At 47.9% G+C, this 56,892-nt stretch carries 53 protein-coding genes and 2 pseudogenes; 16 read left to right on the plus strand and 39 right to left on the minus strand.

The window, feature by feature from the left end:
- Together DSM465_RS20185 and DSM465_RS0111250 are read right to left on the minus strand one after the other, a co-directional pair.
- Positions 1 to 1,851: peptidoglycan-binding domain-containing protein (locus tag DSM465_RS20185; RefSeq protein ID WP_236620389.1), on the minus strand; the 1,851-nt coding region annotated here is incomplete at its 3' end.
- Positions 1,852 to 2,161: 310 nt separating this feature from the next.
- A complete protein-coding gene (locus tag DSM465_RS0111250) occupies positions 2,162 to 2,662 on the minus strand; it encodes a hypothetical protein (RefSeq protein ID WP_029761383.1) in 501 nt (166 codons plus the stop codon).
- A 213-nt stretch (positions 2,663 to 2,875) separates the two neighbouring features.
- Between DSM465_RS0111250 and DSM465_RS0111255 the strand changes: the two genes are divergently transcribed.
- Complete coding sequence (locus tag DSM465_RS0111255) at positions 2,876 to 3,286, plus strand: helix-turn-helix domain-containing protein (protein WP_029761384.1); 411 nt, start codon at positions 2,876 to 2,878, stop codon at positions 3,284 to 3,286.
- Between the two features lie 129 nt (positions 3,287 to 3,415).
- On the opposite strand, the gene ssb is transcribed toward DSM465_RS0111255, so the two are convergent.
- Positions 3,416 to 3,763, minus strand: coding sequence for a single-stranded DNA-binding protein (ssb, locus tag DSM465_RS0111260; protein WP_008880386.1), 348 nt, complete (start codon positions 3,761 to 3,763; stop codon positions 3,416 to 3,418).
- A 283-nt stretch (positions 3,764 to 4,046) separates the two neighbouring features.
- On the opposite strand from ssb, the gene DSM465_RS0111270 reads away from it, so the two are divergent.
- The gene (locus tag DSM465_RS0111270) at positions 4,047 to 4,487 is read left to right on the plus strand and encodes a YwpF-like family protein (RefSeq protein ID WP_011888252.1); all 441 of its coding nucleotides are present in this window, start codon (positions 4,047 to 4,049) and stop codon (positions 4,485 to 4,487) included.
- A gap of 186 nt (positions 4,488 to 4,673) precedes the next feature.
- Here the strand turns inward: DSM465_RS0111270 and DSM465_RS0111275 are convergent, their stop codons facing one another.
- From DSM465_RS0111275 to DSM465_RS0111290, 4 genes are all read right to left on the minus strand, one after another.
- Positions 4,674 to 5,345 (minus strand): class D sortase, encoded by a 672-nt coding sequence (locus tag DSM465_RS0111275; protein WP_029761385.1) that lies wholly within the window; start codon positions 5,343 to 5,345, stop codon positions 4,674 to 4,676.
- Between the two features lie 6 nt (positions 5,346 to 5,351).
- Positions 5,352 to 6,320 carry a processed acidic surface protein gene (locus DSM465_RS0111280; RefSeq protein WP_051358531.1) on the minus strand — a complete coding sequence of 323 codons (969 nt, stop codon included), beginning with the start codon at positions 6,318 to 6,320 and terminating at the stop codon, positions 5,352 to 5,354.
- A gap of 109 nt (positions 6,321 to 6,429) precedes the next feature.
- Positions 6,430 to 7,806, minus strand: coding sequence for an aspartate kinase (locus DSM465_RS0111285; protein WP_011888254.1), 1,377 nt, complete (start codon positions 7,804 to 7,806; stop codon positions 6,430 to 6,432).
- A 150-nt stretch (positions 7,807 to 7,956) separates the two neighbouring features.
- On the minus strand, positions 7,957 to 8,391 hold the full coding sequence (locus tag DSM465_RS0111290; protein ID WP_008880391.1) for a DUF1284 domain-containing protein: 435 nt from the start codon (positions 8,389 to 8,391) through the stop codon (positions 7,957 to 7,959).
- 298 nt (positions 8,392 to 8,689) lie between these two features.
- On the opposite strand from DSM465_RS0111290, the gene DSM465_RS0111295 reads away from it, so the two are divergent.
- From DSM465_RS0111295 to DSM465_RS0111305, 3 genes are all read left to right on the plus strand, one after another.
- On the plus strand, positions 8,690 to 9,253 hold the full coding sequence (locus DSM465_RS0111295) for a hypothetical protein (RefSeq protein ID WP_008880392.1): 564 nt from the start codon (positions 8,690 to 8,692) through the stop codon (positions 9,251 to 9,253).
- Positions 9,254 to 9,557: 304 nt separating this feature from the next.
- Positions 9,558 to 11,078 (plus strand): aldehyde dehydrogenase, encoded by a 1,521-nt coding sequence (gene adh, locus DSM465_RS0111300; RefSeq protein WP_008880393.1) that lies wholly within the window; start codon positions 9,558 to 9,560, stop codon positions 11,076 to 11,078.
- A gap of 195 nt (positions 11,079 to 11,273) precedes the next feature.
- The gene (locus DSM465_RS0111305) at positions 11,274 to 11,633 is read left to right on the plus strand and encodes a DUF779 domain-containing protein (protein WP_008880394.1); all 360 of its coding nucleotides are present in this window, start codon (positions 11,274 to 11,276) and stop codon (positions 11,631 to 11,633) included.
- A 280-nt stretch (positions 11,634 to 11,913) separates the two neighbouring features.
- On the opposite strand, the gene DSM465_RS0111310 is transcribed toward DSM465_RS0111305, so the two are convergent.
- From DSM465_RS0111310 to DSM465_RS0111385, 14 genes and pseudogenes are all read right to left on the minus strand, one after another.
- Positions 11,914 to 13,521: an MDR family MFS transporter gene (locus DSM465_RS0111310; RefSeq protein WP_029761388.1), complete on the minus strand. Its 1,608-nt coding sequence runs from the start codon at positions 13,519 to 13,521 to the stop codon at positions 11,914 to 11,916.
- Between the two features lie 11 nt (positions 13,522 to 13,532).
- Entirely contained in the window at positions 13,533 to 14,426 is an 894-nt protein-coding gene (locus tag DSM465_RS0111315; RefSeq protein WP_029761389.1) for a TetR/AcrR family transcriptional regulator, read from the minus strand.
- Positions 14,419 to 14,559: a hypothetical protein gene (locus tag DSM465_RS19615; protein ID WP_008880397.1), complete on the minus strand. Its 141-nt coding sequence runs from the start codon at positions 14,557 to 14,559 to the stop codon at positions 14,419 to 14,421. The genes DSM465_RS0111315 and DSM465_RS19615 overlap by 8 nt, the downstream gene beginning before the upstream one ends.
- Before the next feature lie 206 nt (positions 14,560 to 14,765).
- Positions 14,766 to 15,638: an ROK family protein gene (locus tag DSM465_RS0111330; RefSeq protein WP_029761390.1), complete on the minus strand. Its 873-nt coding sequence runs from the start codon at positions 15,636 to 15,638 to the stop codon at positions 14,766 to 14,768.
- Positions 15,639 to 15,931: 293 nt separating this feature from the next.
- Positions 15,932 to 16,753: a carbohydrate ABC transporter permease gene (locus DSM465_RS0111340; RefSeq protein WP_008880399.1), complete on the minus strand. Its 822-nt coding sequence runs from the start codon at positions 16,751 to 16,753 to the stop codon at positions 15,932 to 15,934.
- The gene (locus tag DSM465_RS0111345) at positions 16,753 to 17,724 is read right to left on the minus strand and encodes a carbohydrate ABC transporter permease (protein WP_029761391.1); all 972 of its coding nucleotides are present in this window, start codon (positions 17,722 to 17,724) and stop codon (positions 16,753 to 16,755) included. Before DSM465_RS0111345 ends, DSM465_RS0111340 begins: the two co-directional genes overlap by 1 nt.
- 67 nt (positions 17,725 to 17,791) lie before the next feature.
- The gene (locus DSM465_RS0111350) at positions 17,792 to 19,087 is read right to left on the minus strand and encodes an ABC transporter substrate-binding protein (RefSeq protein WP_029761392.1); all 1,296 of its coding nucleotides are present in this window, start codon (positions 19,085 to 19,087) and stop codon (positions 17,792 to 17,794) included.
- Between the two features lie 367 nt (positions 19,088 to 19,454).
- Positions 19,455 to 20,996 (minus strand): AraC family transcriptional regulator, encoded by a 1,542-nt coding sequence (locus DSM465_RS0111355; protein ID WP_008880402.1) that lies wholly within the window; start codon positions 20,994 to 20,996, stop codon positions 19,455 to 19,457.
- 3 nt (positions 20,997 to 20,999) lie between these two features.
- Positions 21,000 to 22,445: a sensor histidine kinase gene (locus DSM465_RS0111360; RefSeq protein WP_029761393.1), complete on the minus strand. Its 1,446-nt coding sequence runs from the start codon at positions 22,443 to 22,445 to the stop codon at positions 21,000 to 21,002.
- 373 nt (positions 22,446 to 22,818) lie between these two features.
- Positions 22,819 to 23,832 (minus strand): sugar-binding protein, encoded by a 1,014-nt coding sequence (locus DSM465_RS0111365; RefSeq protein WP_029761394.1) that lies wholly within the window; start codon positions 23,830 to 23,832, stop codon positions 22,819 to 22,821.
- A 176-nt stretch (positions 23,833 to 24,008) separates the two neighbouring features.
- Positions 24,009 to 24,667 (minus strand): annotated as a pseudogene (locus DSM465_RS20190) (hypothetical protein).
- Positions 24,668 to 24,801: 134 nt separating this feature from the next.
- The gene (locus tag DSM465_RS0111375; protein WP_029761395.1) at positions 24,802 to 25,881 is read right to left on the minus strand and encodes a tellurite resistance/C4-dicarboxylate transporter family protein; all 1,080 of its coding nucleotides are present in this window, start codon (positions 25,879 to 25,881) and stop codon (positions 24,802 to 24,804) included.
- Positions 25,882 to 26,116: 235 nt separating this feature from the next.
- Positions 26,117 to 26,443: a hypothetical protein gene (locus tag DSM465_RS0111380; RefSeq protein ID WP_029761396.1), complete on the minus strand. Its 327-nt coding sequence runs from the start codon at positions 26,441 to 26,443 to the stop codon at positions 26,117 to 26,119.
- A gap of 5 nt (positions 26,444 to 26,448) precedes the next feature.
- The gene (locus DSM465_RS0111385; RefSeq protein ID WP_008880418.1) at positions 26,449 to 27,792 is read right to left on the minus strand and encodes a 6-phospho-beta-glucosidase; all 1,344 of its coding nucleotides are present in this window, start codon (positions 27,790 to 27,792) and stop codon (positions 26,449 to 26,451) included.
- Positions 27,793 to 28,038: 246 nt separating this feature from the next.
- Here DSM465_RS0111385 and DSM465_RS0111390 point away from each other — a divergent pair, with 246 nt between their 5' ends.
- Positions 28,039 to 28,827, plus strand: coding sequence for a MurR/RpiR family transcriptional regulator (locus tag DSM465_RS0111390; RefSeq protein WP_029761397.1), 789 nt, complete (start codon positions 28,039 to 28,041; stop codon positions 28,825 to 28,827).
- On the opposite strand, the gene DSM465_RS0111395 is transcribed toward DSM465_RS0111390, so the two are convergent.
- The 5 genes from DSM465_RS0111395 to DSM465_RS0111415 form a co-directional block, all read right to left on the minus strand.
- Complete coding sequence (locus DSM465_RS0111395; RefSeq protein ID WP_029761398.1) at positions 28,799 to 30,235, minus strand: glycoside hydrolase family 1 protein; 1,437 nt, start codon at positions 30,233 to 30,235, stop codon at positions 28,799 to 28,801. The two genes, DSM465_RS0111390 and DSM465_RS0111395, sit on opposite strands and share 29 nt — an antisense overlap.
- A gap of 407 nt (positions 30,236 to 30,642) precedes the next feature.
- Positions 30,643 to 32,010 carry an FAD-binding oxidoreductase gene (locus DSM465_RS0111400; protein WP_029761399.1) on the minus strand — a complete coding sequence of 456 codons (1,368 nt, stop codon included), beginning with the start codon at positions 32,008 to 32,010 and terminating at the stop codon, positions 30,643 to 30,645.
- Positions 32,011 to 32,091: 81 nt separating this feature from the next.
- Positions 32,092 to 33,069 carry an alpha-ketoacid dehydrogenase subunit beta gene (locus tag DSM465_RS0111405; RefSeq protein ID WP_008880422.1) on the minus strand — a complete coding sequence of 326 codons (978 nt, stop codon included), beginning with the start codon at positions 33,067 to 33,069 and terminating at the stop codon, positions 32,092 to 32,094.
- A 1-nt stretch (position 33,070) separates the two neighbouring features.
- Entirely contained in the window at positions 33,071 to 34,150 is a 1,080-nt protein-coding gene (pdhA, locus tag DSM465_RS0111410; RefSeq protein WP_029761400.1) for a pyruvate dehydrogenase (acetyl-transferring) E1 component subunit alpha, read from the minus strand.
- 74 nt (positions 34,151 to 34,224) lie between these two features.
- The gene (locus DSM465_RS0111415; RefSeq protein ID WP_029761401.1) at positions 34,225 to 35,544 is read right to left on the minus strand and encodes a dihydrolipoamide acetyltransferase family protein; all 1,320 of its coding nucleotides are present in this window, start codon (positions 35,542 to 35,544) and stop codon (positions 34,225 to 34,227) included.
- A gap of 552 nt (positions 35,545 to 36,096) precedes the next feature.
- Here DSM465_RS0111415 and gloA2 point away from each other — a divergent pair.
- The 5 genes and pseudogenes from gloA2 (at position 36,097) to DSM465_RS0111445 (ending at position 40,243) form a co-directional block, all read left to right on the plus strand.
- Positions 36,097 to 36,483 carry an SMU1112c/YaeR family gloxylase I-like metalloprotein gene (gloA2, locus tag DSM465_RS0111420; protein WP_029761402.1) on the plus strand — a complete coding sequence of 129 codons (387 nt, stop codon included), beginning with the start codon at positions 36,097 to 36,099 and terminating at the stop codon, positions 36,481 to 36,483.
- An 87-nt stretch (positions 36,484 to 36,570) separates the two neighbouring features.
- Positions 36,571 to 37,557, plus strand: coding sequence for a Gfo/Idh/MocA family protein (locus DSM465_RS0111425; protein WP_029761403.1), 987 nt, complete (start codon positions 36,571 to 36,573; stop codon positions 37,555 to 37,557).
- A 542-nt stretch (positions 37,558 to 38,099) separates the two neighbouring features.
- Positions 38,100 to 38,417: a hypothetical protein gene (locus DSM465_RS0111430; RefSeq protein WP_029761404.1), complete on the plus strand. Its 318-nt coding sequence runs from the start codon at positions 38,100 to 38,102 to the stop codon at positions 38,415 to 38,417.
- Positions 38,418 to 39,138: 721 nt separating this feature from the next.
- A pseudogene (locus tag DSM465_RS18995) lies at positions 39,139 to 39,561 on the plus strand (helix-turn-helix transcriptional regulator); the annotation flags it as partial.
- Positions 39,562 to 39,940: 379 nt separating this feature from the next.
- Complete coding sequence (locus DSM465_RS0111445) at positions 39,941 to 40,243, plus strand: contact-dependent growth inhibition system immunity protein (RefSeq protein WP_029761406.1); 303 nt, start codon at positions 39,941 to 39,943, stop codon at positions 40,241 to 40,243.
- A 155-nt stretch (positions 40,244 to 40,398) separates the two neighbouring features.
- Here the strand turns inward: DSM465_RS0111445 and DSM465_RS0111450 are convergent, their stop codons facing one another.
- The 3 genes from DSM465_RS0111450 to DSM465_RS18325 all read right to left on the minus strand — a co-directional run bounded on the left by DSM465_RS0111450 (position 40,399) and on the right by DSM465_RS18325 (position 42,163).
- Entirely contained in the window at positions 40,399 to 40,839 is a 441-nt protein-coding gene (locus tag DSM465_RS0111450) for a DUF4275 family protein (protein ID WP_011888275.1), read from the minus strand.
- Positions 40,840 to 41,228: 389 nt separating this feature from the next.
- Complete coding sequence (locus DSM465_RS0111455; protein ID WP_008881309.1) at positions 41,229 to 41,612, minus strand: DUF1360 domain-containing protein; 384 nt, start codon at positions 41,610 to 41,612, stop codon at positions 41,229 to 41,231.
- A gap of 221 nt (positions 41,613 to 41,833) precedes the next feature.
- Positions 41,834 to 42,163: a DUF188 domain-containing protein gene (locus tag DSM465_RS18325; RefSeq protein WP_230459192.1), complete on the minus strand. Its 330-nt coding sequence runs from the start codon at positions 42,161 to 42,163 to the stop codon at positions 41,834 to 41,836.
- A gap of 253 nt (positions 42,164 to 42,416) precedes the next feature.
- On the opposite strand from DSM465_RS18325, the gene gdhA reads away from it, so the two are divergent.
- On the plus strand, positions 42,417 to 43,784 hold the full coding sequence (gene gdhA / locus DSM465_RS0111465) for an NADP-specific glutamate dehydrogenase (protein ID WP_008881310.1): 1,368 nt from the start codon (positions 42,417 to 42,419) through the stop codon (positions 43,782 to 43,784).
- A 382-nt stretch (positions 43,785 to 44,166) separates the two neighbouring features.
- On the opposite strand, the gene DSM465_RS0111470 is transcribed toward gdhA, so the two are convergent.
- Entirely contained in the window at positions 44,167 to 44,802 is a 636-nt protein-coding gene (locus tag DSM465_RS0111470) for a TetR/AcrR family transcriptional regulator (protein WP_050772218.1), read from the minus strand.
- A 144-nt stretch (positions 44,803 to 44,946) separates the two neighbouring features.
- On the opposite strand from DSM465_RS0111470, the gene kynU reads away from it, so the two are divergent.
- Genes kynU through kynB form a run of 4 tightly spaced genes read left to right on the plus strand, consistent with a single transcriptional unit; the run spans position 44,947 to position 49,249 of the window.
- Positions 44,947 to 46,254 (plus strand): kynureninase, encoded by a 1,308-nt coding sequence (gene kynU, locus DSM465_RS0111475; RefSeq protein WP_051358532.1) that lies wholly within the window; start codon positions 44,947 to 44,949, stop codon positions 46,252 to 46,254.
- A 19-nt stretch (positions 46,255 to 46,273) separates the two neighbouring features.
- Positions 46,274 to 47,713 (plus strand): amino acid permease, encoded by a 1,440-nt coding sequence (locus tag DSM465_RS0111480; RefSeq protein ID WP_008881313.1) that lies wholly within the window; start codon positions 46,274 to 46,276, stop codon positions 47,711 to 47,713.
- Between the two features lie 39 nt (positions 47,714 to 47,752).
- Positions 47,753 to 48,595 (plus strand): tryptophan 2,3-dioxygenase, encoded by an 843-nt coding sequence (gene kynA, locus DSM465_RS0111485; RefSeq protein WP_008881314.1) that lies wholly within the window; start codon positions 47,753 to 47,755, stop codon positions 48,593 to 48,595.
- A gap of 27 nt (positions 48,596 to 48,622) precedes the next feature.
- The gene (gene kynB, locus DSM465_RS0111490) at positions 48,623 to 49,249 is read left to right on the plus strand and encodes an arylformamidase (RefSeq protein ID WP_029761408.1); all 627 of its coding nucleotides are present in this window, start codon (positions 48,623 to 48,625) and stop codon (positions 49,247 to 49,249) included.
- A 266-nt stretch (positions 49,250 to 49,515) separates the two neighbouring features.
- On the opposite strand, the gene rbsB is transcribed toward kynB, so the two are convergent.
- From rbsB to DSM465_RS0111540, 9 genes are all read right to left on the minus strand, one after another.
- A complete protein-coding gene (gene rbsB, locus DSM465_RS0111495) occupies positions 49,516 to 50,448 on the minus strand; it encodes a ribose ABC transporter substrate-binding protein RbsB (protein ID WP_008881316.1) in 933 nt (310 codons plus the stop codon).
- Positions 50,449 to 50,478: 30 nt separating this feature from the next.
- A complete protein-coding gene (gene rbsC / locus DSM465_RS0111500; protein ID WP_008881317.1) occupies positions 50,479 to 51,423 on the minus strand; it encodes a ribose ABC transporter permease in 945 nt (314 codons plus the stop codon).
- Entirely contained in the window at positions 51,423 to 52,913 is a 1,491-nt protein-coding gene (locus DSM465_RS0111505; RefSeq protein ID WP_029761409.1) for a sugar ABC transporter ATP-binding protein, read from the minus strand. Before DSM465_RS0111505 ends, rbsC begins: the two co-directional genes overlap by 1 nt.
- 33 nt (positions 52,914 to 52,946) lie before the next feature.
- Complete coding sequence (gene rbsD / locus DSM465_RS0111510) at positions 52,947 to 53,345, minus strand: D-ribose pyranase (RefSeq protein ID WP_008881319.1); 399 nt, start codon at positions 53,343 to 53,345, stop codon at positions 52,947 to 52,949.
- Positions 53,342 to 54,238 (minus strand): ribokinase, encoded by an 897-nt coding sequence (gene rbsK, locus DSM465_RS0111515; protein WP_029761410.1) that lies wholly within the window; start codon positions 54,236 to 54,238, stop codon positions 53,342 to 53,344. Before rbsK ends, rbsD begins: the two co-directional genes overlap by 4 nt.
- The gene (locus DSM465_RS0111520; RefSeq protein WP_008881321.1) at positions 54,235 to 55,224 is read right to left on the minus strand and encodes a LacI family DNA-binding transcriptional regulator; all 990 of its coding nucleotides are present in this window, start codon (positions 55,222 to 55,224) and stop codon (positions 54,235 to 54,237) included. The genes rbsK and DSM465_RS0111520 overlap by 4 nt, the downstream gene beginning before the upstream one ends.
- A gap of 285 nt (positions 55,225 to 55,509) precedes the next feature.
- A complete protein-coding gene (locus tag DSM465_RS19925) occupies positions 55,510 to 55,617 on the minus strand; it encodes a putative holin-like toxin (RefSeq protein ID WP_223812920.1) in 108 nt (35 codons plus the stop codon).
- A gap of 350 nt (positions 55,618 to 55,967) precedes the next feature.
- Entirely contained in the window at positions 55,968 to 56,447 is a 480-nt protein-coding gene (locus DSM465_RS0111535; protein ID WP_011888301.1) for a VanZ family protein, read from the minus strand.
- Between the two features lie 2 nt (positions 56,448 to 56,449).
- Positions 56,450 to 56,752, minus strand: coding sequence for a TIGR04104 family putative zinc finger protein (locus DSM465_RS0111540; RefSeq protein ID WP_008881324.1), 303 nt, complete (start codon positions 56,750 to 56,752; stop codon positions 56,450 to 56,452).
- Positions 56,753 to 56,892: the final 140 nt, after the last annotated feature.

A 56,892-nucleotide genomic window follows, 5' to 3' on the forward strand; every position in this document is an offset into this window, starting at 1 on the left:
ACCAAGCTGTTTTAATTTCGTCTGAACCCGCTTCACCTCTTCGCCACGCGTACCGATCGTCAAATAAATGGAAGTGCGGTTTTCTTCGGCCGGCGGGGCTGTTTTTTTCTTCACCGCATCTTCAATGCGCCCGAACGTTGTTGAATCGACCGAGCCGGTCACTGGCAGGCCGTTGTCCTTTTGAAAACGACGAACAGCATCAGCGGTAATGGTTCCGTAATAACCGGTGATCTCCGGATATGTAAAATAGCCAAGCTGTTTTAAATTCGTTTGAACCTGCTTCACCTTTTCCCCACGCGTACCGGTCTTTAAATAAACAGAAGAACTGCTTTCTTTAGCCGGCGAGGCTGTTTTTTTCTTCACCGCATCTTCAATGCGTCCGAACGTTGTTGAATCGACCGAGCCGGTCACTGGCAAGCCGTTGTCCTTTTGAAAACGACGGACAGCATCAGCGGTAATGGTTCCGTAATAACCGGTGATCTCCGGATATGTAAAATAGCCAAGCTGTTTTAAATTCGTTTGAACCTGCTTCACCTTTTCCCCACGCGTACCGGTCTTTAAATAAACAGAAGAACTGCTTTCTTTAGCCGGCGAGGCTGTTTTTTTCTTCACCGCATCTTCAATGCGTCCGAACGTTGTTGAATCGACCGAGCCGGTCACTGGCAAGCCGTTGTCCTTTTGAAAACGACGGACAGCATCAGCGGTAATGGTTCCGTAATAACCGGTGATCTCCGGATATGTAAAATAGCCAAGCTGTTTTAAATTCGTTTGAACCTGCTTCACCTTTTCCCCACGCGTACCGGTCTTTAAATAAACAGAAGAACTGCTTTCTTTAGCCGGCGAGGCTGTTTTTTTCTTCACCGCATCTTCAATGCGTCCGAACGTTGTTGAATCGACCGAGCCGGTCACTGGCAAGCCGTTGTCCTTTTGAAAACGACGAACAGCATCAGCGGTAATGGTTCCGTAATAACCGGTGATCTCCGGATATGTAAAATAGCCAAGCTGTTTTAAATTCGTTTGAACCTGCTTCACCTTTTCCCCACGCGTGCCGATCTTTAAATAAACAGAAGAACTGTTTTCTTTAGCCGGCGGGGCTGTTTTTTTCTTCACCGCATCCGCAATGCGCCCGAGCGTTGTTGAATCGACCGAGCCGGTCGCTGGCAAGCCGTTGTCCTTTTGAAAACGACGGACGGCGTCAGCGGTAATGGTTCCATAATAGCCGGTAGCTGTTGGGTAGGTAAAATAGCCGAGTAGCTTTAAGTTTTTTTGCAGCTCACTGACCTCGGAACCACGTGAACCGATTTTTAACGTGACTGATGAAGACGATGTGGTAGTTGCCTGTTTGCTAGCTGCTTGCCGAAGGCGTTCAATCGTCACGGCATCAGCTTTTCCAGTGACCTTAAGCCCATTCGCTTGTTGAAATTGCTTCACGGCCGCTTCGGTCACTGTTCCGAAATAACCGGTAATCTCCGGGTATTTAAAGTAGCCAAGCTGTTTGAGCCGCTGTTGGAGCACTTTCACATCGTCACCGCGCATGCCGACGGATAACGTGCGAGCCGTTGGGACAAACGCACGTAGCTTCGCGTAGGTCGCGTCATCGACAACACCGGTCACCGGCAGGTTCGCAGCCTTTTGAAACGCCCGCACTGCCTCTTCGGTAATGGGACCAAAATAGCCAGTTGCCTGTGGGTAAGAAAAAAACCCTTTTTCCTTTAATAACTGCTGCAACTCTTTTACTTTTGAGGAACTCATGCCTACTTTCCATTCCGCTGCTTGGCTATCGTCTGGTGCCAAAAAAAGCGCAGAGGCAAAGGCGGTGGCTAATACGACTTTGCTCGACTTCACTTTCATTCCCTCTCCCTTCCCTGTTTTTTCGCTCTTTTCTTTCTGCCGCTGGCGGCGGCGAGTGTGCCGTTTGGCGGAGAAATCCGACAAACAGAGCATATTTTTCAGCAAAAACTGACGTTTTCCCCTTTTATTTTAAGTATAACGGACTGATGCCTTAGTAGGAAACATTTTTTTTGATTGGGAAATAGAGGGGTGAAGGATGACCATCGGATCCTTCTTATTTTAAGTGCAACGATTTTAGGTGTAACGAACTAATTCTTTAGCGTGAAACATTTTTTAATTGGGAAATAGAAGGGAGAAAGATGCCATCGGCTCATTGTCGCTTTTCACGGTTGTTTCGGGTTGAACACGTAAACAAATAGGAAATGCGGCGGTGATCGCAAATGTAGATCGACTGTAGAATTTCATAAATGAGCTGCCTTTCCACGGCCAGCCATTCATTTGTGCGGATCAACGTGTATTTTTGTTGGAGCTGATTCCATTCATAGAGGGCAACAGCTAACTTTTTTGGTCGGAGATCGAGCTTGACGATAAACATGTAAAGCTGACTGACACATTTAAACACAAAATAAAGCTGGGCCTCATCCGAACAAGTGACGGTACGGAACAACGCCTCACCTTCGAATGAAAAACGCCCCTGCTCCCCTTCGCTTCTTAGGCAACGGAGCGAATCGGTGAAATTAGTCGGAACGATCGTTTTCAACCGGATGGAGAACGGATTTTTCATTTCCTTAATGAATACACGGTACATGTTTTTCCCTTTTTTCGCCTTATTTCGTTCACGGACAACTAAATCGGCCAGATAAATATTCACTTCGCTCCCTCCTCTCCTAGTAATAGTAAATATTTCCCCTTTTTTACTTATTGTACTATGTCCAATCAAAAGAAAAAAAGATGTCGACCATTGGCAGGAAATACAATGTTGTTCTAATCAAGAACGTATACAACCGTCGGTCTAAAAAGGAACAAAAATTACCATCACGCTTTCCTATCTTTAAGATAACGATGTAAAGCGTGGTGACAAATGATGAAAAAACTCGGCGAGATGTTGAAAAGGTTGCGGAAACAACAACGCTGGACACAGGAGCAACTGGCTGAACAGTTAAACGTATCCCGCTCGCAAATCAGCAAGTGGGAAAACGGCAGCACGCTTCCTGACATACAGTCGCTTGAAAAGTTATGCCGTCTATTTAATGTCAGCGCTGATTTTCTGATTGGCAGCGAAGTGCAACGGCGAGAAGTATTGCGTGAGGTAAAGCGGCTGTACGGAACAACGGAAATGAACGAAAAAACGCTCACTGCGATTGATTATTTGTTGCACAACCAAGATATGAGCGAAGCGATGTACACGTTGGCGAATTTGCCTGAGAAGAAGCGAAAACATGTCGAAACGATGTTGATCACGATCATTAAGGAATGCGCTGAAGCCATTGGCTGACTCCCCGTGCAACCATGCCTGAGCAGAAAAAAGCGCTAACATGAGTTGCTAGCGCCATCGTTGGGGAATGTGTGAGGAAACGTTCTTTCTCTTGGGGATTCACTGAGAAAGGCATGAATGGGGAAACAACTAGACGTGCTCCGGCCATTCTCGCACTTTGCCGGAGTGGAGAAACTGAACTGAATCGGCTACGACTTCCGTCACATAGACGCGCTGGCCGTCTTTGTTTTCATAACGGCGCGTCTGGATTCTACCCGTTACCGCCACCATCGATCCTTTTTGGCAATAATGGGCAGTATGCTCTGCCGTTTTCCGCCATAGGACACACGGAACGAAGTCAGCATCAATCCCCCCTTCCGCGTTGCGAAAATTTCTTGCTACCGCCAAGATCACGGTTGTAACGGCCGTCCCTTCGGCCGTGTAACGAAGCTCTGGATCCTTCGTCAATCGGCCGACAAGTACGACTTGATTGATCATGTTCCGGTGCATCCCCCCTTTCTATCCACCGCACCCTTATCATAAACGATCCCGTTTTTTGCCGTAAAATCGCGATTTTTGCATTTTTTTGCGCAATCTATCTGTACAATCACCGAAAAAAGTGAAGACTGCATCGACAATGGTGCAGCAAAATGGCGTTTTTGTCATTTCACGGCAAAAAAGGGGGATAGCTTTTGCCACTGCAGTCGCATGATCCAGTTTTTCTTCCCATCGCTACCTATGCTATAATCATGGGTAAGACAACGGTAATGAGGTGGACGATATGAAAACGTTCAAGCTTGTCGGGCTCTCGGTCATTGATGAGGAAATGCGCCGCCAAGACATTCCGTTTATTGACGGCTTGATCATTAATAAAGAGGATGGCCAAAACCGCTGGCTTGTTGAAGCGTATTTGGATGATGACTATGAGCCGATGTTTGCCAGCTTGAAAGAACAACCCGAATTTCAGTTGCAAGTAACAATTACCAATCCTGGCAATGACCCGGCGAACATGCTTGTCGCCGTCCGATCGATCACAAAAATGAACGGCCATATTAGCGTCCTCATGGAAGGACTGATGATCCCGAGGCGGACTCACTTGGCTGAAGTCGTGCTGGCCGGCCTTGTCGAGAAAGGGCTGCAAGGTGAAGCACTGCTCAAAGAATTTCGCCAGCAAATGGACGAACGTCATAGCGCAAGAACACGTAATGACCAGAAAAGATAAAAGGGAGATGACTGAAAAGGCCGCCTGTCCTCCATTGAAATAAACGAAGAAGCCGTTTCATGTGTATATAGTAAATAAAAGAGGTGTCTCATGACTTTGAGACACCTCTTTTTATGTTCATCAACTTCCTCACTGTGCTTCGATCGACGAGGGGGTTCTCCCGAAACGATGTGACATATTGGCATGTCACGGCAAAGTCATGTGAGCGGCGGTGTCAGTCCGAACAGGGCGGGCTGTGACGATGTATCGTTTCGGGGCGGGACCGATCAGACGAAACGGGTAGCATGTTGTCACGGTCAGCGTTGGCCGCGCCTTGTCGACCAAAACGGTTCGGTCGTCGTCATCAACAATGCGGATGTTGACGACACGATAATGAACGATCGACTCATCTGTCCGGATGATGAGCGCATCGCCGATGTCGATTTCTCCAAAGCGGCGGAATACGGTGTCGCGGTGGCCGGACAACACGACATGCCCGTTGCCACCCGGCCAAGCGCTTGCCGGATAATGGCCGACGCCACGGCGCAATTCTTGTTCACGGACCCCTTCATACACTGGAATCGCCACCCCGAGCTTCGGAATGGACAATTCACCGAGATAGGCGCCAAGTGGCCGAGAAGGAGAGATTTTTTGACTCTCGGGTGAATAGGCAGCCTGCGAGCGCGTTTTTGCTTCTAACTCAGATGCATGCCGTGTAGGGGAATGGACATTGTCTTGCTTTGCCGCTTTCCAGCCAACAATGTACCAATACCCGTTCCAGCCGACTATCGCCATTCCGATGACCATGAGCATGAACGCCGCATAGCAAATCACCCGACGTCGCCAAGGAAGATGGATCGCATGTTGCTTATGCCCCATCGCGCCTCATCCTTTGAGCCGTCTAACCTGCCGATAAAGAAAGAACCCAGCAAACATAAGCAACAGACCGGCGAGAGCGTGCATCAAGTATGGAGAAGCGGTATCGGGGAGTTTTTCCCCGTACATCATTCGCTTCATCTTAAGCGCCAACAAACCGGCCTCAATCCCTTTCTCCCCAGCGCGGACGATGTAACCAGATGATAACATTTCCCTCGTAACGGCAATATCGACGATTTCCTCGTCTTGACGGTTATACAATTTGACCACGATTGGTTTCGCTCCGGCCGATGCAGTCGCTGCGGAGAATCCCGTTTCCTGTCCATCAACATAGAACTTTGCTTCAAGCTGCAACAAATCGAGCGCCTCGTTCCAAATCGCCTGCAGTTTACGACGGGCTTCTTTTGTCCATGGTCCCTCCGTTTCTTTAAACGGACGCAGCCGCTCACGAAGCGTTGTTAGCTGCTCGGACAGCTGCAGATTGCCAAGTGAAGCGATATGACGAGCGAGTTTGTTCACTTCTTTTTCCGTCATGCCTAACGCCCCAAGCAAATCGTTCATTTGCTGCATAGCATCGTTATGCTGCGAGTAAAAGCGAATGGCGGCATCTAAATCTTCCACAAACGTGTACTCTTGCACCGTTTCGCCAAACTGTCCAAGCAGTGCATCGAGCTCCTCGACGGTCAGTCCGTGCTGATGCAACACAGCATGGAGCCGCTCTTCGTTCAGCGGCGTACCAAGCCATTGTTTCAACTCCTCCATGGTGCGAAAATCAGCAACGGTCAATCCATATCGGTCTAAATAAGTAAGCAAATCGCTTACCGTCCAGCCGACACTTTCCACGTACTGTTCCAGTTCCGCACGGCTAATGGCAGCTGCTGCACTGACCGGAGATAACGCTAACATCACCGCAAAAACAGCCATAATAATCCATTTTTTCACCATCGTTTTCCCCCTTCCATTGCTGCTTGCATACATTGGTAGTATTTTCCGAGCTCTTCCTTTCTATGTACGAAAAGCAGCAATGGCGGAAACAAACGATACAATCAATGAAAAAAGGATGTCCGCGACGCGGACATCCTTTTCCTTATGACGGCTGACTAACGGTCAACTCTTGAAAGTAGGCGTGATATAGCGCACGAACCGCCTCGTTGACGACATCCTCTTTGACGCCAAACATCATGCTGACCTCCGATGATCCTTGGTTGATCATCTCTAAGTTAATGTTGGCATTCGCGAGCGCCGTCGCCGCTTTGGCTGCCATCCCAACCATTTTTTCCATCCCTTCGCCAACCACCATGATAAGCGCCAATCCGTACTCAATCGTCACTTCATCGACGACGAGCTCATCGCGGATGCGGGCTAAAATGCGCTCATCTTTTCCATCGGCAAGCTGACTTGCCCGCAAAATAACTGACATGTTATCGATACCAGACGGCGTATGTTCATATGAAATGCCCTCGTCTTCTAAAATTTGCAACACGCGCCGACCAAAGCCGATTTCGCGGTTCATTAAGTATTTACTAATGTTGATGCTGCAAAAGCCGGTATCGCTGGCAATACCCGCAACCGGTTCATCTACATGGTTGCGTTTGGCAACGATCCACGTACCCGGCGCAGCCGGGTTATTCGTGTTTTTCACGCAAACCGGGATGCCAGCCCGATATACCGGCTCGAGCGCCTCATCATGAAAAACGGAAAAGCCGGAATACGACAGCTCGCGCATTTCCCGATACGTAATTTCTTTCAGTTTGCGCGCGTCGGCGACAATCGAAGGATTGACGCAATAAATCGAATCAACGTCAGTAAAGTTTTCATACACGTCGGCTTTTACACCTGCGGCAACGATCGAACCGGTAATATCCGATCCACCGCGCGGGAAGGTGACGATATGGCCGGATAGGGAATAGCCGAAAAAGCCCGGGATCACGAGCACACCGCGACGCTCACGCAGCTGCCGCAGCTTGTCGTACGACTCCGGAAGCACTTGGGCGTTGCCAGGTTCGTCCGTCACGATAATGCCGGCCTCAAGTGGGCTAACATAGCTCGCCTCGAGCCCAAAATCTTGCAAATAGAGCGCCATCAACCGGGCATTATGATCTTCACCGCTCGCTTTTATCGCATCAAGCAGGCGGGCTGGCTCATTTCGATAGGCGCTAATTTTTGACTGTAAATCATCTGTGAGCTCAGCTAAAAAACCGTTGGCTTCCAGTTCGAGCTCATCGGCAATGTCAGCGTACCGCTTCGTGATCGCCTGCATCGTTTCGTCGTACGGTTCACCAGCCAACACTTGTTCAGCCAGCCGAATAAGCATATCCGTCACTTTCACGTCGTCTTTGCATCGCTTACCGGGTGCTGATACGACGATGATGCGGCGTTCAATGTCCGAACTGACAATATCAGCCACCTTGCGGAATTGCGCGGCGCTCGCCACCGAACTTCCACCAAATTTGGCTACTTTCATGTTCCATGACCCTTTCTGTCGAAAGTCTTTATAATTGTTTATCATATCACATTTTTCCGCTCGTGAAATCATTCATTTTTTAGAAATTTCCGCGAATGGTGAAAATATGTGCCACTTTGGAACAACAATGGCGATGAGCCCCGGAATCATTTATAGTTGGGCCGTGTTTCCGCGGCGGACATTGGCGATGCCTTCTTTGCAGACGCCGTGCGGCAGCCACGAACAATGGCGGCATAAATAATCCAAATCATCCGGCTCAACCATTTCGGCTATCCGCCGGATCAACTCCGACTTCTGATATACGTTCCCCGCCTCCAAACCTAAATGGCGGATGACGTTTCCATCGAGTAAGCGCACATGGTCATCCGAATTCGGACTGGCTTCGCATGTCGCTTCGCCATGGTGCGGACAGGCGAGACACGCCTCATCAAGCGCCGCGACAACTTCAATCGGAAAATCGTCCTCTTCATCACGAATCCGTTTGACGATCTCCCACATTTTTTCGACAAACGAAGGACTGTAGCCCATGCCGCGAAATCCGTGCACACAAAGCAAATGATGGCCGCGCAAGCGCAACGGCTTCATGCCTCTCTCCCCTTTCTTCCTCTGTTTGTTCGAGCATATGCCAGACATCCTCGAATATGCTTCGATTTCGTCCGGATATCCTGCGCGATTTTCCTATTATCATCATCATACGCGAACGGCTGTCTTCTGGCAATTCAGACATCTCCCTCTCTCTCGTGCGCTTCATCGCAGACACGCTCCCCCTTTCTTTTCCTTCGCAGTCATTCCCAATCCCCCGTACTTTTTCAGGGGGGGTAGGAGGCTCGCCAGCTAGCGTGATAAAATGGAATCGATGACTTTGCCACGAAAGGATTGGCTGATGATGACAAAAGACGAAGCAGCTCGTTTGCTTTCTATCTTGCTTCACGAATTGACGAAGCCTTGGCAGAAAGAAAAAGTCCATTCCGATGTGCTCGAAATCATTATGAAACTGCGCATTCAAGCAACGGACGAGGAACAGTATATGAACGATTTGCTTAGCAATATCGCTTTTGCGAGCGAATCGGCGCACGCGTTAAAACAAATTTGGGGCTATATGCTGCGCGAGCAAACATTTTTGTCACCGGGTACGATCGAGGCAATGCTCACCGACGCCCAGCAGGCAATCCGACGCCAGTTGCCAGAGCTCACCGATCGGTACAAACGCCCGTTTGCCGAAATCGACGATGCGGCAGAACGGAAACGTCAACTGGAACGCTCTTATAGCGCGTTGCTCTTGTTTAATCGAATCGCCACCGATTTTTTAATCGAATTCGGCCGGGAAGAAAACGAATCGGCTGCGCGTACGTTTTTCGCTGCTGATCCGAACGAACTGCTCGAAGTGTTCCATCACCTTTGTGGCGTATACGCGAGCCGCTGGCTTGAGGGGCTTGAGGTGGATTAATCAGCCGTTTCGGGCAAGGGGCTGACTCAACAGGATGTCTGTGCCCGCAAGTGAAACTTACCAATCCATTCAAGTGTATACCGTAGTGGAAAAGAGGGGCTCACTTGCTTTTGAGCCCCCCCTTCGCACTCGAACCGAATGGCTTTCTTTAGCCAAACAACCGTTTCCGACCAATTTCCTAGGATAGCTCCTTTCTCGTTTGACAACATTGTCCAGCCATGCTAATCTAAGCATTGAAAGGAATTTTTTAAATATTCCTTTAATTGAAAACGTATACAACAATAAAATGAAAGGGGTATCGGGGATGATTTACGCACAACCAGGCCAGCCAGGGGCGCTTGTCACGTTCAAAAAACGCTACGAAAACTTTATTGGCGGCAAATGGGTACCACCGGTGGACGGTGAGTATTTTGAAAACATCACACCGATCACCGGGCAGCCGTATTGCGAAGTGCCGCGCTCAAAAGCCGCCGATATTGAACTGGCGCTTGACGCTGCCCATGCCGCAAAAGAGGAGTGGGGACGCACGTCACCTGCAAAGCGCGCCCGTTTGTTGAACAAAATTGCCGATCGGATGGAAGAAAACTTAGAAATGCTCGCAGTGGCTGAAACGTGGGAAAACGGCAAACCGATTCGCGAAACATTGGCAGCTGACATTCCGCTTGCCATCGACCATTTCCGCTATTTTGCCAGCTGCATTCGCGCCCAAGAAGGCACCATTTCGGAAATCGATCATAACACGGTCGCCTACCACTTTAAAGAACCGCTCGGCGTTGTCGGGCAAATCATCCCATGGAACTTCCCGATTTTAATGGCGGCCTGGAAACTCGCGCCAGCCCTTGCGGCCGGTAACTGCGTCGTCTTAAAACCGGCGGAACAAACGCCGACGTCCATTCTCGTCCTCATCGAACTCATCGAAGATTTGCTTCCACCTGGCGTCGTCAACGTGGTGAACGGTTTTGGCTTGGAAGCCGGCAAGCCGCTCGCCTCAAACCCGCGTGTGGCGAAAGTGGCATTCACCGGCGAAACGACGACTGGACGTCTCATCATGCAATACGCCTCGCAAAACATCGTTCCGGTTACGCTTGAGCTTGGCGGCAAGTCCCCGAACATTTTCTTTGCTGATGTAATGGAAAAAGATGATGATTTTCTCGATAAAGCGCTCGAAGGGTTTACGATGTTCGCCTTAAACCAAGGTGAAGTGTGCACATGCCCATCACGCGCCCTCATCCACGAGTCGATTTACGATGCTTTTATGGAACGGGCGCTTGAGCGCGTCAAACAAATTAAACAAGGCAACCCGCTTGATACTGAAACGATGATCGGCGCCCAAGCGTCGTCTGAGCAGCTCGAGAAAATTTTGTCATACATCGATATTGGCAAACAAGAAGGGGCCGAGTTGCTTGTAGGCGGTGAGCGGAACATGCTTGAAGGAGAGCTTGCCGGCGGGTACTATGTGAAGCCAACCATTTTCAAAGGCCATAACAAAATGCGTATTTTCCAAGAAGAAATTTTCGGACCGGTGTTGGCCGTCACGACGTTCAAAGACAACGATGAAGCACTCGCGATTGCTAACGAGACGCTGTACGGCCTTGGTGCTGGTGTCTGGACGCGCGACATCAACACCGCGTACCGGTTCGGGCGCGGCATTCAAGCTGGCCGCGTTTGGACGAACTGCTACCACGTCTACCCAGCCCACGCCGCGTTTGGCGGCTACAAAATGTCCGGCATCGGCCGCGAAACACACAAAATGATGCTCGACCATTACCAACAAACGAAAAATATGCTCGTCAGCTATTCGCCGAAAAAACTCGGCTTGTTCTAATACTCACCCACCCACCCTTTCATCGCCTCTTCGTTTTGAGGCGAATCCTCATCATTTTGCCAAGGTGTCCCGCTCTGTTCGGGACACCCTCTTTTGTCTTGATGACACTGTTGTTGTCTTGCTCATTGTCTGCCAAGCGGCGGCTACCGTCAATGTCGAAAATAAATCTATACGCATGCGAAAGAGGTGCACGGAATGAGTGATGAACCGAAAGTTGTCGCCACAGAAGCGGCGCTGGCGTTAATTGAAAAGCTGAAAGCGAAGTACGGCCCCCTTATGTTCCATCAATCTGGCGGCTGCTGCGATGGCAGTTCGCCAATGTGCTACCCGCTCGGCGAGCTGATCGTTGGCGATTCCGATATTCTACTTGGCGAAATCGGCGGCTGTCCGTTTTACATTGCCAAGGCGCAATACGAATATTGGAAGCATACGCAGCTGATTATCGATGTCGTTCCCGGGCGCGGCGGCATGTTTTCGCTTGAAGGCCCGGAAGGCGTTCGCTTTCTCACCCGCTCGCGCGTCTTCGGACAACCGTCGGATAAAAGCACGCCATAGTTGCTGACAATGACCAAACATCGTCCAGGCCCACCGACCATATTAACCCGCGGCGCGCCCTAGGTCATGGTCACCTCGGGATCGTGTCATTTCACCGTTCACAACCATAGCCGGCCTCCATCCGGGAGAGGGGACGCAGCCATGAGTGAAGTGGTTAATGCGAACAGACAAACAGTATGGTCAGGATGCCCCCTGCTAGACATACAAAAGGACCGTGCCGATTCCAATCGACACGGTCCTTCACTTTCATTCTCCTCCGCCTGTCGCGGAGTTTTTTCTTTTATTCGGCCTGCTTCATCTTTTTCATCGCCTCGTCCCGGTCGGAAAGCGTAATCCGCTTTAAGCCGAACACGAACAGCAAGCCCACCGCAATAAACACAAGCCCAAACAAAAAGACAGCTTGCAGTGAATCAACGAGCGACTGTTTCAATACCGGCACGAACATGTCGCGCAGTGCGGCCGGAATATTCTTCATCGCTTCCGGGCTGAGCAAGACGGAATACAGCCCTTGCGGATCGTTATGAATCATATCCGCAAATCGGTCAACAAGCCCTTGCGCCTGTCCCGGCAACGCTTCAAGCTTTGGCATCAATCGTTCATCAAGCAAAGCGCTTGAGCGATGGTTCATGATGGCGCCAAGAACGGTCATGCCGAATGTCCCGCCGATTGAGCGGAAAAATTGGCTTGAAGACGTCACCACGCCAAGCTCCGATTTTGGAAAGCTTTCTTGCAAAGCGAGCGTTAAAATCGGCATCACAAGCCCTGTGCCGAGCCCGAGTATGATCATATATACTGTTGCTGTCCATTTGGACGTATCGACATCCATCGTGCTAAGCAAACCGAACGCCGCCAACATAATGGCCATACCGATGATCAGCTGTGTTTTCACGCCAATTCGGTAGACGAGTCGACCGCCAACGACACTGCCGATAATCATCGTAACCATCATCGGTGTCATGATCGTTCCTGACTCTGTGGCGCTCACCCCAACCACGCCTTGCATAAAAAACGGAACAAACATAATGGCTCCGAACATGCCGACGCTCATGAAAAAGCCGATGCCGTTCAACAACGTAAACGTCCGATTGCGAAAGAGCCAAAGCGGGATGATCGGCTCGTCAGCCCGTTTTTCTGCCCAAATGAACAAGGCGAAAAAGATCACCGCCGCCGCAAACAGCGAGATGATTTGCCATGAGCCCCACGCATATTGGTCACCGCCAAACGTCAACCCAAGCAACAAGCTGACGACTCCCGCCGTCAGCGTCGCCATTCCGGCAACGTCAAATTTCACCGGCCCTTCAGCTTTATATTTGCTTAAGCCCATCGCGATCAGCACTGTTGCTAAAATACCAACCGGCAAGTTAATATAAAACACCCAACGCCAGTTCAAATGGTCAACGATAAAGCCGCCGATTTGTGGACCTAGCACTGAAGCAAGGCCGTACAAACCGCCGAACACCCCTTGCCATTTCGCACGCTCTTTCCCCGTAAACACGTCACCAACGACAATCATCGCCATCGGCATCATAATTCCGCCGCCGATTCCTTGAATGCCGCGGTAAATAATAAGCTGGGTCATATCGTTGGCCATGCCACAAAGTGCAGAGCCGGCCATAAAAATGACAAGCCCACTCACATACACGAGACGCCGTCCAAGCAAGTCGGCGAGCTTACCAGCGATCGGCACGACAGTCGTCGATGTCAACATATACGCTGTCGTCAGCCATGTCATCACGCCAAGCCCGCCGAGCTCTCCCACGATGCGCGGCATCGCTGTTCCGACGATCGTCCCTTCAAGTGCTGCAAACAACATAGCGATAATGAGTCCCGTAATAAGCAGCGGACGATGCCGGATCGTACTTGCTGGCGCTGCTAATGCTTTTTCCATCTGTCTCTCTCCTATCCATTCAATTGTTGATACGTTTTAATTTCTTGGCTCAGCTCGGCCAAGGCCTCCGCGAGCGAGGGCGCTTGTTGATGGCGCAAATATAAAAGCAGCGCATCGACCAGATAGGCGCGCGGCGGCTCATGACGCCCGAGCAGCTCTTCTTCGAGCGCGTCGACCGCCTCAAGCACATCATCCGCCTTCTTCGAGCCAAGTTCCTTCGCCGCCTCCCGAACGGCGGAAAACGCCGAAGCAAGACGCTCTCGTCGCTTTTGTCGCTCGCGCTCTTCCAATTCTATCCACGAGGCAAATGACTCCTTCGTCAACAGTGGACGTTCATCTGCCGCAAAGCTGTCGATGATCGCATCGAAGCGCCGCATGAGAAAGCGAGCTACCTCCTCAGCGTCGAACGACTCCTCGTGGAAAAAGAAATAAAACAAATATTGTCGGATGACACCGTTCACGATCATCGCCACATCATAAAGATGTGGCTCGACTACCTCCCCATATACGTCTTTGAGACGCGAACAATACCATAAAAAGAGCCGCCCATGTTGGCAGAACATATACTGCTCAATTTCCGGATTGACTTTTGGCAGCTGTTCCGACATGATCATATGCAAAAACTCTTTGTATTGGCGGACATGCGAAAAATGAGCAGCCAGCTGGCGGACGAACTGTTCTTTTTCTGACCCGCCAACCGCTGCTGTCAAATCGGCCATCATCTTCTCACTATAATACTTCAGTACCACCAACAACAATTCTTCTTTCGAAGTAAAATGATGGTAAAACGCCCCTTTGGAAATGCCCCATGCCTCAACTAAATCTTGAATCGATGTCGCATGATACCCTTTTTGAGCAAACAACTTCATCGCTGTTTCGATAAATTGAACGCGCCGTTCATCCATGGCAATCGCTCATTCCTTCCCTATTCGCCGCCTCCCATTGCCGATAAGATGGCAACAATGCGCGTGGCTTTACAAAATCAGCCCGCACCCCACGCTGCCGTAACCATTCAATCAATTGACGGACATCGCCCATTGTCCTCGCCTCCATACGCTCTATGACCAAACAGTCAACGCTATTATAAACAACGATTATCAATTTATGCAACTAAAAAATCATGGTTTTTTGACCGGACAGTCACGAATATAAATAGTTTTTTGAACATACGGTCAAAGAGACGGATCGCCAACAAAAACGGCCGTCCATAGCCCTGCAAAAGGCCATGAACAGCCGTCATCCTACTATTCCAACGCTGCGGCAGCAAGCGCCAAGGCTCCTGAAATGCCAGCATTATCGCCTAACCCCGGAAGGACGATATACTCCTCAATGTTTGTAAGAACTGCCTCGTGCTGAATATAGCCGCCAAGCCACTCCTGCACATAGCGATGGACTAACGGCAGCACGTGCGTCTGTTTCATGACACCGCCACCAACAATCACTTTTTCCGGTGATAAAATGAGAATATAGTCAGCAATAGCTTGAGCTAAGTAAAACGCTTCAAGCTCCCACACCTCATTGCGCGCAGCCAATTCTGCTCCCTTTTTCCCCCAGCGCCGCTCGATCGCCGGGCCAGACGCCATCCCTTCTAAGCAGTCGCCATGGTACGGGCATATGCCGGCAAACGCATCATCCGGATGACGGCGGACAACAATATGCCCCATTTCCGGATGAAGCAGCCCATGAAGCAGCCGCCCTTCCACCACCGCGCCAACGCCAATACCGGTTCCGACCGTCATATAGAGGCAGCTGTCCAGCCCTTGCGCCGCCCCCCATCGCAGCTCGCCGAGCGCCGCCGCGTTCACGTCCGTATCAAAACCGATCGGTACCGGAAAATGTTGTTTCAGTGTGCCAACAAAATCGAAATTCGTCCACGCCTGTTTCGGCGTGCTCGTAATATAGCCGTACGTCAGGCTGCTAGGACGCAGATCGATCGGGCCAAACGACCCGACGCCGATCGCCTCAATGCCATGCGGACGGAAAAACTCGATGACATTGGCCATTGTCTCTTCTGGCACGGTCGTTGGAAACACCTCTCGCTTGTGAATTCTCCCGTGCTCATCACCAACAGCGCAGACAAATTTCGTCCCCCCAGCTTCAATCGCTCCTAGAATCATGTGTTTCCCCTCTTTCTTCACTTGTTCTGCTCTTATCTTAATAGAAAGGGACTCAACGGTAAACTGAAAAGGGGCATCAAGCGTACTTCTCTTTTTGCCATCACCGATCAAACGTGAACGGCTATTCTTTTGCGATTTTTACAAGCGATGTCCACTTATCTGCTGCTGAAAGAAAAGGCGCCCATATCATCAGAGAGCGGCAAATGAATATTGTTGCCACTATTTTTACCAAACGAAAAAGAGCCGCCAACAAGGCAGCTCCTCCTGACACACCTGTTGCCCTTTCCACCAACTCACCCTTTCACCGAGCCGGCAAGCAGTCCACGGACGAAGTATTTGCCAAGGAAGATGTATACGAACAACGTTGGCAGTGCAGCCAACAAAGCGCCGGCCATTTGTACGTTCCACTGGACAATTTGACTGCCGGATAAGTTTTGCAAGGCAACCATGATCGGTTGTTTGTCCGACGTCGTGATCGTCACGGCAAACAAAAACTCATTCCAAATATTCGTAAACTGCCAAATAGCAACAACGACAAATCCGGTGATCGACAACGGCAGCATAATGTAACGGAAAATGCGGACAAACCCGGCGCCGTCGATTTTCGCCGATTCGATCATCTCATCCGGAATGGCGGCGTAAAAATTGCGGAACATCAGTGTTGTGATCGGGATGCCGTAGACAACATGGACGAACACCAGCCCCGGAATCGTGTTGTACAACCCGATTTCGCGCAAAAATTGAATCAACGGGATTAAGATGCTTTGATATGGAATGAACATGCCAAATAAAATAAGCGTAAATAGCGTATCCGCCCCTTTAAACTTCCACTTCGATAGCACATATCCGTTGAGTGACCCTAGCAATGCGGATAGCAGTGTCGCTGGTACGACAAGCAAAATCGAGTTCCAAAAGTTTGGAGCCAGTTTCTCAAATGCGGTCGCATAGCTGCTCCAATCGACCGCCGACGGCAGTTTCCACATATCAGCCAATGTCACTTCATCGAGCGGTTTTAAGCTCGTCACAATCATGACATACACTGGCAAGAGGAAAAATACGCTCATCGCCAGTGCAAGCAGATACAAAAATGGCCGCGCCCATAACTGTTTCGCCATTACGATTCCCCCTTGCGGCTCGAGATGAGATACGGAACGATAAAAATGGCGACCGACAGCAACATCACAATCGCAATCGCCGCTCCGTTCGCATAATAATTGCCGCGGAACGTCGTTTCAAACATATACACTCCGGGCACATCAGTGACAAAGTTCGCACCCGGTCCGGTCATGGCGTAAATTAAATCAAAAATTTTCAGTGAAATGTGCGCCATAATGATGATGACACTGACCGTAATCGGCCGCAACAACGGCAAAATGATTTTCCAATACAATTGAAGCTCGGTCGCTCCATCCATTCGCGCCGCTTCGCGCACTTCATCCGGAATCGCACGCAAGCCGGCCAAATACATGGCGACGGCAAAACCGGTCATTTGCCAGACCGCTGCCACCACAACCGCAATCATCGCCAATGGAATGCCAAATTCGATTTTGCCCCATTGAAATCCGCCTAAGATCGTTGTATCCGTATACCATTTGGAATCCAGGCCAAGCGGTTTTAAGAACAAGTTCACGCCCGTTGACGGGTTAAACAACCATTGCCACACCACCCCGGTCACAACAAAGGATAAGGCCATCGGGAAAAAGAAAATGTTGCGAAACAACGATTCCCCTCGCAGCTTTTGGTCAAGCAAAATGGCAAGCAGTTGGCCGAGCACAATCACGACGGCGATAAACAGCACTGTAAATACGATCGTATTGCGCAAATCAGCTTGAAAGCGGAAATCTTGGAATAAATACTGATAATTTTTCAGCCCGGCGAATGACCAATCCGGAACGAGCGAATTCCAATTGCTTACCGAAACATATCCTGTCCAACCGATAAATCCATAAACAAATAGGAAAATGAGCACGACCGACGGCGCCAAAAACGCTGTTGCCAGCCAATGATCAGCTGTCCATTTTCGCTTTTTCCGCGCCACAGGAACGGTCGTCGTTTCTTTCGCTGGCGCGATTTTTACCGTTTCCATCATCATCCCTCCTTGCGATGAATACGAGAAAAGGGGAGGAGAATGGCTCCCGTCCCCTTTTCCTTCATTACTTCTTCAGTTCCGCTGCAGCCGAAACAAGCGTGTCAATCAACGAATTGACATCCTTTTGCGTGACGAAAATGTTAATCGCTTGGTTCACTTTTGTGACAAAGCCTTCTGCCGCTGCTGATCCGTGCGCTAAGCTTGGCGCCAGTTCTGCGTTTTTGAAATCTTCCATCGTTTGTTTGCCGTATTCATCATACTTTGACGGGTCAGCATCGATACGGGCTGGAATTGAGCCTTTCAGCGGGTTAAACGCATCTTGCCCCTCGACCGATCCAAGCAAAGCTAAAAACTTCTTCACATCGTCCGGATTTTTCACACCTTTTGGCAAGCCGAACGTATCAGTGATGACCATAAACTTGCCGTCGGTGTTCGGGGTCGGCACATAGCCGAAATCTTCATTCACTTTTAATTTTAAGTCGTTGACAAAATAGCCTTTGGCCCAGTCCCCCATCACGTACATGGCCGCTTTTCCTTCCGCAACAAGCTGAGCCGCATCTTGCCAGTTGCGCGAGCTATGGTCTTCGTTAATGTAACCGAGCATTTTCTTAAACGTTTCAACTGCTTGTTTCACTTGCGGATCGTCAAACGACAGTTCCCCGTTCCAAAGTTTTTGGTAGTTGTCCGTTCCGAGTGTGCCAAGCAACACCGTTTCAAACAAATGCGTCGCGGTCCACGGTTCTTTATCGCCAAGTGCTAGCGGCGTAACGCCTTTTGCCTTTAGCTGATCCGCCACTTCGAAAAACTCGTCAAATGTTTTCGGCGGCTGCAGCCCGTTGTCGGCAAATACTTTTTTGTTGTACCAAAGCACGTTGCCGCGGTGAATGTTCACCGGAACGGAGTAAATGTTGCCATCTTTGCTTACCATGTCAATGAGCGCTTCCGGGAATTTGTCCATCCAACCTTCTTGTTCATACAAGTCATTGAGTGGCTCCATTTTACCGGCAGCGACCCAGCCTTCATTCAGCTCCGCCCCACCGTGCACTTGGAACGTCGATGGCGGGTCGTCCCCTTGCATGCGGCTCGCTAGGACCGCCTTGGCGTTCGTTCCGGCCCCGCCGGCCACCGCCGCGTTTTCGACTTCAATATCCGGATGTTTTTCTTGGAACAGTTTGATCAATGCTTTGAGACCGTCTTCCTCACCGGCTCCAGTCCACCAGCTGAAAATCTCTAGCTTCTCTCCTGCTTTTTGGCTGCCTTGTTTGGCGTCATCGGATGAAGAAGAGTTCGAGCTACAGCCCGACAGCGCCATCCCGACACCAAGCGCCAACGCCAACCATGCGGATGCTTTCTTTCGCATGTTCCTCCCCCTTTATCCCCTTTTTGAAAACCTTTTCAATAGTGATTTTATCATGCGCCACTAGTCTGATTACGACTTGATTCCTTCACTTTTTTGCGTTTTTCTTCACTTTTTTGTTGTAGGGAAAAAAGAAAAGCGGCTTGTCCATATTCCTCATTTTTAGCGCAGAAGCCTCTTGTTTCTACATTAGAATGTACGTGGTGGAGCGTTGACAAGGTACAGGTCACGACAGCTGCCTCATCGGCATCCATTCTTGTCAAGCTGTTTGTAGCTTAGCAGGGGAATCACCGGTCGCACAACATCAAAAAAGCCCGCCCAGTCGGGAGGCGAGCCAATGTTTTGTTGGAGATGGGTGAGGCTGCATCGGCTACCGCCTCTGCAGTTTTTTTCGGTATTCGCTCGGCGACCAGCCCGTTTGTTTTTTAAACACGCGGCTGAAATAGTTCGGATCGTTGTAGCCAACGGAAAAGCATATTTCTTTTAAACTAAAATCGGTGCGAACGAGCGCTTCTTTTGCCCGCTCGATGCGCACGTTCGTCACATAGTCAATAAACGTGACGCCAAACTGTTCTTTGAACAGTTTACTGAAGTAGTACGGGCTCATCCCAGCATGTTCGGCCACTTCTTCAAGCGTCAGAGGCTCGGCATAATGACGGTCAATGTACTCTTTCGCCTTGCCGAGTTTGCCGTGGGCATGCTGGTGGCGCCAAACCTCAAGATCCGTAGCAATGCGGTCCAATTCATCCAACACGGCCTGCTGCAACTCAGCCGCCGACCGACAAGAAGTAAACGAAGCGATCCGCTCGTAGCGAATCCCAAGTTCAGATAAACGGCGCCCAATCCATATCAATGCCTCTTCCGCCTTGCGAACAGCAGACGGCAGTGAGTAGGATGAGGTCAGTTCCTTGATATACGTTCGACACACCAACCGCGCTTGCTCGATGTCACCAAGGCGCAATGACTCAAACAGCTGTTGATCCCGTTCCGCCGCCCTACTAGCGTACATCGCCTCTGCGGGCGGAAATCCAACTTGCGCTTTTTGCCGTTCTGCATAATAGCGCACAGCCGACAACGCCTCATAGTATGAAGAACGAAGCTGATCCAAGCGCGAAACAGGGGAGCCAAGTCCGATATACAGCGCGGCACCGTACCGAGCGGAAAACTGCCGCGTCAAATCGAATGCCAATGTTTGAATAGTGGGCTTCCAAGCCAACTCACCATCATCGGGGCTTTGGAAAAACAAAATCGGCAGGCGCCCATTCCCCATCCGTCCCATTATATAGCGCACTGGCGCACGCTCATCCAGCTGTTTGTCGAGCCATGATTTCCATTCATCGACCTTCCCCTTATCAGGAAACTGAAGGACAATAAACATTCCTGTCGCTAGCGAAAACGGCAGCAGCTCCTTCCACCGTTCCCACTCATCAGCCGATACGTCTTCCGTCATCAGGACGGACAGCCATTCGCTTTCCACCAGTGTCTGCAACCGGCGAAGCTGCTCCTGCAGCTGGCGGTTGCTCTCTTCATGTCGCCGTTTCGCCGCTACGGCTTGACTGACCCGTTCTAAAGCTGAAATCACCTCCTCCTTCCGGCTCGGTTTCAATAAATACTCTTTGACCCCAAAGCGCATCGCTTGTTTTGCATAGTCGAACAAATCAAACGCCGACACAATAATGAACTCGATATCGAGGCCGTCGCGGCGAATGGCTTCAATCGCTTGCAGTCCGTCAAGAGCGGGCATTTTGATGTCAATCAGCATGATATCTGGACGATAACGCTTGGCGATCTCGACCGCCTCGCGCCCGTTGGCACCCTCCGCCACCACTTCCATCTCGGGTAGATGGTCGCGAATCATTTTGCAAAGCGCCTTGCGCTCCAATGCTTCATCATCGACGATCACCACATTCATCGCTCATCCCTCCTTCGTCCATTTGGGCAACCGCAGCCGGATAGTCGTTCCTCTCCCCGGCGCCGACTCGATATCTACCACATCGGTGACGCCATAAAACAATTGCAAGCGGCGAATGACATTGCGCAAACCGATGCCGGTCGAATGGCCGCGCCCTTCCTCGCGGCGCGATTCCCTCTCTTCCCCGCGAATGAACGCCTCAAATTCCGTTTTCACTTGCTCGTCCATTCCGACTCCATTGTCGCGCACTTCCACGATCACCCGGCTCTCTCCTTCGGCAATCGACACCGTCAGTTCCGCCCCTTGTTCATATGATTCGATGCCATGAATAAACGCATTTTCAATCAGCGGTTGCAACGTCAAAGGCGGAAGCCGCTGGCCAAGACAAGACGGCTCTGCCTCAAGAGAAAACTTGATCCGGTCAAAAAAGCGCGTTTGCTGAATGAAAAAATATTCGCGAGCAACGCGCACCTCATCGGCAAGCATCACCGTCCGCTGCAAATCGCCCAGATTGTAGCGTAAAATCGCTGCCACTGCCTCAATCAGCCGCGATGTTTGTGGGGCGTCCTCCAAATACGCCATCTTCGCGACCGTATTCAACGTATTGAACAAAAAGTGCGGATTGATTTGGCTTTGCAAACTTTTAAGCTCCAGCTCCTTCACAAGCCGGTCGAGCTCGGCTTTTTGTTTCATTTCTGCAATCAGCTGTTTTAAATTGCGGCGCATGTCATTAAAGGTGATCGTGAGCAGCCGCAGTTCATCATTCGTTGTCGGATTTACATCTGGCCCATCGAGCCGTCCGGCGCCGATCTCTCGGGCTACATGTGCAAGCTGGATGATCGGCCTCGTCAAACTGCCGGAGAAAAACACAGCAAGAAGCACACCGAAACAAAGCGTTGTCGCAAACAACCCCATTCCCATATACCGGAAATAGTGGTTACGCTGTTCGACTTTATCGTACCGTCGTTGATAAGCCGTTAACTCATCATCAATTAAGTTTAATGTTTCTTCCTGCAAAAAAAGGGCAATATTCATCGTTTCATGCAGATGGGATGAGTACAAGCTAATATTTCCGGCCTGAAAATGGTAGACCGTGAGCGCTGCTTCCTCTAACAAACTTTCGATCATATGTTCATAGTTTTCTGCCGCCAACCGGTCAGACAATATCGGCAAGATAGCACCAACTTGGCGGCGGTGTTGTTGCAGCCAGTGTACCTCCTGCTCATAGGCGCGCGCGTATCGCCCCTCTTTTTCCGATACATACGCATTCAGCTGCTCCATCAACCGGTTTGTCCGTTGCGACACTTCATTCAGCAACAACAATCGGCGCATCCGGCGATCATAATCACTCATCATCTCTTCACTAGTTTGATATAAAAGAAACACCGCTCCATTTAACAAAAGCAAAAAAACGGTAAAACAAAGCAACATCTTTGTGCGGATGTTCATCCTAGCTTCCCCCCGCTGTCACCAGCGCTTTGTTGTCTACATCATCTTTGTACCGCTTCAAGTCAAACTTTCTCGGACATCAAGTTGATCCAACCAATGAAGACATCGCCGCGTTCAAGCCAGGCGTATTCGAACACGAAGGACATTCATTTTTCATCATACGTCCTCACTGTTTCGGCGGCATTCGTCCGCCTTCTGCTGATTTCAGCCCGTCCTACTAGACTGATTGATGGAATAGAACATCTCGTTTCACAGCAACGTTCCCCAAATGGAAAAGCCTTTTTACATCAGCTTCTCGTTGCACACAATGACCGTTCGCTCAAGGAAAACACTGGTTTTCACCGGCCTTCTACAGAAGCCGCAGATGCCAGTGTCATGGTGTCTTGACCTCATAATTGCGCGCCGGGCGCAGCGGTAAATCTTCTTTCCGAATGACTTTCGTCTCTGTGTTCGTTATAGCCGGCACATCATGTCCAGCAACGATGTCGGTCATCATTTTCACCGCTCGGTACCCCATTTCATACGGTTCTTGGACAACCGTCGCTTCAATCGTCCCTTTTTGCAAATACTCGATCGTCTCCGGCAGCGTGTCAAATCCGATAATATACGTTTCCTGCTCCCTGTGAAATTGTTCTACCACTCGGGCAATACCGATCGCATCAAGAGCACTCGTACCATAAAAGGCGTTGACTTCCGGGTGCTTTTTCAAAATCGTGTATGTCTTTTCAGCCGCTTGCACTCTTGTGATATGCGACTCCTCGACCGCCACGATGCGAATCCGTTTCTCATTCTTCACCGCATCACGAAACCCGCGCACCCGTTGCTGTTGGTGAACCGCGGTCAAACTGCCGGTAATGATAGCGACATTCACCATCCCCTGCGTATCTTCGACCAGCGCCCGGCCGGCGATAAATCCAGCGTAGTAGTTGTCTGTTCCAATATAGCCGACACGTCGGCTCGTTGGGGCATCAGTATCAATGGTCAACACCGGGATATTCTTGTCGACAATTTCGTTAATCACCGGAACAAATTCCACTTCCGTCAGTCCTTGGGTGATGATCCCATCAACCTTCGCTGCTGCCGCCTTTTTCAAAATGCGCAAGTGTTCATCAATATTTGCCTGCCGCGGTCCGATATATTCGAGGTCAACATCAAGTTCTCTTGCTGCTGCTTTCGCCCCTTTTTCAACGAGCCGCCAATAATCATTGTCAAGCTCCTCCGGTACGAGTACGAAATGATACGTATCCTTCGCTTTAGCGAGCGTCTTTTCTTCTCCCACCCCCGAATACATATACACATTCCACGCAAAATAGGTAGTTAAGGAAGCGCTTCCAATAAACAAGGCGATACCGCCTGCATAAAATAGCCGTTTCCACCACCGACGCATGTTCGACTCCCCCCATCGTTCCCCATTCACACGGAATCTATGTTTACGTGCAATCCATTCCCTTACCGCTATTGTACACAAATACGCGAGCCCTAGCCTAGGTGAACCATTTACTAACGACAATTTGAAGTGGGGGCTTCCAAAGAAAGTTGACTGCGTCAAGCACTCCTTATTCTTTAAGGCGTGTCCACTTCGCTGCTAGGCATAAGACCAGCCTTACTTTTCTTTAAGATGTTTAGAGCACCATTAACATCGGCATTCATTTGCCAGTCTTTTTTTGATACAAGCCACGCTTGATGTGTTTATCCCTACATTTATATTCTTTGGGATTATCAGCATTATATTTAATACTGCATCTCCATCAAAAAAGCTAGCTTGAGATGTATATGCTTCTTCCTGTCTGAAGAATTTCATGCCGTAGGTACAAAGATATTCTAGTTTTTCTTTCATGTTGCCAACAGGAAGATTGTTCTATCCTAAGTCAATCGCCAATGGTTTTTGGTCGTCTACTTCTTTTAAGATATTTTGCAAGACTGATCGCTTTATAATCATCTTTTCCTTGTTTCGCCAAATCGAAGGAAGACTGAAAAGCCTCATTGACCTTTTTCAAAATTTGTTGTGCTATATTGCTATTTAACAACTTATGGTTTTCATTCGTTTTCACAAGGTGACAGTTTTTTCCGTCATTTAGAAATTCTTTATGCTCAAAATAGTATTGCCGGACATTGTATAAGCCTGCGTTATACAGATTCTTAGCAATACGACATAGTTCTCCAAGAGTTAAGCATTCTTCTTTCGTTAAGCCATTGAATTGCTGTTTAATGCAGAAATACATTTTTCACCTCCTTATCTCTTCACATTATCCTTTGTTTTCAGTGATTCATTCCCCACTTACTTCGCTAGGTGGAAGTGGGAGTTTTCTCGCTTGATTTTGATAAAAAATACGGAAGGGCCTTCTTCTGCCCTCCCTTACCTTTTTCTCGTCCGTTGCCACAACGAGCTACTCTCCTCTCCCCTCTGTTGGCGAAAACTCGCATACAAATGGTGAATCAACCCAAGGAACACCATCAACCATGCCGTCATCGCCACGTACACCATGAAACGAGGGATCACCTGCAAAAAAGGAAGGCTTAACGCCTTGGATAATTGATACGTACTCGTGGTATACATGGCAAGCGGGAACGCCATCCCCCAAAACTGCGGATCGTATTTCAGTGGATAATGATGATATAAATGACGCCAAATCATCAAAATGAACAGAAGCGGAATCCACCATGTCCCGGTAATCCAGAAAAACAGAGTAAATCCTTTCAAAAACGGAAGCAATTCGCTAAGAAACGACCAATTGTCTACATGAAGCATAAGTGTAGAACCGGCCAGCGTCGTGATCGCTACCGCTCCCATATTGATCCAATACGGCGGCGTTAACGCCGCAAACTTTAATTCGACGAACGTAAACCGGTAGAAAATAAGGGTAATAATGTTTAAATACAACATACATCCAAGCAAGTACATGCATAATGCGACAAACAGGACAATTTCCCGCCCATTCTCGACGTAGGGCGAAAGCAACGTGCCGAGAACGGAAATCGACTGTGTCGCTACCGCCGCTATCAGCCATGCACCGTTAATTCCTTCTGACAACGTCGGTTTGTTTTTTCGCACCGTAACAGCGGTGAAAAAGGTATACATGATCACGAGCCAAAGGAAAATAGCCAAAAACCATAAATACAAGGCAGGTTCAGGGTGATGAGCCACGATGATGAGCTGACTGCCAAATACACACGTTCCAGCGACTAAGGTAAAAAACCCAGGGCCAAGCGTATGGCTCGTTAAATCTTTCACAAACCTAGAAGTAAAGAACGCAAGGCGATAGAGCGTCAACCCCCATAAAATGGTATACACCACTATGTTGAAATAAAGCAATCCGGTAGAAACGACATGCATATCAAGCAAAAACGTGGCGATCGACAAAGCCCCTGTCGCCATCACAAGTGCAAAATAGCCAGGAAATAAGTTCATCGACATATTTTTCACATAGCGAATCATCTTCTTCCCCCTTGCTCTTGACCCATCCTGACACGTCTCCCTCTCTATCACTTTCTCCCCATCCCCAACGGGTCTATATTTGCTTTCTTATTTTCATTGTATTCCAAATCAGCAAAAGAAACAAAGCGACGCCGCATTTCACTACAAGGATAGAAAAAACGATGATTCAAAAATGTCTCCCGAAACAGATCACGCCGTTTCGAAAAAGCTCCTCCCCTTCATCCTTTCCATTTCTCTACCGCTTCGCCTTGTTGAGCTCCAAGTGAATGAGCATGCGCAAACTTTCTTTTTTCACTTCCGCACACTTTCTTTCATTATCCCCCATTTTGCTTAACGAACGGCGGCGGCTGGGGTGTCGTGGGAATGCACTGATGCCATAGCTGTTTACGCAGTTCAACAGTGAGAAAGCGAAAATCAATCCTATTAAAAATGGAAATTGGGGCGCAAACGAGGACGATTCATCACGGATGGCGTCATAGAGAAAGAGGGCGAATGGAAGAATACGACGGTGTTCAACGATAAAGCCGCCAACGACGGGCGGCTTTGTCAATCGCTTTTCCAAACGATTTAGTTTCCAGCTACTGTTTTGGCCTGTTTAAAAAACTGCGGCAAATGTTCTTTATGCGCTTCGAGCATTTCATCCAAAATTTGTTTGGCCACCGTATCAGAAGGAACAAGCGGGTTGATCGTCATGGCGACTAACGCCGTTTGGTAATCACCGGTGACGGCGGCTTCAGCGGCAACACGCTCGAACGATTTAATTTGCTGAACGAGTCCGCGCACCGCAACCGGCAAGTCACCGACAGCGATCGGTTTCGGTCCTTCTTTCGTAATGACACAGTTGACCTCGACAGCCGATTCCGACGGAATGCTGGCGATGGCACCGTTATTTCTTGTGTTGACCGGTTGGATGTCACGCTTGTCATTGTAAATCGAACTGATCAAGCTGCAGGCAGCGTCGCTGTAGTACGCCCCACCACGCTGTTCGAGCTGCGGCGGCTTGATGGCCAAGTTCGGGTCTTTGTACAGCTCAAATAGTTCTTTTTCAAGCTGCTGTACGACTTCGGCGCGCGTTCCTTTCGTTTTCGCCGCTTCGAGCTCCTCAGCCAACATTTTGTCCGTTTGGAAGTAGTACCGGTGGTACGGACATGGCAACACCTTCAACCCTTTCAAAAAGTCCGGTTCCCAGCCGAGGTCGACGATATTTTTCATCGTTACCCCGGAACGATCCGGATTGGCAACGAGGTCGATCACCTTCTCAGTTATCTCGACACCGTCTAGATAGACGTGCAAGCCAAAGACCATATGGTTCAGCCCGGCAAAATCGATGTGCACGCGGTCGGCATCAACACCAAGCAGCTTCGCGACACCCATGTGCATGCCAATCGGTACGTTGCACAAACCGACCACTTTATCGCGCTTCGTATAACGTAAAACCGCTTCTGTCACCATCCCCGCTGGGTTCGTGAAGTTAATGAGCCACGCCTCCGGGCATAACTCTTCCATATCGCGGATGATATCCAAAATAACCGGGATCGTCCGCAACCCTTTAAACAAGCCGCCGGGGCCGTTCGTCTCCTGACCGATCACCCCGTATTTCAGCGGGATGCGCTCATCTTTCGCCCGTGCCTCTAGGCCGCCGACACGAAATTGCGTCGTAACAAAGTCTGCTCCTTCCAAGGCCCGGCGGCGGTCTAGTGTCAAATGAATCTCAATCGGCACACCGGCTTTTTCGACCATCCGCTTGGCGAGAGCGCCGACAATCTCGAGCTTCTCTTTCCCTTCCGGAACGTCAACCAACCATAGCTCCCCGACCGGCAGTTCGTGATAACGTTTAATCAACCCCTCGACTAACTCTGGGGTATAACTTGACCCGCCACCGATCGTCGCAATTTTCAATCGTTTTTCCATACTCCTCTTCCCCTTTCGCCCTGTTAGGCATGATATAATGAACGTACGTGCGAATCGTTGACGTTGGCCGTCCAATCGTCCTTCTTCCCAGCCATCGCGCGTCCCACCCTAGAAGGCTGGTGGCTGAATCGACCATGCAGCTCCGCAACGGAGTTGCTTAGGGAAACCTTGTCCTCCGCTGTGCCCAGCAAACTGCTGAGCATGGAGGAAGTTTTTCACCACTCTTTTCGAAAGCGAGGGAGCCCGATGTTTACCCCCGAACAAATCGCCCAGTTTTCCGAGTTGGATTATGCCATCTACGATTATGTGGTCAAACATCCTCATGAAGTCGCTTACATGCGCATTCGCGAGCTTGCCGAGGCTGTCCATGTCTCGCCGCCGACTGTGCTCCGTTTTTGCAAGAAGGTCGGCTGCGATGGGTTCAGCGAGTTCAAAACGAAATGGAAGCTACACTTGCGGGAAAACGAACGAACGTCGATCATCAGCAGCCAAGAAGCATTAAGAGAATTTTTTGAGCGGACATTAACGGCTGATTACGAGCGAACCATTCTGGATGCCGCCACCGTGATTGCCCGGGCCGATCACGTCATTTTTGTCGGCTCAGGCAGCTCCGGTATTTTGGCCGAATACGGCTCGCGTTATTTTTCCGCGTTTCAAAAGTTTTCTGTTTACATTAAAGACCCGTTTTTCCCGATTTACGGCCATTATTTTACCAACTGTGTCGTCATCGCCTTGTCGGTGTCCGGCGAAACACAGCACACGCTCGCTCAAGTGCACCGTTTTAAGGAAAAAGGCGGCACGATCATCAGCATCACAAATCGAAAACATTGTTCACTCGCTAACATCTCCGACTACAACTTGACATACTACGCCACCGCCGAGCGAATGGGACAGACAGACGTGACGACACAGCTACCGGTCGTTTATTTGCTTGAGCGGCTCGCGAAGGAAATGTATCGGTTACTGCCGACGCAGACTGACCGAGGCCGAACGGGCGGTGACAAAGCTACAACTCGGCACCGTTCGTCGCAATAACCCGTTGATACCAATAAAAGCTTTTCTTTTTGATGCGGCGTAAATCTTTTTCCGATTCATCATCACGGTTGACGTACACAAATCCGTACCGTTTTTGGTAACCGTTCAGCCAGCTGAGCAAATCGGTGAACGACCAAGTACAGTAACCGAGCACGTCAACACCATCCGTGATGGCGCGTTGAATTTCTTGAATATGGCGGCGCAAGTAGTCGATTCGATAATCGTCATTCACGATATCGCCTGGTTCTAGCGTATCGAACTCACCTAAGCCGTTTTCTGTGATCAAAATCGGCAACCGGTAACGGTTCGCAATGCGGCGGAGGCCAATATGCAAGCCAACCGGATCAATCGCCCAATCCCAGTTCGTCGTATCGAGATGCGGGTTGCGCACTGTTTTAAACAGTCCAGGAATGCCGCTTGAGGTTGATGTCCCTTTTTTTCCTGTCGTATTCATCACACCTTCGCTGACGCCATCTAGCGGATTATGCTCAACGGTCGTAGTTTGGTAATAGTTGACTCCCATAAAGTCCGGCTTCGCCGCTTGGAGCAGTTCCCAATCGCCCGGCGCCACCGTCGGCTCTAGCCCTTGCGATTCAAGATAGTTCCAAGCCACCTGTGGGTACGTTCCCCATGCATACACATCCATCCACCAATGGTTTTGGAATTCTTCCGCGTTTTCAAAAGCGAGTATATTTTCCGGGCGGCTGTCGCACGGATACATTGGCGAGTAGGCAAAGCTCGGCCCGATTTTCCCATCAGGCACATAATGACGGAACGATTGAATCACCTTCGCATTCGCCAAATTAGCGATATGGTTCGCCTCATACATGCGTTTCATGTCTTTTACGCCCGGCGGATGCAAGCCAAGCCGATAGCCCAAAGAAATGAAAATGTTTTGTTCATTGAGTGTCACCCAATATTTGACCCGGTCGCCAAACCGTTGAAACAATGTCACAGCATACCGGTCAAAATCATCAATGATGCGCCGCGACTCCCATGCCCCATAGGCATCCATCAATGCTTGCGGCACGTCCCAATGGTACAACGTCACAATCGGCTCGATCCCATGTTTTTGCAGCTCCTCAATCAAGCGATCGTAAAAATCGAGCCCTTTTTCATTGATGTCCCCATTTCCATCAGGAAACACTCGGCTCCACGCCACCGAAAACCGATACGCTTTCAACCCCATTTCCGCCATCAACACTACATCTTCTTTGTAGCGATGATAATGGTCGACCGCGACGTCGCCGTTTGTCCCCTTAAACGTTCGGCCCGGCTGCTTGGCAAACACATCCCATACCGATAACCCTTTTCCATCTTCGTTCCACGCCCCCTCGACTTGATATGCGGCCGATGCCGCACCCCATAAAAACTCGGGCGGGAACGGTTTGAGATGACGATGCTCCATTCAGATCGTCTCCTTTCTCACAACAAACACCGGCGATGAATCGTTCTATCACCAATAAACCGTGTTTGACGAAAAAAGTAAAGGGCGCGGCGGCTTTTTGTAACGAGACGAACGCGAAAAACAATTGTTTCTTCGTAGTAACAAGTTGTTACAAAAAGGATAGGAAAAGCAAGCGCGCCGTATGCAAAAACCAGCCATGCAGAACGTTTCCATAAAATCAGTGAAATGCGAGAAACGGCACTCTCTATTCCTGTAGGGAAACACAAGAAGAAAAAGGTGCTCCGTTCCGTTGAGAGCACCCTTTTCCCCATAAAAGACGGTCTCCGCTTCCTCTTAATCATCCAACTTATGTTTTTGAGAAATATCGCTATCAAACTAATCAATCGAGCCGCCATACGGACGAAGCGTTACGGCAAAAAGATTTTCCCCGGGTTGAGAATGCCGTTTGGGTCAAACAATTGTTTCAGCCGCTTCATCCATAATACTGCATCGCCCTTTTCTTCTCGCAAAAACGCTCGCTTGCCGATACCGATGCCGTGCTCACCTGTACACGTACCACCGCGCGACAGAGCGTAGCGAACGATATGGGTGTGCACATGCTCGATTCGCTTCATTTCTTCAGCATCATTTGGGTCAAAGGCAAGCACCGTATGGTAATTGCCGTCACCGACATGGCCGAAAATAGCGGCAGTCATGTTGTGTTCATTAACAAGCCGGCGTGTATCTGCAATCGCCCCGGGCAGTTCGGACAGCGGCACGCACACATCAGTCGAGAGCATCGCCTTGCCCGGATACGCGGCTTGAATGGCGAACGCCGCGTGATGGCGCGCTTCCCAAAGCTGCGCACGGGCGAGCGAGTCGGTTTCGATCACAAACGAAACTGCTCCCTCCGCTTCGCACAGTTCTTTGACGAGTTCCGCCCCGTCATCTACGCTCGAACGGCTGCCGCTCAATTCGATAAACAGCGTCGGCTTTACCGGATAATCGGTCTTTTTGTACGCGTTGACAGCTGCGACCGTCGCCTCATCCACGAGTTCGATTTTCCCTGGCCCAACGCCAGCTTTTAACACGGCAAACGCCGCTTGCGCTGCCGCCTCAAGCGACGGAAAGCCGACTTTGATGGCCGTCGTCGCCTCCGGAATGCCGTGCAGCCGGACGATGAGGCGGGTGAAAATCCCGAGCGTCCCTTCGGATCCGACGAACAAACCGGTCAAGTCATAGCCAGCAGATGATTTCACCGCCAAGCTACCGGTTTGAATGACTGAACCGTCGGCAAGCACCACTTCGAGCCCTAGCACTTGTTCGCGCATGACGCCATATTTTACACAGTTCGTTCCGCTTGCGTTCGTTGCCGCCATGCCACCGATCGTCGCATCTGCCCCCGGGTCGACCGGGAAAAACAGTCCGTACGATTTGAGCGCTTGGTTAAGCTGCAAGCGCGTCACCCCTGGCTCGACAATGGCGAGAAAATCGTTGGGGCGGATGTCGATGATGTTGTTCATCCGTGTCACATCGAGGCTAATGCCGCCTTCGACCGGAATGATATGCCCTTCTAAGCTCGTGCCGGCGCCAAACGGCGTCACGGGGATGCGGTGTTCGTTCGCAAACGCTAATACCCGGCTCACTTCCTCGGCCGTTTTCGGAAAGACGACGACATCCGGTTTGTGCGGCTCATGGTAGGCGATACCTTTGCTATGGTGTTCAAGCACCGTCTCGTTTCTGCTCACCCGTTCACGGTCGCCGATCAACTCAAGCAGTGATTCGTACACGTTCATCGTTCTCCCCCTTATCACTGGGATACAACAGCCGCACCATTCCCCTTTCAATTGTCGAGCACGCCGTGCGGCATGTTTTGATTAGTAGCGCATCAACGTCTCGATTCCTTCCACAATGCGGGCAGGGTTGGGCAACCAGTCGTCCTCGACCGACGGCACCGGGTATGGCGTATCGTAACCGGCGATGCGCACGATTGGGGCCGAAAGGGAAAAGAGCGCCCGCTCGCTGATGAGCGCCGCCACTTCCGCGCCAAACCCGCTCGTTTTTACCGCTTCATGGACGATCATCACCCGCCCTGTTTTTTCGACGGAGGCAATGATCGTGTCGATATCGAGCGGCTGGAGACAGCGCAGGTCGATTACTTCCGCGTCAACGCCTCTCATTCGCATCTCGTCGGCGAGTTTCGCGACAAGCGGCACCGTCGCCCCCCATGTGAGAATCGTTACATCGTCACCCTCCTTCACGATGCGCGCCTGGCCGAGCGGAATCGTGTAAGGTTCTTCCGGCACTTCCATACGGAACGCCCGGTACAGCTTCATCGGCTCGAAAAACAGCACCGGATCATCGTCACGAATGGCGGAAATCAACAGCCCTTTTGCATCGTACGGATTGGACGGCATGACGACTTTTAAGCCAGGCGAATGGGTAAACAGCGCCTCCAACGCATCAGAGTGCAGCTCTGGCGTCCGTACCCCACCACCGTATGGGCTGCGCACGACGATCGGGCATGAAAACCGACCGCCGGAGCGGAAGCGGATGCGCGCCGCCTGCGCGGCGAGCTGGTCCATCGCTTGGTACACAAACCCAAGAAACTGGATCTCGGCAATCGGCCGCATACCATTGATTGCCAATCCGATCGACGTGCCGATAATGCCGGATTCAGCCAGCGGTGTATCAAACACGCGCCCGGAGCCAAACTGCTCAAGCAGCCCGTCCGTCGCCCGGAAGACGCCGCCGTTTTCGCCGACATCTTCTCCAAGCACGATGACGCGCGAATTACGCTCCATCTCCTGGCGCATCGCTTCATTGATTGCTTCGATCATCGTTAATTCCGCCATCTCATTTCACCTCTTTCGCTTGCTTTCGCCGTATCACTTCTTCTTTTTGCTCGGCGAGCAACTTCGGCGCCTCGCTGTACACATAATCAAACACATCCGCAATCGAACCGGACTCACTGGCGACAGCCGCCTCGTACGCGGCTGTCACTTCCTCGTTCACTTTGGCAACGAACTCCTCTTCTTTCGCATCCGTCCACAGCCCGCGCCGCTCAAGCAACACCCGCAAGCGGTGAAGCGGATCTTTCCTCCGCCATGTTTCCACTTCTTCCGGATGACGGTATTTCGTTGGGTCATCAGCGGTTGTGTGCGGCCCGAGCCGATACGTGAGCGCCTCAATCAACATTGGCCCCTCTCCGCGACGCGCCGCCTCGACCGCCTGTTTCATCGTTTCATAGACGGCCAACACATCGTTGCCATCGACCAGCACCCCCTTCATCCCATAAGCGAGCGCTTTTTGCGCGATCGTCCGGCTCGCCGTCTGTTTCGCGTATGGGACGCTAATCGCATACTGGTTGTTTTGGCAGAAAAAGATGACCGGCACGTTGTACACCGCGGCAAAATTCATTGCTTCATGAAAATCTCCTTCCGACGTCGCCCCGTCGCCGAAATAGGCGACCGACACATGCGATTCGCCTTTCAATTTTGTTGCCCACGCGCAGCCAACTGCATGCAGTGTCTGCGCAGCGATGATAATTTGTGTCGGGAAAATGTTCAGTTCTTCTGGCATCCTCTTCCCTGACAGGCGGCCGCGCACGTAATGGAAAAACTGCTCGAGCGGCATGCCGTGCGTCAAACAGACCGCCACTTCGCGATAGCTCGGGAAAATCCAGTCGTCTTTTTGAAGCGCAAGGACGCTGCCGATTTGGGCTGCCTCTTGGCCGCTAAATGGCGCATATGTACCAATCCGCCCTTGCCGCTGCATGCGTAGCAGCCGCTCATCGACAACGCGTGCCCGCCGCATCGCTCGGTAGGCATCGAGCAGCCACTCATCGGAAAACGCCGCGATTTTCGCCTCATCCCCATTCCCGTTTTCGTCAAGAATTTGCACCATCTCGACGGGCAGCTCCTTTGGATCAAACATGCGATCCCCTCCCATCATTTTTTGCGACTCACAGTCTTATTCGGTTCACAAAACGAAAGTGAACTAACGGCCGCCTACCGCACATCCAGCAGCAACAGTTCCGGATTCTCCAAATAATGCGCCACTGTCCGCATAAACCGCCCGGCCGGCTCGCCGTCAATGACGCGATGATCAAACGTGAGCGACATCCCCATTATGTCGCGGATGACAATCTCATCATCGATCACAACCGGTCGCCGCTTGATCGCATGCGCGCCGAAAATCGCGACTTCCGGATAGTTGATGACCGGCGTCGCAAACCATCCCCCACCGGCGCCGGTGCTCGTGATCGTGAACGTGCTTCCTTGCAGTTCCTCAAGGCGAAGCGCCTGGCGGTGCGCTTTCTCCGAAAGCTCGGCGATCTCAATCGCCAGCTCGCGAATTGATTTTTGATCGGCGTCACGGATGACAGGAACCAACAGTCCGGCTTTTGTCGCCGTTGCGATGCCGATGTGGTAACGTTTCTTCAGCACGATTTCGTTCGTCTCTTCATCAAGCGTGGCGTTAAACATCGGGTATTGCTTCAATGCTCTTGTCACCGCCTTAATGACAAACGGCAAATAGGTGAGTTTGATCCGTTCTTCAGCCAATTGGGCGGCTAAGCTCTTGCGGATCTCAACAAGCTTTGTCACATCGATTTCATCCATCCCGGTCACATGCGGCGCCGTATACACCGATTTCACCATTTTTTCGGCGATTTTTTTACGCAAGCCGCGAAGCGGGATCCGTTCTTCTTCCTCAGTAAGAGGAGACGGCCCAGTCGAAGGTGGCGCAAACAGCGCCTTGCTTATACGGTCGCTGACGGCATGAGAGCTGCGAGCGAAAGACGCTTCTTCGACCTTGCCGATTCCGCTCTGTACCGTTTCGGCCACCGTCACGGCTGCCTCGCGCTCTCGCACGTATCGCTCCAAATCGGCGAGCGTCACCCGACCGCCTTCGCCTGTTCCTTCCACTTCCTCAATCGGGACGCCCATCTCCCGCGCCCGCTTGCGCACCGATGGCGCTGCGATCACTCGCTTGCGGGCTGGACGCGTTCCCTGATCCGCTTGGACGGTTGCCGATGTTTCCTTAAGACCAGTGCTTTGTTCTGATTGATTTCCTCTCGGTTCTCCCGCTGCTTCGGTATCTAATACAATCAGCGGCTCCCCGACGTTAACCGTGGCTCCTTCCGGCCCGGCAAGTGACATCACTTTTCCAGCCACCGGCGTCGTCATTTCGACCATAGCCTTATCCGTTTGAATTTCAGCAATTGGTTGATCGGCGTTGACCACATCCCCTTCGCGGACGAGCCAACGGATGATCTCGGCTTCATGCAGCCCTTCGCCAATATCAGGAAGCTTAAACTCATAAATCACGGCCATATCCCCTTCCTCTTATTCTCAAATTGGCATTGGAAACAAACACGATGGTGCAGCATCGATGGTGTTGCGATCATGAGGCATCACAGAGGTTAAGCGCTTACAAAAAGTCGTGGTAAGAACTCTTTTTTCTACAAAAATAGCAAGTGAATATTCTAAATTTTCAACCTACAAGTTTTATGATAGTATATAGGTTGTCAAGCTGTCAATATTAGGAGAGTGGACATTTTTCGCTAGTTTCGACAATCCTCGAAACCGATCTCCATTATTGCAAAATAATAACTTCTTGCCCTTACAACAAAGGCAAAGAACATCATTGAAGAACGATGATGGTCCAATCGATAGCTAACAAAGAAACATTCGTATTCGGAAGCTTTTTAGAGGAATGGTGAAAAACAACCGTTCCCCCACGCTCAGTCATCCAGCGCATTAGAGTCAAGGCTTCTCTATTGGAGAAATCTTATTGTTGGAGCACATTGCTTGTCACCATTAACCTGCCCGCTCCGTTTACCGAACGGAAAAGACGTCATAGATAAAGGAGGATTTGACATGCGTCTTACGACCATTCACCATATCGCCATCATTTGCTCGGACTATGAGCGATCCAAACGGTTTTACACTGAAATTCTTGGCTTTCGTCCCCTCCGTGAGCAATACCGTGCCGCGCGCCGCTCATACAAACTCGATTTAGAAGCGGACGGCGGAATTCAACTTGAGCTGTTCTCGTTTGAAAACCCACCCAAACGCCCAAGCTACCCGGAAGCGTGCGGGCTGCGCCATCTCGCATTGGCCGTCGATGACATGAATGAGGCGATCGCCTATTTACGCCGCCATGGCATCGAGCCTGAACCGATTCGTATCGATGAAGCGACCAACAAACGGTTCACCTTCTTCCAAGACCCGGACGGATTGCCGATTGAGCTGTATGAAAAATAGAGGAAAAAAAGCACATCGACGAAAACCAAATCTTCTCACTCGATTTATGGTACAATGATGGTCGATACCAACAAAGGGGGAAACAACATGGTGCGATTCGCGACAATCGGCACAAACTGGATCACCGAAGCGTTTATCAATGCCGCGCGCCTCGTCGATTCCTTCGAGCTCGCTGCTGTCTACTCGCGAACAGACGAAACCGCTAAGCGATTTGCCGAGAAAGTCGGGGCGCCGCGCACATTCACCGATTTACAAGAACTAGCGAAAAGCAATGCCATTGACGCCGTCTACATCGCGAGCCCTAACGCGTTTCACGCTGAACAAGCGATTTTGTTGATGAATCACGGCAAACATGTGTTGTGCGAAAAGCCGCTCGCCTCCAACGCGAAAGAAGTCGAAGCGATGATCGCAGCGGCCGAGCGAAATGGTGTCGTGCTGATGGAGGCGATGAAATCAACGCTCATGCCGAACTTTGCGGCCATCCGTCAACACATACATAAACTCGGCCGCATCCGCCGCTACGCCGCGAACTATTGCCAATACTCGTCGCGTTATGATGCCTACAAACAAGGGACTGTGTTGAACGCCTTCAACCCCACTTTCTCGAACGGGGCACTTATGGATCTTGGCGTCTACTGCCTGTACCCGATGGTCACTTTGTTTGGTAAGCCCCGCAGCGTAAAAGCGCAAAGTGTGAAGCTCGAATCCGGCGTTGACGGCGAAGGAGCGATCGTGTTGGATTATGGGGATATGGATGCGGTCGTCTTTTATTCCAAAATCACCAACTCGCACTTGCCTTCAGAAATCCAAGGCGAAGACGGAAACATGATCATTGACGCCATCCATACGCCAGCGAAAATCGAAATCCGCTACCGTGACGGGCGCGTTGAGGACATCACCGTCCCACAAGATAAACCGCCGATGTATTATGAAGCCGAAGAATTTATCCGTTTAATTGAAAGCGGCAAGCACGAATCAACAATCAACTCACATTGCCATTCGCTTTGGACGATGGAAATCATGGACGAAGCACGAAGACAAACCGGCATCGTCTTTCCTGCCGACCAGCGATAAACAAAAAAGTTCCAACCCGGTCCGTATAAGATCGGTTGGAACTCTTTTTTATTTTAAAAACAGGCGTTCCTTCTGTCTCATTGGATTTCCGTAGTTGATAGATAAGCAAAAACTACTCACATCATTTACACCGAAACAAACAAGGAGATAGGAACCCGGTTCCTTGCTTCGTATAGATGGGCTCGTTCATGACGACACCGTCTTTCATATGGCTACACATGTTGACCTTGTTCCCATACTGAAATATCCTCTCTCTCGCTTTCATGATTTCCCTTTTGCTTACCAATATGGTAACCGTCGCATAATCTTAACCGATGGCTCGCGGCATGATTGTCGAGACAATTCCACATTCTAACAATGGAAGTCAACAGATGAATGACCATGGGCCTTTCATATGATTCTTTCTTTATAGCAATAAACGGAGGGTAAAGGATAATTTATATGAAGCGACTTTACCTAACGGTATGAAAATTCATATGAGATTAGACGCTAATGGTAAAATTTTAACGGTTTATCCAATATATTAATGGAGTGTAGAAAGTATGAAATATGAAATTAAGTTTAGGGAAACCGAAAGCGGTATTGTGGTAGATGTTCCAGATGCTATTTCTCCTGTAGCAATACTTCTAATGGGCGATATTCAAGGTAGTTGTCAACCGTGGTTAGATTTAATAAACAAAGTTTTAAGTGGCGAGTCAAATTATGAGGAAAGTACAGGTAACAATTGTACATTGGAAATTAATAAAGAAACAACAAAAATAATTGATAACTTTAGTATTGAGGGAGAAAGTGAATGTGTAATTGAAACAAATGAGTTAAAAAAGATAATAGAACTTTGGGCAGAAAAAAAAGTTCGATAAAATAAATGTTAAAATCTTGAATGGCGCTATGTTAATCAAGTCTTCTGGGGTTACCCATTGACAATGCTTTTTTGTCAAATAGTGTTGGTCAAACTTTTAAATGATTTTCACTTGATAAAATATGATTATCGAGTAGCTTAGCGGGATAATGTATATAAAAAGTCACACCTCCTCGTAGGAAAATTATCAAATGCAGGGGAGGTGTTTTCTTTTCCAAACTGAAAGTAAAAAGATAAGATAGAAGAAAATCCAGTCTTGTATTAATCTAAAATGATAACTAAGAATCAATTTTATACCTTGATTAGTTTAACTCCTTTCAGGGTTTCTTTTTCGCAAGGGGGGCTCCCCAGTGCTGAATAAACACTTGCCTATAAGCACTAAAAGTACATCGCCAAAATAAGGAAACCCGTTTTGTAGTGTGCCTAATCAGAAAGTTCAATGGCCAGAGGGAAAAGATGGAGCCCGACTCAAGAAGCATGGATAAAGCAAATTATAGTTAAGCTAGATGGCAGTGTTAAAATTTATGAGTTTTGACACCGTTGTACGTGAAGTTAGTCATAGTACACTTTTAAAACGCTTTACGTTAAGATGAACTATGCATCTCACTCTCAACCAAAAGTTGCGCCTCGTGCACCTATAACTATCTTTACTTGAGATACATACTTAATGAATACTGGAAATAAAGAAAAGGGGGGATCAATATGTTTTTTAGTGAACGGTTGAAAAAAGAGGTTGGTCACAAGCTGAACTCGCTGAAAAAATTCATGTTAGTCGACAATCAGTTTCAAAATGGGAAACTGGTAAGAACTATCTAAGTATCGAAGTAATCATTGCTTTAAGTGATTTATTCGGTATTACAATCGATGAAATGCTGAGGAGTGATAAAGCATTGAAGGAAAAAATCATTCGTGATGGTAAGAAATTGGCCTATCCAAAATGGAAAGCATTCTTTGATGGCGTATTTTTATTAGGGATATTTTTATTAGTGGCAAAACTACTGATTATAGCGTTAAATCGCTTGGTCGGCTTGGATATTATCATTCCAGAAGGCTTACCAAAAATCATGTCCAATATCTTACCATTAGCTTTACTCATCATCGGGCGTATAGGATCAGACCAATTAAAAAATAAATACATTGATTAACAATCATATCTGAGTTGGTTTTAAAAAGGTTACCTGGTAACATAAACACTACCAGGTAACTAATTAGTAATGAACGGTTTAAAAGGAGACATGAACCTAACTCCTTATGTTGCAATCCATGTATCATCAGTCTGTCACAAGGAGGTTCCTGTCTCATAAATCGATGAGTATATGGTCAACGAATCCACAAGTTTGTCGCAGGATTAGCCTTTTCTTTTTCAAAACCTGTTCTGGAGCATCTCATTTTGATCATCAATAATTGAACAGCCAAGGGATATTCAGGAACGTGGACCGATCGCCATCAGCAAAAAAGAGAGACTCCCGTGTACATCATAAAAAATACTCATCTATGGCCAATCACAGAAGGGAGCAAAGATGCTTGTTCGTCAAACATAATCCGGAAGATCCCGTTTTTCAGTTTCTCGCTGGAATTTTTCATCAAGACATCGATTCGCCTGAGGAGGCATTACAAGAATTCGTAACGGAAGAAAATAAGGAATATCTTGAATCTGCGATTGTATTTTTAACCGAATTCATGAATAGCGAGCATTCAGGTCATGAAAAGAATGAATACATCCAACACTGTGCGGACGGGTTGTATTTTCCCGCCCTTGGACTGACTCCAATTCAATGGCTAAAAACTGTGGTAGAACAATTAAAGGAAGCCGTCAAAACAAAATAGGCAGTCACATGCTAGTTCTTCACCAAAAGAAATGTTTGATTTTTCAAGATGTGATCCGGATGCAAGGAACTGTATACCAATCGCTGCGGATGCACTTGATATTCAGCAAACACTCGAACTTGTCAAGTACATGGTGTGGTGATGAACCATCACTGTCACCTTCGGCTAAAATAAGGGCCAAGCCATCCTCTTTCGTGCGTGATGACAAACGTCCAATTGAACTCGCTGTCAACCACGTATAGATCGGCATACTCGCCGTTTTCAGTGACCAAATCTACGGCTTTCAAGCCGGAAGCATCCTCCACTTTGAACGCATCATCGCTATGTTGAAAGAAAATATAGCAGCACTTTTTCTCTTCCCTATCAAACGCCGCCTCCGCTTCTTCTTCCGTTAAACAGTCTCTCGTTTCATAGCTAAAAACATGCCATAAGTAACCGTTTGCCCCATCGTCATCATAAAGGTGGATGTTTCGTTTTTCTTCCGCAGTCAAATGACGGGCAAACACCTCTTCCCACTGTTGTCTCCATTTCGCCCCGAATCCGGATTGTTTGCTGATTGTGATGTTTCGACGCGCTAACTTATGAAATAACTCCATTCGGCTCCTCCCCCAAATGATTCTGATAGGCTTTTTCAAAAATCATTTTTTTCTATCCTCGTTTCATTCCTAAGTTCCTCAACCAGCTCTTGATCAATCAGTGGCTCTTATCCATTATACACACACTTAATCATCTGAATACTCTTTTCTAGTCCTGCCTATCTTGTGATCGGAGATTTGCCGCAACAAATAAGGATGGAAATTTCTTCAGTTTTCCTCTCCTTGCACATGATCTTGTTCCCCATTCAATTACGATTCCTATAGGGGGAGGGAACGGACAATCTCGCTTCATCGAGTATTTTCTCAAATTGAGAAATTCTATAGCAGCTATGTTTCCTTTTTAATCAAGAACAAGTGATGAAAGGAACTAGCTGCTTTTCACTGTTCTTCTAGTCCATCCGCTTTTTCGCCGCTGACAGCAGGTCGATCGCCTTCGTTCCGACCCCGACAAACGTCTCAAGAATCGCCTGCGCCCCTGCGATCGAAAAAATGAAAATCAACGGCATAGCGATGTTCGGAATGAAAAAATAACCGAGTGCGATCAAAATAGCGCTCCACACGCCAGCGCACCAATAACAATTCAACAAGTAGCCAAATTTGGAGGCCGGCACTTTCTTGATTTCCGTATGGCCGTCCTCACTTCGAACTTTTTCTTTTTTCATAAACGGCTCGCGCAGAAATTCAGTAATTTTGTCAAACACGATCAAATGGGTAAACCGATAGCTAGCCAACATCATCATGATGTACGTCATCCAATCAAGGTCGCGAAGCATAGCGGGTCCCTTTCTTTTGCAATCTTTTCCTTTAGTATGAACCAAGAAGCGCTTCGTTATGAACCTAGATAGATGCTGAAATCGATCGAGGGAAGAAGCGATATAGACTTTCGTGACAAAGCCATCCCCTATGGGCAGCTGAGATTAGTTCCGTTTTATCGATATTGAGGAAAAGGATTAGCAGTTGAAGAGACTAATAAAACGGTTTGTTCACAAATTTGTCAAAATTTTATTTTGAGGTTCAAATTATTTTTCTCCTGATGTCTTTTCGGACCTTTTGTTCTACCACCTGCACGGGGAAATTTTGCATTTTCATGCCGAAAAAATAGCAGTTGATCAACATTTTTGTCTGTAAATTCTTTTCCATTTCGATTCAACAAAAAGGAAAACTTATCCAAACACAGGTCAGCCAACTCATAATCTCGAGGAATGATAAAACTATATTTTGAAACCGCATTCAATACTGAGAAATCAATGGAATCTCGCCCTTCTGACACTTGAATTATTATTGCATCCTCTCTTTCTATGAGATAAGAATTATCGCAAAACAAGAACGGTTTTATCTCATATTGAGATAAAAAAGCCCAGCAATATCAATGACTGAACAGGCATCTACATCAATCAAAACGGAGAGCATACGCCTCAATCCTTTCACCCAAAATATAGAAATTATATTATTATGATATAATTTTATTTCGTTGATTTTACCAATTTATTTTCCCCTGGTAAAAAAATAATGATTGAATTGTAAAAAAAATCATAATACCATTTTCTCGTAAGCTTTTTAGGGGAGGGAGAACGACCATGACAACTGCCGTAAAAAGTCCATCAAAGGCAAAAGAGTATATCGATTCTGTATATCATCAACTTCAAGATAAATACGGTTATCAACCAGAATTTTTACAAGCCGTAAAAGAAGTATTTTCCACATTAGTTCCCGTATTTGAACAACATCCAGAATACATTGAGCATAATATTCTTTCACGAATCGTAGAACCTGATCGCATCATCACTTTCCGTGTCACATGGCAAGATGATCAAAATCGAGTTCATGTCAACCGCGGTTATCGTGTCCAGTTTAACAATGTTGTCGGTCCTTATAAAGGTGGTTTACGCTTCCATCCAACAGTAAACGAATCGATCATGAAATTTTTAGCATTTGAACAAATTTTTAAAAACGCATTAACTGGCCTGCCCATTGGCGGTGCAAAAGGCGGCTCTGATTTTGACCCAAAAGGAAAATCCGATACAGAAATCATGCGTTTCTGCCAAGCATTCATGACAGAGTTATATCGTCACATCGGTCCTGATGTCGATGTTCCTGCTGGAGATATTGGCGTAGGCGCCCGTGAAATCGGTTATTTATGGGGACAGTATAAACGCATAAAAGCAATGCATGAAGCGGGTATTCTTACTGGCAAACAACCAGGTTATGGCGGTTCTTTAGTTCGCAAAGAAGCAACAGGATACGGACTCATTTACTTTGTAGAGGAAATGTTACGTGATGTTAATGATTCTCTTGAAGGAAAAACGGTGGTTGTTTCTGGATCTGGAAATGTTGCTATTTATGCGATGGAAAAAGCACAACAATTAGGAGCGAAAGTGGTCGCTTGCTCTGATTCCAATGGTTATGTTTACGATCCAGATGGCATTGATTTAAATGCTATAAAAGAAATCAAAGAAGTGAAAGGCGAACGAATGAACAACTATGTGAAGTATCGTCCAAAAGCGACCTATACCGAGGGTTGCAAAGGCATTTGGACCATTCCATGCGACATCGCTCTTCCATGCGCCACACAAAACGAAATTGACGGAGAATCTGCACGGATTTTAATTGCGAACGGAGTGAAAGTGGTCGCAGAAGGTGCGAACATGCCTTCCACTCCTGAAGCAATCGATGAATATTTATCCAACGGTGTATTATTCGGACCTGCGAAAGCAGCCAATGCAGGTGGGGTGGCCACTTCCGCATTAGAAATGGCACAAAATTCAAGTCGCATCTACTGGTCCTTTAATGAAGTCGACGAAAAGCTGCGTGACATTATGAAACACATTTATCAAACAAGTAAAGAATGCGCAGAAAAATACGGTTCCCCTGGAAACCTCATGGTCGGTGCGAATATTGCCGGATTTATCAAAGTTGCTAATGGAATGATTGCTGAAGGGGTCTAATGTTCATTTGATATGGGGGAGTTTTTACAAAGGGGGTCATCAATAAAACGACAAAAGCCAATTGAAATGGGCTTAAAAGTTCATTTCAATTGGCTTTCTTTTTGTCTATTGAAACCGATTTATCAAATATGGTTCAATCCGTCGCTAAGAGGTTTATGGATGAACGAAATACATACACATGAGCCAGAAACGTTCAATCTCCTTTTCACCATATGATTACATTCCAAAAGAATCGCTCGCTGCATCATTGAGAAAAATTTCCTTTCCTTCATTGAGCGCGCGGTTAAACATATCGCCCGCCCCAGTCGTATCGACAACCGGAACGTGGGAGCTTAGGATGAGCTCCTCTTTTTAACTAACAACAAAACAAGTGAATAAACCGTCATCGATACAGCCCTTCCGTATACACCGCAGTGATCGTCCGAGCAATTTCCTCTATGGAACATTTACGATGATGACCACGCACAATGTCCCATAAGTACATTTCATTCGTAAAAAACCAACCACGCGCCACTAATTCAGGATTTAATTCCGTCCTAGCGAGTCCTTTGCGTTGGGAATAAGAAATATCTTGAGAAATTCGTTGGACAAATCGCTCACGGATTTCTGCCCATTTCGCCGATACGGCTTGGGAAACACCAATAGCTTGCTCGAATACCTGTAACATATCGCGCTCCGCTTCCGCCATTTTCAAAAATGAATACGCTTGACGTTGAATCATCTGCTGTGCTTCCTCCTTTGATGTAGGAAAAAAGGGAAGCTCAGCGATTTGATAAAACTGCCCCATCACATCCTCCATCAACGTGATCAGAATATCATCTTTCCCTTTAAAGTAAACGTAAGCCGTACCATACCCTACCCCTGCCTTTTTGATAATTTGAGTGACAGTGGTATGATGGAATCCCTCTCGGATAAACACTTCCCGTGCTGCTTGCAATATTTTTTGGCGTGTGGCCGCGGAACGCATATGACGACGATCGACTGTTTTTTTATGCTCCACTGTATCCCTCCTTGCCATCCTCCCTTGCTTACTAGCATAAGGGGTATCCAATCAAAATGAAAGAAGAAGACAAAAAACGAACAACAAAATATAATATTTCAAAAATTTAATAATTGACATCATGTCAACTTTTTATGTAAAATTTTTTTAACATCTCACCGAATGGAACAGGAGGTTATATTCGTGAACAGCACAGCCCTGGAACCTACATTAGAATTCGCTCGAAAACTTGACCAAGAAGACCCATTACGTCATTTTCGCGATGAATTTTACTTACCGCCGAATTCCATTTATATGGATGGCAACTCACTAGGTCTTCTTTCCAAAAGGGCGGAAAAAACACTATTCACCATATTACAAGATTGGAAATTGTTAGGGATCGATGGGTGGACAAAAGGAACCTATCCATGGTTCGACCTATCGGAGAAGATAGGAGTTATGTTGGCGCCATTAGTCGGTGCTTCACCGGAAGAAGTGATTGCTACAGGTTCTACCACTGTCAATTTGCACCAGCTAGTTTCTACCTTTTACCAACCAGAAGGAAAGAGGACAAAGATTTTAGCTGATGAATTGACCTTCCCATCAGACATTTATGCGTTGCAAAGTCAACTTCGTATTCACGGTTATGATCCCAGCACTCATCTGATTCGAGTGAAAAGTCGTGATGGGCGTTTTTTGGAAGAAGAAGATATTATTGCAGCCATGTCCGAAGACGTTGCCTTAGTTGTTTTGCCGACTGTGTTATACCGCAGTGGTCAAATTTTGGACATCCAACTTTTGACTGATGAAGCACATAAGCGTGGCATCTTGATCGGATTCGATGCTTGCCACTCCATTGGAGCCATTCCGCATTCATTTAGCGAATGGGGAGTTGATTTCGCTTTTTGGTGCAACTACAAGTATATGAACGGGGGACCTGGCTGTGTCGCAGGACTCTACGTCCATCGTAAACATTTCGGTTCAGCACCTGGCTTGGCTGGATGGTTTGGCTCGAAAAAAGATAAACAATTTGATATGGAACATACATTCACCCCTTCCTTGACGGCTGGAGCTTATCAAATTGGAACTCCACATCTTTTGAGTCTAGCTCCTTTGATTGGATCCTTAGAAATCTTCCAAGAAGCCGGAATTGAACGGATTCGTCAAAAGTCGTTGCAACTGACTAATTACTTTATGTACTTAATCGAACAAGAGCTTTCCCATTTCGGCTTTATCATTGGCAATCCGAAAGACGATGTGCGCCGTGGAGGACATATTAGCTTGGAACACGAGGAAGCTGCCCGCATTTGCAAGTCATTAAAAGAAAATGGTGTCATTCCAGACTTCCGAGCACCAAATATTATTCGCTTAGCGCCTATTGCTTTGTACACATCTTATGAAGAAGTATGGAACGTTGTACAAATTATGAAGAAAATCATGCAAGAGAAACAGTATAAGAAGTTTTCCAACGAGCGTGAAGTAGTCGCCTAAATATAAGGGGGGAGAGAGAATGGCCAAGCAAAATCATGATACGCGTAAATCGCAAGAAAAGGACACCGGGTTACATCGTGAATTAAAGACGAACCAACTAACCATGATCGCTATGGGATGTGCCATTGGCACTGGGCTGTTCCTTGGGAGCGGCCTTGCTATTCAAACGGCTGGACCTAGCGTTTTACTTAGTTATGCCATTGGCGCTTTCATTGTATTGTTGTTGATGGGGTGTTTGGCTGAAATGACGGTCGCCCATCCAACATCAGGTTCTTTTGGAACCATTGCTGACCGGTACATCCACCCCTATGCAGGTTTTATCGTCCGCTATTCGTATTGGATCGCCAATGTCCTAGCCGTAGGGGTGGAAGTGAGTGCCATTGCCGTTTATATGAGATACTGGTTTCCGCATACACCAGGGATCCTATGGATTCTACTATTTGGAGGCATTCTCATTTACGTCAATGCTACCAACGTCCATACGTTTGCTACTTTTGAGTACTGGTTCTCGATGATCAAGGTGAGTGCAGTCATCCTTTTTATTCTCCTTGGAACATATGTTATATTCGGAGCATCGGAACAATCTGGAATTGGCCCTGCCAATTTCGTCAATGATGGTGGATTTCTCCCATTTGGCTGGTGGGGAATGTGGGTAGCTATTTTTATTTCCCTATTTAGTTTCTTAGGAACAGAAATGATAGCGGTTACATCAGGTGAAGCAAAGGAGCCCGAAATTGCCGTTCCCAAAGCATTAAAAGCAACGGTTTTTCGTTTGTCTACTTTTTATGTACTCACGCTCGCCATCATGTTGATGATCGTTCCGTGGAAAGCAGCAGGAATTGACAAAAGTCCTTTTGTGAAAGTAATGGAAATCTTAAACATCCCTGGTGCTTCCGGTGTGGTAAATTTCATTGTTCTCACTGCGGCGCTATCGGCCATGAATAGTCAGTTATATGCATCAACGAGAATGATGTTCTCATTGGCGCAAGAAAAGTATGCTCCCTCTTTCTTTGCTGAGGTGAACAAAAAAGGAGTCCCGATCAAGGCATTACTTATTTCTACTGCTGGAATTGCCATTTCAGCCATCGTTTCAGCTTTTCTTCCTGATACATCGTATACTGTCATGATGGGGATTTCGATGTTTGGGGCAATTTTCACTTGGTTTATGGTTTTTGTTTCCCATCTCTTTTTCCGAAACAAGTGGAATCAAATGAATGGTCGACCATTGCCCATCAAAATGATTGGATTTCCTTACTTAACCATTTTAGGTGGCGTATTATTACTCAGCTTGATGATTACGACATGGTTTACACCATTTAAAACGATGCTGCAATTCGGAATTCCTTGGTTACTGTTGCTATCCATTGCGTATGTCCTTTGGAAAAGGGTTCATACCACATACCATAACGCAACTCCTTCTACACCATCCGATGAAACAGTCACTAGCGCGAATCAATGATCGTATCAATCGACCATTCTACGAAAAGGGTGAGAACATATGCAAAATAAACAAAATCAATTCGAACTGGAGAAAGGCATTCATACAGATTTCCAAGAAGAAATGTCGTACGCAGGCTATCTTCAGCTTGATAAAATTTTATCGAGTCAACAGCGGTTATCTAATCATCATGATGAGATGCTATTTATCATTATTCACCAAACAAGTGAACTTTGGATGAAACTCATTTTACATGAAATGGAAGCCGCTATTCAATGTATTTTAGATGACGATTTAGAACCATCCTTTAAAATGTTTGCCCGTATCTCAAGAATCCAACAACAGCTCATTCAATCATGGAGCGTCCTTTCGACGCTGACTCCGTCAGAGTACATGGAATTTCGTGAATGTCTAGGCCATGCTTCCGGGTTCCAGTCTTATCAAAACCGTTTAATCGAATTTGCACTTGGGCAGAAAAATGCACATGTTTTGCCTGTTTTCCAACACGATCCGGAAATTTATGAAAAGATGACAAGAGCACTCCACTCCCCGAGCGTGTATGACGCAGCGATCAAAGCATTGGCCGTCCGGGGGTTGCCTATCGATGAAGACGTTCTTCATCGAGATTACTCACAAACCTACCAGCCAAATGCTAGCGTGGAAGAAGCATGGTTGACGGTATATCGAAATGTTGATCGATATTGGGATTTATATGAGCTAGCCGAAAAGCTAGTAGATATCGGCAGCCAACAACAAACATGGCGTTACATGCACATGAATACAGTGGAACGAATTATTGGCTACAAAAAAGGAACCGGAGGATCATCGGGCGTCTCCTACTTAAAAAAATCGCTCGATCGCTCGTTCTTTCCTGAGCTATGGACATTAAGAACAAAACTATAGATTCAGAGAACTTCAGGAGGCAAAATGATGAATCCATGGATCGATATCTCCCAACGACTTGATGAGCATATTCCAGTATGGCCAGGCGATACACCTTTTTCCTATCGCACTCGTTGGAACAAGGCGGAAAGTGGATCCGTGAATGTGGGCCAAATCACGATGAGCACACATACAGGCACACACATTGATGCTCCCTTTCACTTTGATAATGAAGGAAAGAGAGTCATCGATCTTGATTTAAATATCTATATCGGACCTGCCCGTGTAATCTATCTTTCAAATCCGAAAAAAATCGGGATCGATGAATTGCAAACGATAGATTTACATGGAGTGACGCGCTTATTAATCTACACGGGGGCATGGACGAATCGGACAACATTCCCTGAAACTATTCCCTATATTGATCCGCCACTCGCTCCATACTTGAAAAAATATGGAGTTCGTCTGATCGGGATCGATTTGCCCTCTGTCGACCCGTTAACAAGCAAACAATTGCCTGCCCATCACGAATTGCATCGTTGTGGAATTCATATTTTAGAAGGGCTCGTGTTAGACCATGTTTCCCCTGGGGACTATGAACTAGCGGCTCTTCCTCTCCCCTTAGTCAATGCCGATGGAAGCCCTGTGCGGGCGGCATTACGAAAGATGGGATAAAACCATACAAAAGCATTGGCTTGTTGCTTCGCGTCGGTCGAATACCCATGTCATACAACATGAAAGGTGATGGACCCCAAAATATGTCTGCCTATCTTCGAGAGAGCGCCTCACGGAAGCGCTCAGCATTCAAAAGGGGGCTAACTCAAAAGGCTGTCTGCTCTCCGGTGAAACAACAGATATAGTGATTCGTCCGGCACGTATATGCAAAATGAAGAGGGTGTCTCGTTGCTTTGGAGACACCCTCTTTATGTTTCCAACCGTTATTATTTTTGAACCAACTCCAGCGAAATCGGGATAAATTCGTCCACTTTCTCTTCTTTGTGAACACTGATTGCTACTTTTACCGCCTTTTCACCAATTAATGCTGGTTTTTGGGCGATGGTCGCCGCCATTTTGCCTTCTTTTACCGCTTTGACCGCATCATCAGTAGCATCGAATCCGACTACAAGAACATCGTCCATTCCGCGCGCTTGCAACGCCTCTAAAGCTCCTAAGGCCATTTCATCATTATGCGCAAAAACCGCTTGAATGTCTTTATGGCTTTGCAAAATGTTTTCCATAACCGACAAGCCTTTAGCCCGGTCAAAATCGGCTGCTTGTTTTGCCACTACTTTTATATTAGTTGCTTTGTCAATCACTTTGTGGAATCCTTCTCCGCGTTCACGGGCTGCGGACGAACCAGGAATCCCTTCTAGTTCTACAACATTCCCTCCATTTTTCAAGTGTTCAACAAGAAACTGTGCCGCCATTTCTCCGCCAGCCACGTTGTCTGAAGCAATGTGAGCAACTACTTCCCCACCACTTGCACTGCGATCCACTGTAATCACTGGAATGTTGGCGTTATTAGCTGACTCAATGGCTGAAACTACTGCACTGGAATCTGTTGGGTTTACAAGCAGTATGTCGACATTTTGTTGGATTAAGTCCTCAATGTCGTTAATTTGTTTCGCCGAGTCATTTTGGGCATCGACGACAATTAGCTCAGCCTCTTCGTCTTTTGCAGCTTTTTCAGCTCCCTCTTTTAATGTGACAAAGAATGGATTATTGAGCGTTGAAATCGATAAACCGATCTTTACTTCTCCATCTTCTTGCGTTTTCTCTTTGTTGTCCGCGGCATTGTTTTGATCCAGTGAACATCCAGCCAATACGGCTCCTGCAAATAACACAGCGGTAAACAAACGAAATGCCTTTTTCATTTTGACTTCCCCCTTCATTTGGTTTATAGATCAAGCTTCTTTGCGGCGATCTAACAACACCGCAAGAAGAATGACCGCCCCTTTTATCACTTGTTGATAGAACGATGACACGTTCAACAAATTTAATCCATTATTTAACACACCAATAATGAGTGCGCCGACTAGTGTACCGAAAATCCATCCTTTTCCCCCAGATAAACTTGTACCTCCTAAGACAACAGCGGCAATTGCATCCAATTCATACGCTGTCCCCGCTGTCGGCTGTGCCGAATTCAGACGGGATGTTAAAATGAGACCAGCTAAAGCTGATAACGTTCCAGTTAACGCATACACGTAGATTTTGAGCCGATCGACACGCAAACCCGATAACCGACTCGCTTCCTCATTCCCACCAATCGCATACGTATGACGGCCAAATGTCGTCTTTTTCAATACGACATACAAAACGATATAAACAACAAGCATCAATACAATCGGTACAGGAACACCAAAGAAATAACCACGTCCCATCATCTGAAACATGATATCATCGGACGCAAATCCTGTAATCGGACGACCATCCGTATAGACGAGTGTTAACCCGCGAAAAGCGGTCATCGTTGCTAATGTCGCAATAAACGGTGCAACCCTCCCTTTCGTAATGATGATTCCATTTAGCACCCCCATTACCGTACCTGATAATAAGCCGATTAAAATGGCCAAAAACCCATCGACACCTTGAGCCATTAAACCTGCCGTAATAGCGCTTGACAGCGCTAACACAGAACCGACTGATAAATCGATGCCGCCTGTTAAAATGACAAAGGTCATACCAAAAGCGATCAATGCATTAATCGACACTTGGCGCAACAGGTTCAGCCAATTATTCATCGTTAAAAAATCTTCACTTAGTATGGACAATACGATGCATAATAATGCTAAACCAATAAGGGGCCCAAGCTTTTTTACATCCCACTTTCGCTTCGCTTCCATCATCAATTCCCCCCTGTCGCTGCACGCATGACGGTTTCCTGATCCAACTCATTGTTCTCTAAGATGGCTTGAACTCTTCCTTCGTGGATCACCATGACACGATCACTCATTCCTAGTACTTCAGGAAGCTCGGAAGAAACCATAATGATTGCAACACCTTGCGCAGCTAGTTCATTAATCATTTCGTATATTTCTTTCTTCGCGCCCACATCGACGCCACGTGTTGGCTCATCCAAAATAAGAATCTGAGGATTCATTGCTAACCATTTTCCGAATACAACTTTTTGCTGATTTCCTCCGCTTAATGCTTTCACCGCTAAATCAGGTGAAGAAGTTTTGATATTCAACCGCTGAATAAAGGACGACACAATATCTCGTTCTTTGGATGACTGAATGAATCCCGCTGTCGCCAATTGTTCCGACTTTGGCAAGGTTAGATTCTCATGAACGCTCATATTCAAGATGAGTCCTTTTTGTTTTCGATCTTCGGTAATCATTGCAATGCCATGTTCCACCGCTTGGCGTGGAGAACGGATGTGCACGGGGCGTCCGTCAATATATATATTTCCTTCATCGAATGGTCTAGCACCAAAAATTGCTTCCATTATTTCCGTTCGTCCCGATCCCATCAGCCCCGCCACACCAAGCACCTCACCAGCTCGCACAGAAAACGATACGCCCTCAAATACTCCCTTTTTCGTCAGCTGTTCAACACGCAATCGTTCTTTCCCGATCGTGACACTCCTTTTTGGAAAGCGTTCCCCAATTTGTCGTCCAACCATCATTTGAACAATTTCATCAAAATTCGTTTCTTCAATCCGCTTCGTCCCAATGAACTGGCCATCACGAAGAACAGAAATCCGGTCGCAGATGGTAAAAATCTCTTCCATCCGATGAGAAATGTACACAATCGCAATGCCTTGCTCTTTCAATGTACGAATGATGGAAAATAAGGCCTGGATTTCCCGCTCCGTGAGTGCTGCTGTCGGTTCGTCCATAATGAGGCACTTGGCATTCGTCGAAATCGCCCTAGCAATCTCGATCATCTGCTGTTTCCCGACCGATAATTGGCCGGTGAGTTCTCTCGGGTGAAGATCCATTCCTAATCGTCGCAAATAGGAGGCCGCCTGTTTTTCCATTTCTTTATGACGGATGATACCCGTCCTCCCAATTTTGGGCTCACGCCCAAGAAAAATGTTTTCTGCCACCGTCAATGTCGGAATAACGTTCAACTCTTGATGAATGACAACAATTCCATCCTGCTCTGCCTCTTTCGGATGGCGGTAATGCACTTCGCGCCCATTGACAACAATCGTTCCTCCATCCCGCTCGTAAATGCCCGTCAACACTTTGATGAGCGTTGATTTTCCGGCTCCATTCTCACCCATTAACGCGTGCACTTCACCAGGAAGCACTTCAAAATCAACGCCGTTGAGAACGGTATGGGAACCAAATGATTTTTGAATTGACCGCATGTCAATCAAGGGCCTCATCGATTCTGCCCTCCTTTTCTTTCAGACATTTTCCTATGAAAAGTTCACACCAGAACGAAGAATGATATTGGCATAAGGAGTTGCCTCCCCTGTACGAATCACTGCTTTCGCCTGTTTTGTCATTTCCTTAAATTCTTCATGTCGAACAAATTGAATAGGCACATCACTCATTCTTGCTTTGATGCTTTCATACACGTCTGGATTTTGGGTTTTGATTTCCTCAGCTAGTACAATCTCTTCGACTACCAACTCATTAATTACCGCATCCAAAACAGATAAAAAGGGTGGAAATCCTTTGACAAGTGCTAAGTCAATACGAGCCTCTTCGTTTGGAATCGGCAGCCCACAATCGGCAATCACGATCGTATCGGTATGCCCTAGCGAAGCAAGCAATGTGTTCAATTCTTTATTCAAGATCCCATTCTTTTTCATCCTTGATTCCCTTTCTGTTTAGCTAAAAATGATTCCACATCCTCTCGTGTCGGCATCCCAGCCTGCGCTCCGAGCTTGGTGACCGATAGCGCTGCGGCCGCGTTGGCAAACCGGCACGCTTCATCGAGCGGCTTCCCTTCCGCCAGCGCAACGGCGAGCGCGCCGTTAAACGTATCGCCCGCCCCAGTCGTATCGACAACCGGAACGCGGAAACTCGGGATGAGCTGTTCCTGTCCATCCTGCCAAATGCGCACCCCTTTGGCCCCTTCGGTGACGATCAGTTTATTGACAAACTTGCCCTCGTCTATCCCAGCAAACAGCAACGCGCGTTCATGTTCGTTTGGCGTTAGAAAATCGACCTGCTCGAGCACTGACGGCGACAGTGGCTGCGCTGGAGCCGGGTTAACAATGACACGCACACCATGGCGATGAGCCAACGAAACGGCCCGTTCGACAACCGGAATCGGAATTTCCAATTGCAATAGGCAAACATCGCTTTGGGCGATGATCGACTCGCACTTGTCAAGATCTTCTGGAGTCAAGGCATGGTTCGCCCCGGGCACGACGATAATGCGATTGTCTTGTTCAGAAATCGTGATCGAAGCAATGCCGGTATGTTCATGTGTAACCGGTTTCACATCCTGGATAGAAATGCCTCCGTTTCGCAATGAGCGAAGGAGCTCCTTTCCGAATGTATCCTCGCCAACAGCGCCAATCATCCGCACGTTAGCACCAAGGCGAGCGGCTGCCACCGCCTGATTCGCCCCCTTGCCGCCAGGAGTGGTGAGAAACTGTTTACCTAAAATCGTCTCCCCCTGATTCGGAAAGCGGGCAGCCACAGTTACTAAGTCCATATTGATACTGCCGATCACAGTAATGATAGGCTTGTTCACATTTGTTCCCTCCTTGACGTGGATTGCCGTACAATCAATTGAACCGGAAGTTGGTAATGAAGTTTTTCTAGTGGTTTTCCTTCGATTTGTTTGATTAAAATTCTTGCTGCGATTGCCCCCATATCGTAAATAGGCTGAGATACAGTTGAGAGCTCAGGGGTTGTCATTTCCGTCAGCGGGATGCCATCGTAACCAATAATCGCAATATCATCGGGAACCCGCAACCCACATTGTTGAACCGCTTTCAAAGCACCCACTGCCATCGCGTCATTACCGGCAAAAATTCCGTCGATCTCCTGTTGGGCCAAAGCCGCCATCACTGCTTCTTTTGCCTGCTTGAGCTGGTAGTTCCCCTGAATCACCAACCGCTGCTCCCAAATCCCTAACTCCATCATTTCATCTTGATAACCACGAAAACGTTCAACGGCGTTCACCACATACATAGGCCCTTGAATATGGGCGATGCGTCGACACCCCATATCATATAAATGTCTAGTCGCTAAACGAGCCCCTCGATAGTTATCAACAACCACGGACGGATACTTCTCATTGAATGGACGATCTAGCACAACAATGGGAACATCCCATTCATCCACTTCATCCGGCGTCAATTGATTAGTTGTCAAAATGACACCGTCCACATATTTTTGCTTTAACACCTCGATGTATTCCCGTTCTTTTTCGGCTTTCTCATCGGAATTGCATAGAATAACCGTATAGTCATAAATATTCATCACATCTTCTACAGCGCGAACAAGTTCCGGGAAAAATGGGTTCGTAATATCAGGGACAATGAGCCCAACCGTTTTTGAGGTTTTTTTAAACAACGCCCTCGCCACTTCACTCGGCTTATAGTTCAGCTCCTTCATCGCCCGTCTGACGCGTTTCTCCGTTTCCTCATTCACGTACCCATTTTGATTTAACACGCGTGACACGGTGGCGACAGAGACGCCTGCACGCTTTGCTACATCACGAATCGTTGCCATTGTTAATTCCTTCTTTTCACTTTATGTAACCGGTTACACAAAGTATACATGATTTTGACTAAGCCATCAAGCATTTTCTCATCCCGAGAATACTTTTGAACATACGCGTCAGTCATATTGTGATTTTGCGCACGTATGGTTATAATAAAGGTGGAAAACATACGATAAAAGCAGGACATTGGCAGCCACCAATGTCCTGATCGACACGCACGGCTACTGCAAGAAGTGCAGTGGCCCAGAAGCAAGCAGGAGTAACCCACCCTTACCTAGGCCGAGCAGGGTGGGTTACTTCTCTTTTGACACCACAATGACTGCCACGACAAGCGACGCAAAGGAAATCATTAGCGACAACGCCTCCGCAACAGTCATCAATCCAGCAGCACCCCCTTTCATCAAGGGAGTGGCCACTGCCCACCCTGCGTAAACCGTGCATATGTATTATACCACGTCCGCTCTTAGCAACAAATATGTATTGGGAAATTCAGGACGTTTTTCCATAATACAAAAAACCCCTTGCCTGACGCAAGGAGTTTTCTTTGCTATTCTTTTTCCCATCGTTCACTCGCTTCATCCGCCCGTTTGGCGGCCACCATCATACTCATGATGACAAGCATCACGAATGAACCAACAAACATTCCAGCAACAAACGCGGCCATGGGCATCTCTCCCTTTTCTCCGAAACTGGTTATTTATCATTCTTTCCTTTTTCGTCTCGGCCTATACATGGGGAGAGTTTGTTATAATCATATGCCGCGATGGAGCGAACGATGCCTTGCTTTCAGCCAACGGCGACAAACAAAGACAATCACCAACGCAATCAGCGCCCCGCACGAGTCGATCACGACATCTTTCGGCGTCGCCGTCCGCCCAGGTTCAAACGATTGATGCCATTCATCCGTCGCCGCATAAGCGGTCGCAAACAGCCAAGCACCGATATACGACGCCCGCCTCGGGAACAGCGCTCGCCAGACCAACACAGCCAAAATGCCGAATTCGGTCAAATGCGCCGCTTTACGAATAAGGAAGTTCAAGAAAGAAGGACCTTCCTCCTCCCCACCGCCAAACGGCAAATACGAGAGAATCACTTGCAGAACTTGAGCGGTATTCGCTCCAGTGAACCACGAAGACTCGCTAAACGTGTAAATGACTAAACACCAGAGGATGACGGGAAGCCAGCGGGAGAGAAGATCCTTGATTTTTTCACGTGTTGAATCTTTCTGCATGGTTACCAAAGCGGTTCCTCCTGATTAGATAACTCGATAAAAAATGGTTGTATCATCAATGATAAGAGCGTACCCATTACCATCAGGGCAATCGCTGTCAATAGTGAAACGTTAAACGAAAGACTGAGAAAAAGGATGAGCGGTGACACAAGATTGAATACTCCATTCCTTCTTCTCGATCTAGCACTATAATATTGCTTATTTTGACAGTATGGACACATCAGCTTCGTTCCCAACGTAAACATCCTACAAAAGGTTTGCCGCCATGTCCATTGTTTCTTACAATGTTGACAAATAGGCATCATTGCACACTCCTCTCATCATTTGATGAATGGGTTTCATCGATGGATTTCCTTTTATCTTCTTAGGTTCACGAAACGAAGTATTCCAATAAAAAACATGTTTTCAATATGCTAGGTTCATCACCAAAAGATGTACTTGATTT

The organism is Geobacillus thermodenitrificans subsp. thermodenitrificans DSM 465 (assembly GCF_000496575.1).
Lineage (GTDB): Bacteria > Bacillota > Bacilli > Bacillales > Anoxybacillaceae > Geobacillus > Geobacillus thermodenitrificans.

Coding starts and splice junctions, on each gene's coding strand:
- DSM465_RS0111540 (WP_008881324.1), bottom strand. CDS start 56,752: ATGATGCCTATTTGTCAACATTGTAAGAAACAATGGACATGGCGGCAA.
- ssb (WP_008880386.1), bottom strand. CDS start 3,763: ATGATCAATCAAGTCGTACTTGTCGGCCGATTGACGAAGGATCCAGAG.
- DSM465_RS0111330 (WP_029761390.1), bottom strand. CDS start 15,638: ATGATTCTAGGAGCGATTGAAGCTGGGGGGACGAAATTTGTCTGCGCT.
- rbsB (WP_008881316.1), bottom strand. CDS start 50,448: ATGAAAAAGGCATTTCGTTTGTTTACCGCTGTGTTATTTGCAGGAGCC.
- pdhA (WP_029761400.1), bottom strand. CDS start 34,150: ATGTTTGATCCAAAGGAGCTGCCCGTCGAGATGGTGCAAATTCTTGAC.
- rbsC (WP_008881317.1), bottom strand. CDS start 51,423: ATGATGGAAGCGAAGCGAAAGTGGGATGTAAAAAAGCTTGGGCCCCTT.
- DSM465_RS0111305 (WP_008880394.1), top strand. CDS start 11,274: ATGAGTGATGAACCGAAAGTTGTCGCCACAGAAGCGGCGCTGGCGTTA.
- DSM465_RS0111360 (WP_029761393.1), bottom strand. CDS start 22,445: ATGAACATCCGCACAAAGATGTTGCTTTGTTTTACCGTTTTTTTGCTT.
- DSM465_RS0111365 (WP_029761394.1), bottom strand. CDS start 23,832: ATGCGTCGGTGGTGGAAACGGCTATTTTATGCAGGCGGTATCGCCTTG.
- DSM465_RS0111275 (WP_029761385.1), bottom strand. CDS start 5,345: ATGGGGCATAAGCAACATGCGATCCATCTTCCTTGGCGACGTCGGGTG.
- kynU (WP_051358532.1), top strand. CDS start 44,947: ATGGAACAGGAGGTTATATTCGTGAACAGCACAGCCCTGGAACCTACA.
- DSM465_RS0111255 (WP_029761384.1), top strand. CDS start 2,876: ATGAAAAAACTCGGCGAGATGTTGAAAAGGTTGCGGAAACAACAACGC.
- DSM465_RS0111340 (WP_008880399.1), bottom strand. CDS start 16,753: ATGGCGAAACAGTTATGGGCGCGGCCATTTTTGTATCTGCTTGCACTG.
- DSM465_RS19925 (WP_223812920.1), bottom strand. CDS start 55,617: ATGAAAGGGGGTGCTGCTGGATTGATGACTGTTGCGGAGGCGTTGTCG.
- DSM465_RS0111375 (WP_029761395.1), bottom strand. CDS start 25,881: ATGATTCGCTATGTGAAAAATATGTCGATGAACTTATTTCCTGGCTAT.
- DSM465_RS0111350 (WP_029761392.1), bottom strand. CDS start 19,087: ATGCGAAAGAAAGCATCCGCATGGTTGGCGTTGGCGCTTGGTGTCGGG.
- DSM465_RS0111270 (WP_011888252.1), top strand. CDS start 4,047: ATGAAAACGTTCAAGCTTGTCGGGCTCTCGGTCATTGATGAGGAAATG.
- DSM465_RS0111405 (WP_008880422.1), bottom strand. CDS start 33,069: ATGGCGGAATTAACGATGATCGAAGCAATCAATGAAGCGATGCGCCAG.
- DSM465_RS0111310 (WP_029761388.1), bottom strand. CDS start 13,521: ATGGAAAAAGCATTAGCAGCGCCAGCAAGTACGATCCGGCATCGTCCG.
- DSM465_RS0111285 (WP_011888254.1), bottom strand. CDS start 7,806: ATGAAAGTAGCCAAATTTGGTGGAAGTTCGGTGGCGAGCGCCGCGCAA.
- DSM465_RS0111505 (WP_029761409.1), bottom strand. CDS start 52,913: ATGAGGCCCTTGATTGACATGCGGTCAATTCAAAAATCATTTGGTTCC.
- DSM465_RS0111390 (WP_029761397.1), top strand. CDS start 28,039: ATGTTTACCCCCGAACAAATCGCCCAGTTTTCCGAGTTGGATTATGCC.
- kynB (WP_029761408.1), top strand. CDS start 48,623: ATGAATCCATGGATCGATATCTCCCAACGACTTGATGAGCATATTCCA.
- gdhA (WP_008881310.1), top strand. CDS start 42,417: ATGACAACTGCCGTAAAAAGTCCATCAAAGGCAAAAGAGTATATCGAT.
- kynA (WP_008881314.1), top strand. CDS start 47,753: ATGCAAAATAAACAAAATCAATTCGAACTGGAGAAAGGCATTCATACA.
- DSM465_RS0111470 (WP_050772218.1), bottom strand. CDS start 44,802: ATGGCAAGGAGGGATACAGTGGAGCATAAAAAAACAGTCGATCGTCGT.
- DSM465_RS0111425 (WP_029761403.1), top strand. CDS start 36,571: ATGGTGCGATTCGCGACAATCGGCACAAACTGGATCACCGAAGCGTTT.
- DSM465_RS0111355 (WP_008880402.1), bottom strand. CDS start 20,996: ATGAATGTGGTGATCGTCGATGATGAAGCATTGGAGCGCAAGGCGCTT.
- DSM465_RS0111395 (WP_029761398.1), bottom strand. CDS start 30,235: ATGGAGCATCGTCATCTCAAACCGTTCCCGCCCGAGTTTTTATGGGGT.
- gloA2 (WP_029761402.1), top strand. CDS start 36,097: ATGCGTCTTACGACCATTCACCATATCGCCATCATTTGCTCGGACTAT.
- DSM465_RS0111455 (WP_008881309.1), bottom strand. CDS start 41,612: ATGCTTCGCGACCTTGATTGGATGACGTACATCATGATGATGTTGGCT.
- DSM465_RS19615 (WP_008880397.1), bottom strand. CDS start 14,559: ATGGGCGATGTCCGTCAATTGATTGAATGGTTACGGCAGCGTGGGGTG.
- DSM465_RS0111535 (WP_011888301.1), bottom strand. CDS start 56,447: ATGCAGAAAGATTCAACACGTGAAAAAATCAAGGATCTTCTCTCCCGC.
- DSM465_RS0111430 (WP_029761404.1), top strand. CDS start 38,100: ATGAAATATGAAATTAAGTTTAGGGAAACCGAAAGCGGTATTGTGGTA.
- DSM465_RS0111345 (WP_029761391.1), bottom strand. CDS start 17,724: ATGGAAACGGTAAAAATCGCGCCAGCGAAAGAAACGACGACCGTTCCT.
- DSM465_RS0111280 (WP_051358531.1), bottom strand. CDS start 6,320: ATGTATGCAAGCAGCAATGGAAGGGGGAAAACGATGGTGAAAAAATGG.
- rbsD (WP_008881319.1), bottom strand. CDS start 53,345: ATGAAAAAGAATGGGATCTTGAATAAAGAATTGAACACATTGCTTGCT.
- DSM465_RS0111295 (WP_008880392.1), top strand. CDS start 8,690: ATGATGACAAAAGACGAAGCAGCTCGTTTGCTTTCTATCTTGCTTCAC.
- DSM465_RS0111315 (WP_029761389.1), bottom strand. CDS start 14,426: ATGGATGAACGGCGCGTTCAATTTATCGAAACAGCGATGAAGTTGTTT.
- DSM465_RS0111480 (WP_008881313.1), top strand. CDS start 46,274: ATGGCCAAGCAAAATCATGATACGCGTAAATCGCAAGAAAAGGACACC.
- DSM465_RS0111400 (WP_029761399.1), bottom strand. CDS start 32,010: ATGAACGTGTACGAATCACTGCTTGAGTTGATCGGCGACCGTGAACGG.
- DSM465_RS0111385 (WP_008880418.1), bottom strand. CDS start 27,792: ATGGAAAAACGATTGAAAATTGCGACGATCGGTGGCGGGTCAAGTTAT.
- DSM465_RS0111450 (WP_011888275.1), bottom strand. CDS start 40,839: ATGGAGTTATTTCATAAGTTAGCGCGTCGAAACATCACAATCAGCAAA.
- adh (WP_008880393.1), top strand. CDS start 9,558: ATGATTTACGCACAACCAGGCCAGCCAGGGGCGCTTGTCACGTTCAAA.
- DSM465_RS0111290 (WP_008880391.1), bottom strand. CDS start 8,391: ATGAAGCCGTTGCGCTTGCGCGGCCATCATTTGCTTTGTGTGCACGGA.
- DSM465_RS0111520 (WP_008881321.1), bottom strand. CDS start 55,224: ATGGCAACGATTCGTGATGTAGCAAAGCGTGCAGGCGTCTCTGTCGCC.